This is a genomic window from Cytobacillus sp. OWB-43 (genome assembly GCF_034651445.1).
GTDB classification, from domain to species: Bacteria; Bacillota; Bacilli; order Bacillales; family Cytobacillaceae; genus Cytobacillus; species Cytobacillus kochii.
This window is the reverse complement of the sequence record NZ_JAYEFF010000012.1, coordinates 1-48127: the sequence shown is the minus strand read 5'-3', so window position 1 is coordinate 48127 and position 48127 is coordinate 1. Positions and strand designations below refer to the sequence as shown.

At 38.1% G+C, this 48127-nt stretch carries 41 protein-coding genes and 4 tRNA genes; 37 read left to right on the top strand and 8 right to left on the bottom strand.

The window, feature by feature from the left end; genetic code table 11:
- Window positions 1-500: 500 nt before the first annotated feature.
- The 7 genes from gyrA to dnaA all read right to left on the bottom strand — a co-directional run bounded on the left by gyrA (window position 501) and on the right by dnaA (window position 9587).
- Entirely contained in the window at window positions 501-3026 is a 2526-nt protein-coding gene (gyrA, locus tag U9M49_RS22475) for a DNA gyrase subunit A (protein WP_322910625.1), read from the bottom strand.
- Window positions 3027-3128: 102 nt separating this feature from the next.
- On the bottom strand, window positions 3129-5051 hold the full coding sequence (gene gyrB / locus U9M49_RS22470) for a DNA topoisomerase (ATP-hydrolyzing) subunit B (protein WP_281203007.1): 1923 nt from the start codon (window positions 5049-5051) through the stop codon (window positions 3129-3131).
- 71 nt (window positions 5052-5122) lie between these two features.
- Window positions 5123-5362, bottom strand: a complete 240-nt coding sequence (gene remB / locus U9M49_RS22465; RefSeq protein ID WP_095371325.1) for an extracellular matrix regulator RemB — start codon at window positions 5360-5362, stop codon at window positions 5123-5125.
- Between the two features lie 9 nt (window positions 5363-5371).
- Window positions 5372-6490 carry a DNA replication/repair protein RecF gene (gene recF, locus U9M49_RS22460; RefSeq protein WP_322910624.1) on the bottom strand — a complete coding sequence of 373 codons (1119 nt, stop codon included), beginning with the start codon at window positions 6488-6490 and terminating at the stop codon, window positions 5372-5374.
- 14 nt (window positions 6491-6504) lie between these two features.
- A complete protein-coding gene (gene yaaA / locus U9M49_RS22455) occupies window positions 6505-6723 on the bottom strand; it encodes a S4 domain-containing protein YaaA (RefSeq protein WP_095371327.1) in 219 nt (72 codons plus the stop codon).
- 224 nt (window positions 6724-6947) lie between these two features.
- A complete protein-coding gene (dnaN, locus tag U9M49_RS22450; RefSeq protein WP_095371328.1) occupies window positions 6948-8084 on the bottom strand; it encodes a DNA polymerase III subunit beta in 1137 nt (378 codons plus the stop codon).
- Between the two features lie 156 nt (window positions 8085-8240).
- Window positions 8241-9587: a chromosomal replication initiator protein DnaA gene (gene dnaA, locus U9M49_RS22445; RefSeq protein WP_095371329.1), complete on the bottom strand. Its 1347-nt coding sequence runs from the start codon at window positions 9585-9587 to the stop codon at window positions 8241-8243.
- Window positions 9588-10637: 1050 nt separating this feature from the next.
- On the opposite strand from dnaA, the gene rpmH reads away from it, so the two are divergent.
- The 11 genes from rpmH (at window position 10638) to U9M49_RS22390 (ending at window position 20988) form a co-directional block, all read left to right on the top strand.
- The gene (gene rpmH / locus U9M49_RS22440; protein WP_016201470.1) at window positions 10638-10772 is read left to right on the top strand and encodes a 50S ribosomal protein L34; all 135 of its coding nucleotides are present in this window, start codon (window positions 10638-10640) and stop codon (window positions 10770-10772) included.
- A 148-nt stretch (window positions 10773-10920) separates the two neighbouring features.
- Window positions 10921-11286 (top strand): ribonuclease P protein component, encoded by a 366-nt coding sequence (gene rnpA / locus U9M49_RS22435; RefSeq protein WP_095371330.1) that lies wholly within the window; start codon window positions 10921-10923, stop codon window positions 11284-11286.
- A gap of 184 nt (window positions 11287-11470) precedes the next feature.
- Window positions 11471-12265: a YidC family membrane integrase SpoIIIJ gene (gene spoIIIJ / locus U9M49_RS22430; RefSeq protein WP_095371331.1), complete on the top strand. Its 795-nt coding sequence runs from the start codon at window positions 11471-11473 to the stop codon at window positions 12263-12265.
- Entirely contained in the window at window positions 12262-12885 is a 624-nt protein-coding gene (gene jag / locus U9M49_RS22425) for an RNA-binding cell elongation regulator Jag/EloR (RefSeq protein WP_095371332.1), read from the top strand. Before spoIIIJ ends, jag begins: the two co-directional genes overlap by 4 nt.
- A 412-nt stretch (window positions 12886-13297) precedes the next feature.
- Complete coding sequence (mnmE, locus tag U9M49_RS22420) at window positions 13298-14683, top strand: tRNA uridine-5-carboxymethylaminomethyl(34) synthesis GTPase MnmE (protein ID WP_095371333.1); 1386 nt, start codon at window positions 13298-13300, stop codon at window positions 14681-14683.
- A gap of 52 nt (window positions 14684-14735) precedes the next feature.
- Window positions 14736-16625 carry a tRNA uridine-5-carboxymethylaminomethyl(34) synthesis enzyme MnmG gene (mnmG, locus tag U9M49_RS22415; protein WP_322910623.1) on the top strand — a complete coding sequence of 630 codons (1890 nt, stop codon included), beginning with the start codon at window positions 14736-14738 and terminating at the stop codon, window positions 16623-16625.
- A 15-nt stretch (window positions 16626-16640) separates the two neighbouring features.
- Complete coding sequence (rsmG, locus tag U9M49_RS22410; RefSeq protein WP_224937008.1) at window positions 16641-17360, top strand: 16S rRNA (guanine(527)-N(7))-methyltransferase RsmG; 720 nt, start codon at window positions 16641-16643, stop codon at window positions 17358-17360.
- Window positions 17361-17471: 111 nt separating this feature from the next.
- The gene (gene noc / locus U9M49_RS22405; protein ID WP_322910622.1) at window positions 17472-18371 is read left to right on the top strand and encodes a nucleoid occlusion protein; all 900 of its coding nucleotides are present in this window, start codon (window positions 17472-17474) and stop codon (window positions 18369-18371) included.
- Between the two features lie 244 nt (window positions 18372-18615).
- A complete protein-coding gene (locus U9M49_RS22400; RefSeq protein ID WP_095371337.1) occupies window positions 18616-19377 on the top strand; it encodes a ParA family protein in 762 nt (253 codons plus the stop codon).
- Complete coding sequence (locus tag U9M49_RS22395) at window positions 19370-20224, top strand: ParB/RepB/Spo0J family partition protein (protein ID WP_095371338.1); 855 nt, start codon at window positions 19370-19372, stop codon at window positions 20222-20224. The genes U9M49_RS22400 and U9M49_RS22395 overlap by 8 nt, the downstream gene beginning before the upstream one ends.
- Before the next feature lie 62 nt (window positions 20225-20286).
- On the top strand, window positions 20287-20988 hold the full coding sequence (locus U9M49_RS22390; RefSeq protein WP_095371339.1) for a DUF554 domain-containing protein: 702 nt from the start codon (window positions 20287-20289) through the stop codon (window positions 20986-20988).
- Between the two features lie 304 nt (window positions 20989-21292).
- Here the strand turns inward: U9M49_RS22390 and yyaC are convergent, their stop codons facing one another.
- On the bottom strand, window positions 21293-21910 hold the full coding sequence (gene yyaC, locus U9M49_RS22385; protein WP_095371340.1) for a spore protease YyaC: 618 nt from the start codon (window positions 21908-21910) through the stop codon (window positions 21293-21295).
- Between the two features lie 206 nt (window positions 21911-22116).
- Here yyaC and U9M49_RS22380 point away from each other — a divergent pair, with 206 nt between their 5' ends.
- The 26 genes from U9M49_RS22380 (at window position 22117) to U9M49_RS22255 (ending at window position 47781) form a co-directional block, all read left to right on the top strand.
- Window positions 22117-22308: a DUF951 domain-containing protein gene (locus U9M49_RS22380; protein WP_180317033.1), complete on the top strand. Its 192-nt coding sequence runs from the start codon at window positions 22117-22119 to the stop codon at window positions 22306-22308.
- A 312-nt stretch (window positions 22309-22620) separates the two neighbouring features.
- Window positions 22621-23721, top strand: coding sequence for a redox-regulated ATPase YchF (gene ychF, locus U9M49_RS22375; protein WP_095371342.1), 1101 nt, complete (start codon window positions 22621-22623; stop codon window positions 23719-23721).
- 260 nt (window positions 23722-23981) lie between these two features.
- Window positions 23982-24269 carry a 30S ribosomal protein S6 gene (rpsF, locus tag U9M49_RS22370; RefSeq protein WP_095371343.1) on the top strand — a complete coding sequence of 96 codons (288 nt, stop codon included), beginning with the start codon at window positions 23982-23984 and terminating at the stop codon, window positions 24267-24269.
- Between the two features lie 37 nt (window positions 24270-24306).
- Window positions 24307-24819, top strand: coding sequence for a single-stranded DNA-binding protein (ssb, locus tag U9M49_RS22365; protein ID WP_095371344.1), 513 nt, complete (start codon window positions 24307-24309; stop codon window positions 24817-24819).
- Between the two features lie 45 nt (window positions 24820-24864).
- A complete protein-coding gene (gene rpsR, locus U9M49_RS22360) occupies window positions 24865-25104 on the top strand; it encodes a 30S ribosomal protein S18 (RefSeq protein WP_095371345.1) in 240 nt (79 codons plus the stop codon).
- A gap of 945 nt (window positions 25105-26049) precedes the next feature.
- Complete coding sequence (locus tag U9M49_RS22355; RefSeq protein WP_233435335.1) at window positions 26050-26538, top strand: ArsR/SmtB family transcription factor; 489 nt, start codon at window positions 26050-26052, stop codon at window positions 26536-26538.
- The gene (locus tag U9M49_RS22350) at window positions 26539-27810 is read left to right on the top strand and encodes an MFS transporter (protein ID WP_322910621.1); all 1272 of its coding nucleotides are present in this window, start codon (window positions 26539-26541) and stop codon (window positions 27808-27810) included.
- A 213-nt stretch (window positions 27811-28023) separates the two neighbouring features.
- Window positions 28024-28968: a YybS family protein gene (locus U9M49_RS22345; protein ID WP_322910620.1), complete on the top strand. Its 945-nt coding sequence runs from the start codon at window positions 28024-28026 to the stop codon at window positions 28966-28968.
- A 24-nt stretch (window positions 28969-28992) separates the two neighbouring features.
- Window positions 28993-30966 (top strand): DHH family phosphoesterase, encoded by a 1974-nt coding sequence (locus U9M49_RS22340; protein ID WP_095371349.1) that lies wholly within the window; start codon window positions 28993-28995, stop codon window positions 30964-30966.
- Complete coding sequence (gene rplI, locus U9M49_RS22335; protein ID WP_095371350.1) at window positions 30963-31412, top strand: 50S ribosomal protein L9; 450 nt, start codon at window positions 30963-30965, stop codon at window positions 31410-31412. Before U9M49_RS22340 ends, rplI begins: the two co-directional genes overlap by 4 nt.
- Before the next feature lie 131 nt (window positions 31413-31543).
- The gene (dnaB, locus tag U9M49_RS22330) at window positions 31544-32908 is read left to right on the top strand and encodes a replicative DNA helicase (protein WP_095371351.1); all 1365 of its coding nucleotides are present in this window, start codon (window positions 31544-31546) and stop codon (window positions 32906-32908) included.
- A 504-nt stretch (window positions 32909-33412) separates the two neighbouring features.
- Complete coding sequence (locus U9M49_RS22325) at window positions 33413-34705, top strand: adenylosuccinate synthase (protein ID WP_095371352.1); 1293 nt, start codon at window positions 33413-33415, stop codon at window positions 34703-34705.
- A gap of 155 nt (window positions 34706-34860) precedes the next feature.
- Complete coding sequence (locus tag U9M49_RS22320; protein ID WP_322910619.1) at window positions 34861-37266, top strand: peptidase G2 autoproteolytic cleavage domain-containing protein; 2406 nt, start codon at window positions 34861-34863, stop codon at window positions 37264-37266.
- Between the two features lie 135 nt (window positions 37267-37401).
- The gene (locus U9M49_RS22315) at window positions 37402-37785 is read left to right on the top strand and encodes a hypothetical protein (protein ID WP_095371354.1); all 384 of its coding nucleotides are present in this window, start codon (window positions 37402-37404) and stop codon (window positions 37783-37785) included.
- 166 nt (window positions 37786-37951) lie between these two features.
- Window positions 37952-38027, top strand: a tRNA-Lys gene (locus U9M49_RS22310).
- A gap of 14 nt (window positions 38028-38041) precedes the next feature.
- Window positions 38042-38113, top strand: a tRNA-Glu gene (locus U9M49_RS22305).
- Between the two features lie 72 nt (window positions 38114-38185).
- Window positions 38186-38262: transfer RNA gene (locus U9M49_RS22300), tRNA-Asp, on the top strand.
- A 47-nt stretch (window positions 38263-38309) separates the two neighbouring features.
- Window positions 38310-38382: transfer RNA gene (locus U9M49_RS22295), tRNA-Phe, on the top strand.
- Window positions 38383-38652: 270 nt separating this feature from the next.
- Window positions 38653-40122 (top strand): peptidoglycan DD-metalloendopeptidase family protein, encoded by a 1470-nt coding sequence (locus tag U9M49_RS22290; protein ID WP_095371355.1) that lies wholly within the window; start codon window positions 38653-38655, stop codon window positions 40120-40122.
- Window positions 40123-40467: 345 nt separating this feature from the next.
- A complete protein-coding gene (gene yycF / locus U9M49_RS22285; RefSeq protein ID WP_095371356.1) occupies window positions 40468-41178 on the top strand; it encodes a response regulator YycF in 711 nt (236 codons plus the stop codon).
- Window positions 41179-41185: 7 nt separating this feature from the next.
- On the top strand, window positions 41186-43012 hold the full coding sequence (gene walK, locus U9M49_RS22280; protein ID WP_095371357.1) for a cell wall metabolism sensor histidine kinase WalK: 1827 nt from the start codon (window positions 41186-41188) through the stop codon (window positions 43010-43012).
- Window positions 43009-44340: a YycH family regulatory protein gene (locus tag U9M49_RS22275; protein ID WP_095371358.1), complete on the top strand. Its 1332-nt coding sequence runs from the start codon at window positions 43009-43011 to the stop codon at window positions 44338-44340. The genes walK and U9M49_RS22275 overlap by 4 nt, the downstream gene beginning before the upstream one ends.
- Window positions 44341-44358: 18 nt before the next feature.
- Window positions 44359-45165: a two-component system regulatory protein YycI gene (locus U9M49_RS22270; RefSeq protein WP_095371359.1), complete on the top strand. Its 807-nt coding sequence runs from the start codon at window positions 44359-44361 to the stop codon at window positions 45163-45165.
- Window positions 45166-45174: 9 nt separating this feature from the next.
- Window positions 45175-45969 (top strand): MBL fold metallo-hydrolase, encoded by a 795-nt coding sequence (locus U9M49_RS22265; RefSeq protein ID WP_095371360.1) that lies wholly within the window; start codon window positions 45175-45177, stop codon window positions 45967-45969.
- A gap of 329 nt (window positions 45970-46298) precedes the next feature.
- Window positions 46299-47516 carry a S1C family serine protease gene (locus U9M49_RS22260; RefSeq protein WP_095371361.1) on the top strand — a complete coding sequence of 406 codons (1218 nt, stop codon included), beginning with the start codon at window positions 46299-46301 and terminating at the stop codon, window positions 47514-47516.
- Window positions 47517-47619: 103 nt separating this feature from the next.
- Entirely contained in the window at window positions 47620-47781 is a 162-nt protein-coding gene (locus tag U9M49_RS22255; protein WP_224936993.1) for a CxxH/CxxC protein, read from the top strand.
- Window positions 47782-48127 lie beyond the last annotated feature (346 nt).

The following is a 48127-nucleotide window of genomic DNA, read 5'->3' as shown; positions in this document are numbered from 1 at the left end:
GATCAAACTCTCCAATAAAGTGTTTGATTAGCTCATTTGCACCTATGGTGCTTTGTTGCTGATAAATCAGCTTTTTTTAGAATTACGCTTGACGTTTTATGTTCGTTCAGTTTTCAAAGAACAATCTCGTTCGCTTCATAAGCGACTTTATTAATATAACATATCGTGTCATCTGAGTCAACATCTTTTTTTGATGTCAATCAATCTTTCATGTCTTCCTCTTGCTGACTTGAATAAGTATATCAGCAGTAACCACTATTTGCAAGCATTATTCATCAATTATTTTTATAAAATAATTTATTGACCATTTCATTCATAGTTAACACCAAAAAATACTTCCATTGATACTCCTAAAAGAATCTATAAACCCCTATTAGTATAGTCTGTAGTAGTGTGCTAAAGGTAGTCATTAAAATTATCTCATCCTAATAAAAAAGCCGAACACAATTCAATTTTAAAATTTGAATTGTGTCGGCACTCATTTGATTTAAACAATTTGTTTATTCTCTTTCATCTTCACTGTCGATAGATTCTTCAGGCAATTCCTCTGCAGTTTCAAGTGGCTTTGCTCGCTCTTCTCCATCTTTTTCTTCTTCCTTTTCAACCTTTGCTACAGTTGAGACGAATTCATTCACACTTTCATCGATTCGAATAAGTCTTACGCCTTGCGTGTTTCTTCCCATAGTTGAAATATCTTCTACTCCCATACGGATAATGACACCGCCAGTAGTAATCAACATGATGTCTTCCTCACCACGTACAGCTTTCATCGTAACGAGATCACCAGTTTTTTCAGTAATATTGGCCGTTTTAATTCCTTTACCACCACGACCCTGAATACGATAATCATCAGCTGGTGTTTGTTTACCATAACCTTTTTTCGTAACTACTAGAATGTTGTCCCCTTCTTCTAGAACTTCCATTCCAACCACTTCATCTTCTTCACTCAGAGTGATTCCTTTTACACCAGTAGCTGTACGTCCCATAGAACGGACCGCATCTTCAGGGAAACGAATAAGGAGACCATTTTTTGTACCGATGATAATTTCTTTATCTCCATTTGTAAGACGTACAGAGATTAATTCATCTTCTTCTTTTAAACCTAAAGCAATCAAACCGTTTGTACGGATATGAGCAAATGAAGATAACGGTGAACGTTTAGAAATGCCTCGTTTTGTTGTGAAGAACAAGAACCAATCATCCACAAAATCCTCTATCGGAATAACAGCATTAATCCATTCATCCTTTTCAATACCTAACAAGTTAATGATAGGAATCCCCTTCGCTGTTCTACTAAATTCAGGAATTTCATACCCTTTAGCTTGATACACTTTTCCTTTATTCGTAAAGAAAAGGAGATGATCATGCGTTGAGGTAGTCAATAGGTGTTCAACAAAATCATCTTCATTTGTTCCCATTCCTTGTATCCCTTTTCCACCTCGTTTTTGGGCACGATAAGTAGATACCGGTAATCGCTTAATATAGCCTTTATGTGTAAGTGTAATAACAATGTTCTCTTGAGGAATTAAATCTTCATCTTCTAGATGCTCAAGACCACCGGAAACAATTTCTGTACGGCGTTCATCATTAAAACGGTCTTTTAATTCTGTAAGTTCTTCGCGAATAATGTCTAATACTTTTTCATCACTTGCTAAGATTGCTTTTAAATCTGCAATTAATTGAATAAGACTAGCATATTCTTCTTCGATTTTCTCACGCTCTAAACCAGTTAAACGCTGTAGACGCATATCCAAAATCGCTTGCGCTTGCTTCTCCGAAAGGTCAAATTGTGTCATTAAACCTTCTTTGGCAATATCTGTAGTTCTTGACGCTCTGATTAATTTAATGACTTCATCTAAATGATCTAAGGCAATTCGTAAACCTTCTAAAATATGCGCTCTTGCTTCCGCTTTCCGCAATTCGAATTCTGTTCTTCTTCTTATAACGACAACTTGATGGGCTAAATAATATTCTAAGCATTGTTTTAAATTCAATACTTTAGGTTGTCCATCCACTAAAGCAAGTAAATTAATACCGAAGCTTGTCTGTAGTGCCGTATGTTTATATAAATTATTTAAAAGCACATTTGCATTGGCATCTTTACGGACTTCAATAACAATTCGTAAACCATCTCTGTCAGATTCGTCACGTAAATCTGTAATACCATCAATCTTCTTATCACGTACAAGGTCAGCAATTTTTTCAATCAATCTTGCTTTATTCACTTGGTATGGGATTTCATTAACAATGATAACTTCTTTCCCATTTGATTTCTGTTCGATTTCAACCTTTGCTCTAAGAGTAATAGAGCCTCTTCCTGTTTCATAAGCTTTCCTAATTCCACTACGGCCTAAAATAAGTCCTGCAGTCGGAAAGTCTGGTCCAGGAATGATTTCCATTAACTCTGGAATCGTAATTTCCGGATTTCTACTTAATGTAAGTACACCATCAATGACTTCGCCTAATTGATGAGGAGGGATATTGGTAGCCATTCCTACAGCAATACCTGATGTACCATTTACAAGCAGATTAGGGAACCGAGCAGGAAGCACGACCGGTTCCTTTTCCTCTCCATCATAGTTGTCTTGATAATCGATGGTATCTTTATTAATATCTCTTAACAATTCCATTGATATTTTTGACATACGGGCCTCTGTATAACGCATGGCAGCAGCAGAGTCGCCATCAATTGATCCAAAGTTACCGTGTCCATCAACAAGCATATATCTATAGTTAAAGTCTTGTGCCATTCTTACCATTGTTTCATATACTGCTGAATCACCATGTGGGTGGTATTTCCCGATAACATCTCCAACAATACGGGCAGACTTTTTAAACGGTTTATCTGAGTGCATGCCAAGATCATGCATTGCATAAAGTATTCTTCTGTGCACAGGCTTTAGCCCGTCACGTACATCAGGTAGGGCTCGGGAAACGATAACACTCATTGCATAATCCAAGAATGACGTTCTCATTTCCTCACTTATATTAATTTCTTTAATTTGGGACTTAGGCGTATCAGCCATCTATAGGTACCTCCCTATCGCACAAAGCTTATTGCTTAGGCTACATTTTATTGACAATATCTATGTAAAAGCAGGATAGAACCAACTCTATCCTGACTTTCATTAAATATCTAAATTCTTCACATACTGCGCATTTTCTTCGATAAAGTTACGGCGTGGTTCTACTTTATCTCCCATAAGGATTTCAAACGTTTCATCTGCTTCAATCGCATCTTCTAAGCTTACTTGTAAGAGCGTACGCGTTTCCGGATTCATTGTCGTTTCCCATAATTGATCTGGGTTCATCTCACCTAAACCTTTGTAACGTTGGACATTTGGTTTCGGCGTAGCCGGAAGCTCTTTCATAATCTCGTCTAATTGGCGATCGTTATAAGCATATGAGATTTTCTTCCCTTGTTGAACTTTATACAAAGGTGGCTGCGCAATATATATATAGCCCGCATCTAAGATTTGTCTCATATAACGATAAAAGAATGTGAGTAATAGTGTTCGAATATGCGCCCCATCTACATCGGCATCTGTCATAATAACGATTTTATGATATCTTGCTTTCGTAATATCAAAGTCTTCACCGATTCCTGTTCCAGACGCAGTAATCATTGCTCGTACTTCATTATTAGATAATATTCGATCTAACCGTGCTTTTTCTACGTTTAGGATTTTTCCTCGAAGTGGTAGAATTGCTTGGAAATGCCTGTCTCGTCCTTGCTTAGCTGAACCACCCGCTGAATCACCCTCAACGATATATAGTTCCGAAATAGACGCATCTTTTGAAGAACAATCAGCAAGCTTACCTGGAAGACTAGAAACTTCTAAAGCACTCTTTCTTCTTGTTAGCTCTCTCGCCTTTTTAGCTGCTGCTCGAGCTCTTGAAGCCATCATACCTTTATCGACGATTTTCCTTGCAACAGATGGATTTTCCAATAAGAATTTTTCAAAGGCTTCCGAAAAAGCCGTATCTGTTGCCGCTCTTGCTTCTGAATTGCCTAATTTCGTCTTCGTTTGTCCTTCAAACTGAGGGTCAGGATGTTTAATTGAAACAATCGCTGTTAAACCTTCCCTGACGTCTTCACCTGTAAGGTTGGCATCATTATCTTTAAACACGCCATTCTTACGAGCATAATCATTAATCACCCTCGTCAGCGCTGTTTTAAATCCAGATTCATGTGTTCCACCTTCATACGTATGAATATTATTGGCGAAAGAATAGATATTACTTGTATAGCTATCGTTGTACTGCATTGATATTTCAACAGAAATACCATCTTTTTCGCCTTCAATATAAATCGGCTCTTCATGAAGTACTTCTTTATTTTTATTTAAATGCTCTACATAAGACCTAATACCACCTTCATAGTGGAATTCTTTGGTCTTATTCTCTTCACGTTCATCTGAAAGAGTAAGCTTTAATCCTTTATTTAAAAAAGCTAATTCGCGGACCCTCGTTGCTAATGTATCAAAATCATATTCTAATGTTTCAGTGAAAATCTCACCATCCGGCTTAAAAATTGTGGTTGTGCCAGTTACTTCTGATTCACCGATTACTTTTAAGTCTGCGCTCGGTACACCACGTTGATATTTCTGATAGTAGATTTGCCCGTCACGATGAACATAGACTTCTAACTGAGTAGAAAGAGCATTAACAACAGATGCACCAACACCATGAAGACCACCAGAAACTTTGTAGCCTCCGCCACCAAATTTTCCTCCGGCATGTAAAACAGTCATAATGACTTCTACAGCAGGTCTTCCCATTTTTTCTTGTATCCCAACAGGAATCCCCCGTCCATTATCAACGACCTTAATACTATTATCCTCGAGAATACTTATATTAATTTCATCACAATATCCAGCAAGTGCCTCGTCAATACTATTATCGACAATTTCCCATACTAAATGATGTAATCCTTTTCCACTCGTTGATCCGATATACATACCTGGACGTTTTCTAACTGCTTCAAGACCTTCTAATACTTGTATCTGGTTCTCATCATAGGATTGTTGCCCCATTGCTTCCTGATCCATTGACACATCGATCACCTACACTTTCCATTTTGCATATCATTCTTTTTCACTCTATTAGCTCATCATCGACATTAAACAATCAATTTCCTCGTCCTCTTTTTTAAAGTAGACGAAGCAAGAGGAGAGTAATATATATGATCGGTTGTAATCACAACTGATTTGTACACACCTTTAGCCAAATTGGTATAAGAAGCGTCATCACGCTGCAAAAACTCTTCTGCATTTATAGAAGAGCCGACACTTTCTTTATCAATAATGGCTACCAAATCTTTTGCACGTATTAATACATCCTCGCCAATATGAATATACAAGGCCTCACCTCATTGAATTTTTTTAAGGCTGCCCGCCTTCACTTCATACGCAGCTGCTTCTTTTAAAGTCTGATGATCTATTCCATCGACACTAGTGGTCGTTACAAATGTTTGTACTTTTCCTTGTATCGTATTAAGCAAATGCGATTGCCGGTAATCATCCAATTCCGATAGTACATCATCTAATAAAAGAATAGGGTATTCTCCAATTTCAGCGTGAATCAGTTCGATCTCAGCAAGTTTCACTGATAATGCTGTGGTTCTTTGTTGACCTTGAGAACCAAAAGTTTGCACATCTCGCCCATTCACTTGAAATAACAAATCATCTCTATGAGGGCCGAACAATGTAACGCCTCTTTCAATTTCTCTTGTTTTTGTTTTTTCATACTTTTCTAGGTATATATTCTTCATTTTCGACAAATCTTGTTCTTCTGATACATCAACAGAAGGCTTATACTGAATTTTTAACGTTTCAAGTCCCCTAGAAATACCTTCATGGATTGGCATTGCCCACTTTTCTAGCAAATAGATGAACTCGAATCTCTTAGCGATTATTTTAACAGCCATCTCAATAAATTGTTCAGTTAAAATATCAAGCATAGCCTGATCAGTCTGTTTACGTGACTGTAGCAACTTTAAATAATGATTTCGTTGTTGGAGTATTTTCTGAAACTGATTAATGTCATGAAGATAAACGGCGGATACTTGTCCAATTTCCATATCAATAAAACGACGCCTTACTTGAGGGCTCCCTTTTACTAAATGGAGATCTTCAGGCGCGAACATCACAACATTCATATTACCGACATATTGGCTAAGCTTTTGTTGTTCAATATGGTTACACTTTGCTTTTTTACCCTTTTTAGATATCACAAGCTGCATAGGTAGAGAACCATGTTTATTTACTACTCTACCTTCTATTTTAGCATACTCCTGATCCCAACGAATAAGATCTTTATCATTTGAGGTGCGATGAGACTTAGCCATGGCTAAAACATAAATAGATTCCATCACGTTTGTCTTACCTTGTGCATTCTCACCTAATATGACATTGACCTTATTATCAAACTGTACCGACAGTTGATTGTAATTGCGATAATCCTTTATTTGTAATTGCTCTATATACATAGGCGGTTACATCCTTAATTGTTCGAAATTGTAAATGTGCCATGATCAGGTATTTCGATTACATCGCCTGCTCTTAGCTTTCTCCCACGACGCTGATCTTGTTCCCCATTAACAAATACAACATATTCACCTAAAAACCATTTCGCCATTCCCCCTGACTGAATTAAATCAGCTACTTTGAGAAATTGCCCTAAAGTAATATATTCCGTTTCAATTTGTATTTTGTTCATCATTGCACTCTTTCTAGTTATTTGACATCGTACTTCTCTATTTTTTAGTATCTAATAGTTTATTTTACTAAATTATTGTGTGATACACAAAGTAAATCTTTTATTAAGTATTGAAGTCATTTATTGCGAAAATTCTGGAAGCAAATTCAAAGTAGAATGAGTTAAATAAAAAAATCCGAACACACTCTTCCTTGAATGATTGTTCGGATTTCTATTTACCTAAAGCTTTAGTATGTTCTAACTGGCAAAATCAATTGCAAGATTGAATCATCATTAAGTGGTGTGATAATAAATGGTCTCATCGCACCCGTAAAGCTAATTTTTATTTCTGTACCCTCTAATGTTTTTAAAGCATCCATCATAAATTTCGCACTAAACGAAATTTTAAGGTCTTCTCCTTCTTTCGAAATGCTCGGAAGCTCCTCGATAACTTTACCGATTTCTGGAGAATTAGATGAGATCTCAATGACTTGATCATCAACAGTAGAAAGTTTAACGACATTATTTTTACCTTCTCGTGCAAGTAAAGAAGCACGATCAATGGCTTGTAAAAATGCTTTCGTAGTAACAACGACATCCGTCTTACTTTCATTTGGAATCAATCGTGATGTATCTGGGTAATTTCCTTCTAGTAATCTAGAGAAGAATAATAAATTTTTCGCTTTAAATAAAACTTGGTTCTCTGTAATAACAATTTGAATTGTATCGTTGTGATCGTCGAGAATTTTGCTAAGTTCACTCAAACTTTTCCCAGGAATAACCACATTATAAGATGCTTCTGATGCTGTTTCGATCGTTGCTTTTCTCAATGCTAAGCGGTGGCTATCTGTTGCAATACAGGTTAAAGCACTTCCTTCAATCTGCCAGTTTACACCTGTCAAGATTGGGCGTGTTTCTGAGGTGGACACTGCGAAAACTGTCTGCCTAACCATTGCTTTTAGAAGGTCAGTCGGAATAGAAAAAACATTATCTTCTTCAATTTGCGGTAAATGAGGATATTCATCCGCATCAATACCGTTTAGATTGAATTGAGATTTACCAGAAGTAATAACTGTTTGTAAATGATTTTCTACATGAATTTCTACTTGGTCTGTTGGCAATTTCTTTACGATTTCACTAAAGAACTTTGCTTGTAATACAATTGAACCTGGTTGTTCAATGTTAACTATGACCTCATCTTCTTCTGTTTTAGGAATAAATGACTCAATAGAAATATCAGAGTCACTACCTGTTAAAGCTACACCTTCGTCAGATGCAACAATTTTAATTCCAGTTAAAATGGGAATGGTTGTTCTACTAGTAACGGCCTTCATAACATCTTGAACGCTTTGAACTAAGCGATCTCTCTGAATCGTAAATCGCATGATTAACCTCCAATGTATATACATATATTTTTTATTTTAAAATAATAGAAGTATTAGTAGGGCTTGTTAACATGTGGATAACTAGAAAAATGAATGGAAACACAGCCTATCCACATGTGGACAGACTGTGCATAATCATTCGGTAGTTATTCACAATTATACTTTAAGTAATTCATTAATTTCTTTTAATTGCTGTTGAAATTGTGTGTCTGCATGAAGTAATTTAGAGATTTTTTCGTGGGCATGAATCACTGTTGTGTGATCTCGGCCCCCGAATTCCTCACCGATTTTCGGTAGAGAGAAATCGGTTAATTCTCTAGATAGGTACATAGCAATTTGCCTAGGAAAAGCAATAGACTTTGTCCGTTTTTTCGCACTAAAATCTTCTAATTTAACGTTATAATAGCCTCCGACAACCTTTTGAATCTCATGAATAGTAATAACTTTAGGTTTTGAACTCGGAATAATATCTTTTAATGCTTCTGCAGCTAAATCTGCATTAATATCTTTATTTATAAGTGATGAGTAGGCAACAACACGAATAAGTGCTCCTTCTAATTCACGAATATTAGAATCAATTTGATTGGCAATATATAACATGACTTCATTAGGAATGTCTAACCCTTCAGCTTTTGCCTTTTTACGTAAAATCGCAATTCTTGTTTCTAAATCTGGTGGGGTAATATCTGTAATCAGTCCCCATTCGAAACGAGAACGCAGGCGATCCTCAAGTGTCGGAATCTCTTTTGGAGGTCGGTCACTCGAGATGACAATCTGCTTTGATTCTTCATGTAATGTGTTAAACGTATGGAAAAATTCCTCTTGGGTTGATTCTTTTCCGGCAAGGAATTGAATATCATCTATTAATAGCACGTCTACTTTTCTATATTTATTGCGGAAATCAATGGTTTTATTATCTCTAATAGAGTTAATAAATTCATTGGTAAATTTCTCAGAAGATAAATAGACAACTTTCGCATTTGGATTATGATCCAATACATAGTGACCAATTGCATGCATTAAATGTGTTTTCCCTAAACCAACACCACCATAAATAAACAGTGGATTATAGGCCTTAGCAGGTGCTTCTGCTACTGCGAGTGAAGCAGCATGGGCAAATCGATTCCCAGAACCAATAACAAATGTATCAAAAGTATTTTTCGTATTTAACATATTGAAGGTAATGTCTTGGGATTCCTCTTCGACTGGCTTCTTTTTAGCCGGGCTGATGGCTTCAAGCTCTTCTTCGTTCTGGTTTTGCGGAATAATGAATTTAACTTCGAGTCGTTCACCAGTAACTTCTTTTATTGTTTCGGAAATTAATGGAGAATAGCGCTCTTCTAGCCAATCTCGAGCAAATTCATTAGGTGCTTTGATCACTAATGTGTCTCCTTGAAGATTATGTGCTTTAGTTGACTTCATCCAGGTTTCAAAGCTTGGTTTACTAATTTTCTTTTCTATTTTTGCTAAAGCCTGCTGCCATAGGTCAGATATATTTTCCAATGATGATCCCTCCTTTTCTTTGAAAATAACGGCTGAAAATGCCCACAAAAATGTTTATATAGAAAAAATGAATAAAATAAGATGTGGAAAAATATATAATAAGGAAAAAAGGCGACATTTCGACAATATCCACCACCTGTGGACAACCTTTTACATAGGGGTTGTATAACCTGTCCACATGATATCCACAATCTGTGGATAATAAAATATATACTGTTCAGTTATTAAGTGTGAAAACACAAATATGATAACAGAAATAACAAGAGCATGCAACGTTTTTTCAATGCTTATCCACAAGTGAAACAACCTGTTTATAACAATTGTCCACAGGTAGTGTTTTTGTGAAAAACTTGTCTATATGTAGTGTGGATAAAATAAGTTTGTCGAAAAAAGTATCCACAAGTAAAAATATATGCTGAATGATAAATACGTGGATAAATAGATGGAAGACAGTCTTCTTATAAAAACAAGACATTTAAATTAATGGACTTACAAACAATATGGAACTAGATTATAGCGGATATGCAAAAGGAATCATGAGTACAACAAAAATGGAATCAATCATAATGACACATAAATTTAATTGTGACCATGAGACCTGTTGAATGATTATGAAGGTAATTTGTATAACTTGTTCGCATGGAGAAAGTCGCCAATGCTCATAATTAGACATGGAACGAGAAGTGAAGTCTGATCCAAAAACGTGAGAATGAAAAGAGGTCTAAAGTCTAAGTCCAAAAAACTTGTAAAACAGGTTAAAACAAAACGGCTAATTTAAAATCAGCTATTAAAAAAATTTATAAGAAAATATCCCTTCAATCATTGCTATACAGGCTCGCAATCAATGGATTTCCCCAATAACCAAAAAATACTATTGAAATGAGGGTGACATTGGAGACGAAACAAAGTAAAATTCAGTACAGTGATGTTTTTTGAAAAAAGTTGCGCGTAAAGGTTAATCATCCGATGGATAGTTGACAATCTTTAGGTAGCATCTATATAATTAATAAGACTGTCTTTAACAGCTATTCCTCAGGGAGGTGTCATATAATGAAAAGAACTTATCAACCAAATAAACGTAAAAGAAGTAAAGTTCATGGATTCCGCAGCCGTATGAGCAGCTCGAACGGACGTAACGTTCTAGCACGCCGCCGTCGTAAAGGAAGAAAAGTATTATCTGCTTAGGCCACTGAAAATCAGTGGTCTTTTTTCACGTAATAGTGTAAAAATAGTGAGTAAACGCATGATTGATCGATTGCCCAAATAGAGAATATAAGACTTATTTATACATGAGCTGTTACGAACCGTGTATGAAAAAGAAGGTGTAAATGACATGAAGAAAGAATTTAGAGTAAAGAAGAATAAAGAATTTCAAGAAGCCTTTAAACAAGGTAAGTCATTTGCTAACCGGCAATTTGTTGTTTATTCTTTACAAAGAAATGACCAGTCTCATTTTAGAATAGGATTATCTGTTAGTAAGAAGCTTGGTAACGCTGTCAAAAGGAACCAAATCAAGCGTTATATTAGACAGGCCTTTCATGAGCTGGATCAAGAGTTAAAACCAAATTATGACTTTATTATTATCGCACGAAAGCCAACTGCTGAAATGAGCTTTTTTGAAATTAAGAAAAGCTTAATGCATGTTTTGAAGCTTTCTCGGGTTGTTAAAACACATAAACATGGAAATAATAAGTCATAATTTCATAAAAAGAGCTTTTTTTTATGAAATTTGGGAAAGACATCTTTTATTCATATGACATATGAGGAAAAGATGATAAAATACATACCATGAGTAAAATCAGTTTATTCGATTCTCAGTAAAAATGAAGAGATGATAGAAAAACTGTAACAATATTATCTAGGCATTAAGGAGGAAATAACGGTTGAAAAAGCGAATACCTTTATTGGTTGGTCTAATTCTAGTCACCGTACTTTTAGCAGGGTGTACTGAATTTAATGAGCCAATTACTTCCGAGAGTGAAGGCTTTTGGAACTCATACATCGTTTATCCGCTATCATGGCTTATTATTAAAATTGCAGGCCTTATGGGCGGAAGCTATGGTTTGTCGATTATTGTCGTAACAATTCTGATTCGTCTAGTAATTCTACCATTGATGATTAAACAAACTAAGAGTTCTAAAGCAATGCAGGCAGTACAGCCTGAGATGCAAAAGCTACGTGAAAAATATAGTTCTAAAGATCAAAAGACACAACAAAAGCTTCAACAAGAAACCATGGAATTAATGCAAAAACATGGTGTAAACCCATTGGCGGGCTGTTTACCATTGTTAGTACAAATGCCGATTCTTATTGGATTCTATCATGCGATTTCAAGAACGCGAGAAATTGCTAATCATAACTTCTTATGGTTTGATCTTGGCGATGCCGATCCATATTATATCTTGCCAGTTGTAGCAGGTATTACAACGTTCATTCAACAGAAGATGATGATGGCTGGACAAGACTTTAGTGCGAATGAAATGATGGCAACGCAAATGAAAATGATGTTATGGTTAATGCCAATCATGATCGTTATTTTTGCTATTAATTTCCCAGCGGCTCTTTCTCTATATTGGGTAGTTGGTAACTTATTTATGATTGTACAAACTTATTTCATTAAAGGTCCAGATTTAAAAAAATCTAAAGAAACACAACCTGCGGGAGGAGCGAAAAAGTGAAAGAAATAACTGCTACAGGACAAACCGTCAATGAAGCAGTACATTCGGCTTTAGCTCAATTACAAACAACAGAGGATCGTGTAGAAATAGAGATTCTCGATGAAGGAAGGAAAGGGATCCTTGGTATATTCGGATCCCGTCCTGCAGTGATAAAAGCAACGATGAAAATGGATCCGATTGCAGAAGCGGAGAAATTTTTATTAGAGGTCAGTGAGAAAATGGGCGCGCCGGTTGAAATTGAAACTGTTAGAGACGGTAAAAATGTTGAATTTATTCTATCTGGTAATAAAATTGCTTTATTAATAGGTAAACGAGGTCAAACATTAAACTCTTTGCAGTATCTTACACAGCTTGTCGTCAACAGATATTCTGATCAATATTTTAATATTATATTAGATGCAGAAAACTATCGCCAAAGAAGAATTGATACGTTGGTGCAGCTTGCTGAAAGATTAGCAAGCCAGGCAATTAAAACTGGTAAAAAGGTCTCGCTTGAGCCTATGCCTTCCTATGAGAGAAAAGTGATCCACTCTGCTTTGTCTCATGATAAGAAAGTAGAAACGTATTCGGATGGCAATGATCCTCATCGACATATTGTCATTTCACCAGTTAAAAATTAATTTTTTATAGAGAGTGTCCAAGCGGACGCTCTTTTTTTATGGATAAACGCGCAATTACTTCAGAACTCTTTCGGAACTTCCGAAAGAGCTTAGAAAACATTCGCAGCTTTTTTCACAAAGAATTGGTCAAAGAGGAAAATAATGAATTCAGCATTGTATGATTGTTATTCACATGTGGATAAGTTAAAATAGAGCATAATACCGACTTGGTTTCTGTGGATAATTTTTAGAAGAAAAAAATTTGTCTATACTGTTGATAACAGGTATTTTCCTTAGTTCGGGGATTTTTGACGAGGATGATCTTGCTTTTAATAATTGTTTGCATATGATATTCTGTTTTTTTGGGAAATAATTTTTTTCATAGATTGAAGGATGAGTAATTATAGATAAAAATGAAATGAGGTGAAGCCGCTTGGAACTTGATACAATAGCTGCTATATCTACTCCTATGGGTGAAGGCGCAATTGCAATTGTACGGCTAAGCGGACCTGAAGCTTTTGATATAGCGGATCATTTATTTAAAAGTGTGGGAGATAAACGTTTGAAAGAAGTCCCATCTCACACAATTCATTATGGCCATATTATTGATCCGAAGACTGACCAAGTTGCTGAAGAAGTAATGGTTTCGGTCATGAAGGGTCCAAAGACGTTTACAAAAGAAGATGTGATTGAGATTAACTGTCACGGTGGACTCGTTTCTGTCAATCGCGTCCTGCAATTGATGTTGACAAATGGTGCTCGCTTAGCTGAACCAGGTGAATTTACAAAGCGTGCTTTTTTAAATGGGCGCATTGATTTATCGCAGGCGGAGGCAGTGATGGATTTAATCCGAGCGAAAACGGATAAGGCAATGAATGTCGCCTTAGGTCAAATGGAAGGCAGATTGTCAAACTTAATTCAAAGGTTACGACAGGAAATTCTAGAAGTACTTGCCCATGTGGAAGTGAATATTGACTATCCCGAATATGATGATGTCGAGGAAATGACCCATCAGTTACTATTAGAGAAGGCAAGCTTCGTTAAAAAGGAAATCGAGCAGTTACTACGTACATCCCAACAAGGGAAAATTTTACGTGAAGGTTTATCAACGGTAATCGTTGGACGCCCGAATGTTGGTAAATCTTCGTTATTAAATAGCCTAGTCCATGAGAATAAAGCGATCGTGACAGATATCCCAGGTACGACAAGAGATGTAATAGAAGAATATGTGAACGTAAGAGGCGTGCCATTAAAATTAGTAGATACAGCTGGTATTCGGGAAACAGAAGATATTGTTGAAAGAATAGGGGTAGAGAGATCACGACAAGTATTAAAAGAAGCGGATCTTATTTTACTGGTTGTGAACTATTCGGATGAGCTTACGGATGAGGATATGAATTTATTTAAAGCGGTCGAAGGCATGGATGTTATTGTCATCGTGAATAAAACCGATTTAGAACAAAAGATTGATATGGAAAAAGTGAGACAGCTCGCAGCTAATCAGAAGCTAGTGACAACCTCTTTATTAGAAGAACAAGGAATTAACGAGCTTGAAGAGGCGATTTCTGAATTATTCTTTACTGGCTCCATTGAAGCAGAAGATATGACATATGTCTCTAACTCAAGACATATTGCTCTTTTACACCAAGCGATAAATTCAATTAATGACGCAATAGAGGGTGTTGATCTGGGCACACCGATTGACATCGTACAAATAGATTTGACAAGAACATGGGAAATTCTAGGTGAGATTATTGGAGATAGTGTACAAGATAGTTTAATTGACCAGTTATTCTCTCAGTTCTGTCTTGGAAAATAAGAAAAAAAACCGTTGATATAAATATAAAAAAAGAAAAGGGAGGTAAAATGAAATGGCTTATGAAGCAGGTTCATATGACGTTATTGTTATCGGTGCCGGTCATGCAGGAGTTGAAGCAGGTCTTGCCTCAGCTCGAATTGGGGCAAAAACTTTAATGGTCACAATCAATCTTGATATGGTTGCCTTTATGCCATGTAACCCTTCAATTGGTGGACCGGCGAAAGGAATTGTCGTACGGGAAATTGACGCATTAGGCGGCGAAATGGGGAAAAATATTGATAAAACCTATATCCAAATGCGTATGCTTAATACAGGTAAAGGCCCCGCAGTAAGAGCATTAAGAGCACAAGCGGATAAATTTACGTATCAGCATGAAATGAAAAAAACATTGGAAAACCAAGAGAATTTAACATTATTACAAGGTATGGTGGAAAGTTTAATTGTTGAAGATGGTGAATGTAGAGGTATTATTACGCAAACGGGCGCAACTTATTATGCGAAATCTGTTGTTATTACTACCGGTACATTCCTCCGTGGAGAAATTATCTTAGGAGAATTAAAGTATTCAAGTGGACCAAATAATCAACAACCATCGATTAAGTTGTCCGAACATCTAGAGGCTTTAGGTTTTGATATGGTTCGTTTTAAAACGGGAACGCCACCGCGCGTAAATAGTCATTCAATTGATTATAGTAAAACAGAAATACAACCAGGTGATGATGTACCGAGAGCATTCTCATATGAAACGACTAAATATATTACAGAACAACTGCCATGTTGGTTAACATACACGAACGAAAAAACGCATACGCTCATCGACAATAACCTACATCGTTCTCCGATGTATTCTGGTATGATCAAAGGGACAGGTCCTCGTTATTGTCCGTCAATTGAGGATAAGGTGGTTCGTTTTAATGACAAACCAAGACATCAAATCTTCCTTGAACCAGAGGGGAGAAACACGCAAGAAGTTTATGTACAGGGGTTATCAACTAGTTTACCTGAAGATGTACAACAAGACATTTTGCGGACGATTCCAGGTTTAGAAAATGTGCAAATGATGAGAGCTGGTTATGCAATTGAATATGATTCCATTGTACCGACGCAATTATGGCCAACATTGGAAACGAAAAAAGTGAAAAACCTTTATACTGCCGGCCAGATAAATGGGACATCCGGTTATGAAGAAGCAGCCGGTCAAGGTCTAATGGCAGGGATGAATGCAGCGCTGCATTCACTTGGTAGAGAGCAAGTAATCTTAAGTCGCTCTGATGGCTATATCGGGGTCCTTATTGATGATTTAGTAACAAAGGGGACGAACGAACCTTATCGTTTATTAACTTCTAGAGCGGAGTACCGTCTATTATTACGCCATGACAATGCGGATCTTCGTTTAACAGAATTAGGTTATAAAGTAGGCATGATTAGTGAGGAACGTTATCAAAAATTCTTGTCTAAAAAACAGCAAATTGAAGAAGAAAAAATGCGTTTAAAGAAGATTATTTTAAAACCGAATGCTGAGGTTCAAGGTTTAATTCAATCCCTAGGTGGAAGTGAATTAAAAGATGGTATACGTGCAAGTGATTTATTAAAAAGACCAGAAATGTCTTATGCTCATATTGAACAGCTCGCTAAAGCAACGAGTGAGTTAGATGATGATGTAAAAGAACAAGTAGAAATACAGATTAAGTATGAGGGCTATATTGAAAAATCATTACAACAAGTAGACAGACTGAAAAAAATGGAAAACAAAAAAATTCCAGATCAAATCGATTATGATGATATCAATGGGCTTGCGTCTGAAGCACGCCAAAAATTGAAATCAGTGCGTCCTCTATCTTTAGCACAAGCATCTCGTATTTCTGGTGTAAACCCAGCAGATATTTCTATTCTACTCGTTTATTTAGAACAAGGAAGAATTGCGAAAGTGGCTAATGAATAAGAGAGGATTGAACGCATGAATACAGAACAATTTGTTCATTTGCTTGAGGAGAAGGGAATTTCCCTCTCCAAGCAGCAAATGGAACAGTATGAATTGTACTATTCGACGCTTGTTGAATGGAATGAAAAAATGAACCTAACGGCCATTACAGAAAAAGATGAAGTATATTTAAAGCATTTTTATGACAGCATCTCAGCTGCCTTTTATTACGATTTTAACCAGCCGTTAAAGGTATGTGATGTTGGAGCTGGAGCTGGTTTTCCAAGTATCCCTTTAAAAATTGCCTTTCCTCAAATACAAGTGACCATCGTTGATTCATTAAACAAACGGATTGGTTTTTTAAATCATTTAGCTGAAGAACTTGGATTAGATCATGTCGAATTTGTACATGATCGCGCGGAGACGTTTGGCAAAAACAAAAAATACCGCGAAAGCTTTGATCTTGTCACAGCTAGGGCGGTAGCAAGATTGTCAGTACTGAGTGAATTATGCTTGCCCTTAGTCAAAGTCGGTGGTACCTTTTTAGCTATGAAAGGTGCAGGGGCTGAACAAGAACTAGATAAAGCAAACAAAGCGATAACAACCTTTGGTGGTAAACTGATAGATTCACACACTTTCACATTACCAGAAGAAGAAAGTGAAAGAAACATTCTAGTAATTAAGAAAGAAAAATCTACCCCTAATAAATATCCAAGAAAGCCGGGAACGCCTAATAAATCACCGATTGAATCGTGAATTTGAGCGTATATGGTTTTTTATATCACTATAAATTGATAGACAATCGCAGGAATTGTCTACTTTGTAGAGAATAGGTTATAGGGAGTTTCGTAAAGGTGGTGCAGGGTGATGAAGCATTCTTTCTCACGCCTTTTTGGCCTAGGCGAAAAGGAAAAAACAAATGAAGACAAGCTAGACGAACAAGCAGATATGGAAATGGAAGAGGCAGAGACAGAGACATTAGCAAGCCAGGAAGAGGTAAAGAAGATCCCTATCGATCAAATCGTTCCTAACCGTTTTCAGCCTCGGACAATATTTGATGATGAGAAAATAGAAGAGCTTTCTCGTACAATTCATATTCACGGTATTATTCAGCCAATTGTCGTTAGAGAATACGGTGACAATCAATTTGAAATTATTGCAGGTGAGCGTCGCTGGCGTGCAATGAATAAATTGGGTTGGGAAGAAGTTCCCGCCATTGTCAAGAATATGAGTGATACAGAAACGGCCTCAATTGCGCTTATTGAAAACTTGCAGCGTGAAGAGCTTTCGCCTATTGAAGAAGCCGTTGCTTATGGAAAGCTACTAGAGTTACATAACTTAACACAGGAAGCATTGGCACAACGTCTAGGAAAAGGGCAATCAACAGTAGCCAATAAATTAAGGTTGTTGAAATTACCAGAAGAAGTACAAGAAGCCCTTTTAAGAAAAGAAATAACAGAACGACATGCAAGGGCACTTATTCCTTTAAAAAGCCACGAGAAGCAAGTTAGCTTATTAGCTGAAGTTGTTGAAAAACAGCTAAATGTAAAGCAAACAGAGGACCGAGTGGTAAAGCTATTAGAAAAAGATCAACCAAAGGCAAAACCAAGAAGAAAAGCATTTAGTAAAGATATGCGTATTGCTGTCAACACGATTCGCCAATCGCTTTCAATGGTTTCTGATAGTGGCATAAACTTAGATTCACAAGAAGAAGAATTTGATGAATTCTATCAAATAACAATCAAAATTCCAAAAAAGAAAAAATAAATGACCTAGCCAATCTCAAATCAACTTTTGCGAGATATGGCTCTTTTTTTATCCAGAAAATAGCATCTGGAAGATTTTCTTATTTTTCTTAAAATAATTATTCTTCCCCTCACGTTCATGATAAAATAGATTCGTGCGTTCGAAAAAAGTGAATGCGTACTAAAACAATGATGTCTTTAATAGGGGTTTTTAATAGATTACATACGTAGAAAAACAAACATGTGAAGAAAGCAGGTGAGTTCAGGTGGGGAAAACGATTGCTTTAGCTAACCAAAAGGGTGGCGTAGGAAAAACAACAACAGCAGTGAACTTAGGTGCATGTCTAGCTTCTATGGGCAAAAAGGTGTTGCTTGTAGATATAGACCCACAAGGTAATGCAACGAGCGGTATTGGTATTGAGAAGGCAGAAGTGGATTACTGCATTTATGATGTATTAGTGGACGATTTAGAAGCAAGTAAAGCCATCAAACCAACAATTGTAGAGAAACTGCATATAATACCTGCTACGATTCAACTAGCAGGAGCGGAAATTGAACTTGTACCAACAATATCAAGAGAAGTTCGGTTAAAGAGAGCTTTAGAAGACGTGAAGGAAAACTATGATTATATTATTATCGATTGTCCTCCATCACTAGGATTACTAACGCTCAATTCTTTAACAGCATCTGACGCCGTATTAATTCCTGTACAATGTGAATATTATGCGCTTGAAGGATTAAGTCAACTGTTAAATACGGTGAGACTTGTGCAAAAACATTTAAATCAAGATCTTCGTATTGAGGGCGTTTTGTTAACAATGTTGGATGCAAGAACGAATTTAGGTATTCAAGTCATTGAAGAAGTGAAAAAGTACTTTCAAGATAAAGTGTATCGCACGGTGATTCCTAGAAATGTACGCTTAAGTGAAGCACCAAGTCATGGGGAGCCAATTATCACATACGATCCAAAGTCTCGCGGAGCAGAAGTATACTTAGACTTAGCAAAGGAAGTGTTAACAAATGGCTAAGGGGTTAGGTAAAGGGCTTAATGCCTTCTTTACGAATGTGGACAAAGAAAGTGAAGAAATAATTGAAGAAATCAAACTTAAGGAAATACGTCCTAATCCGTATCAACCGCGAAAAATCTTCACAAAAGAGAGTATAGAAGAGCTAAAACAATCGATTCTCACACACGGAATCCTCCAACCAATTATTGTTCGTAAAAGTATTAAAGGTTATGAAATTGTTGTTGGTGAAAGAAGGTATCGGGCAGCAAAAGAGGCAAATATGCAGACGATGCCAGTCATTATTCGCGATCTATCAGAACAACAAATGATGGAATTAGCTATATTAGAAAACCTTCAAAGGGAAGATTTAACGCCGATTGAAGAAGGCGCAGCTTATCAATTATTAATTGAAAAACTAAAAATCACACAAGAGGAATTGGCTAAGAGATTAGGAAAAAGCCGACCGCATATTGCTAATCATATTCGCTTGCTTTCACTGCCAGCTAAAGTACAAGAGATGATTGCTGATGGAAAATTAACGATGGGTCATGGTAGGACGCTGTTAGGGTTAAAGAAAAAATCCCTTATGGATACGGTAGTAGAAAAAGTGTTAAAAGACTCTTTAAATGTAAGGCAGTTAGAACAATGGATCGGGCAATTAAACGAAAAAGTTCCACGTGAAACAAAGAAGAAGGAAAATAAAGATGTGTTTATTCAATCACATGAATCTTCGCTTAGAGAAAGGTTCGGCACGAACGTTCATATTAAAAAAGGAAAAAAGAAAGGGAAAATAGAAATCGAATTCTTTTCTAACGACGATTTGGAGCGAATACTGGATCTTTTAGATCAGCAAAAAGAATCCATCTAGCCGCTTAGTCGTTTGCTAGATAGACATCATGAAAAGATAGAAAGTATATTTGGGTAGCTCTAATGTTTTTATTAGGTACAGTAGTCAATTCACTATTAATTATTGTCGGTACATTAATCGGTAAGTTCCTTAATCGTATCCCTGAAAAAATGAAAGATACAGTGATGCAAGCTATTGGCTTGGCAGTAATGGTACTTGGTTTACAGATGGGGCTTAAGAGTGAAAACTTCTTAGTGGTCATTCTTAGCCTCGTTTTTGGGGCGATGCTTGGAGAATGGTTAAAATTAGAAGATAGACTCAATCAAGTCGGTATTCTATTAGAAAATAAAATTGGATCCAATCATCAAGGTAGCATCTCTCAGGGATTTGTCACAGCAACATTAATTTTTGTTATTGGTGCAATGGGTGTCATCGGTGCGTTAGATAGTGGGATTCGTGGAGATCATTCGGTCTTATATACAAAATCAATTATAGATGGCTTCACGGCTCTAATCTTAACGACCACTTTAGGTATCGGTGTCATATTCTCAGCCATCCCAGTCTTTATCTATCAAGGATTGATTGCGTTATTTGCGACACAAATTGATAAATGGATTCCCCAAGCGTGGATGGACAGCTTTATTCTAGAAATGACAGCTACAGGCGGCTTAATGATTTTTGCTATCGGCTTAAACTTAATGGGCTTAACAAAAATCAGGGTAGCAAATCTCTTACCGGGTATTTTTGTCACCGCCCTTGTCGTTTCTTTCTATTACTTCTTTTAATTTAGGTAACGAACAATCCTTGATAGGCATGGATTGTTCGTTTTTTCTTTGGTTTCAAGTCTTCATACAGGGGTTGAATGAGATATTCGAGAGATTCATGGGCAAAAGCAGTTAGACTACACAACCTGCTTCCTTTCTTCATCATGGTTTAATGCATTTCAGCCTCATCAAACCAGATTTCCAAAATGTCTTTATTTATGTCGATTCCAAAGAAAATACGCGGCGATTTGCGTCTGGAAAAACGAAAATCGTCACGTATCGGTAGCTCTCATATTTATTGTCTGTCGGAAACTCTTGTGTCACATTATAAAGTCTGTTCTTTCCCCCAGTCGATAGGGATAAATTTTGCTTTTTCCATCATCGTTACTTCGTGGATGCCATTGGCAATGGTTTTGGCCATATTCATGACTAAGCTCAGTCTTGTATTTTGTAATACCATAAACTCCATAAACCCGCTCACATTGACGATGCCAGCGATATGTATATCACCAACTTCAGGTAAATCCTTATTTACTCCAGCACCTGGTTTAACAGGACCATCAGCAATTTGAATAATCCCCACACTTTTTACACGCCCTAAGCAGGCATCAATGCCGATAATAAAAGCATTAGGAAATTGTTCTTCAATATATGACAGTTTTTCAGATAGATTTACTGCATGAATAGGGTCTTCTAATGTGCCGAATACATGAAGGTTAGGAATAGATCGTTCTTTTAATAAGGTTCCAACTAATGGACCGAGCGAATCACCGGTAGAGCGGTCCGTACCGATACAAATAAGGACGAATGGTCTTTCTTGTATATTACTCGGGAGAAACTGCTTGATTTCATGAGCAAGTTTATTAGTAGCACTTTGTTCATCGTGTGGAATCCGAGAGGTTAATTTAGGTTTCTTATCAAAAATACGTGGATAAAAATTCATCAAGCGTCACTCCTTCAATGTCACTCTATAGAAAAGAGCGCTTTACTTTCTTTTTTAGCGATTGAATTGAATAGTAGTAATAGTATACGGAATATTCACTCATTCTATACGTGATTAGGACACGAAATATATTTTCCTCTGATGTTTATTGGAAATATATTAGTAGGACAAGGTATAATAGTGAAATAGAAGTGAAGAAAAGGGTGATGAAATTGGAAGAAAAACAATTTGATCTTAATAATATTGTTGAGATGAAAAAGGCTCACCCATGTGGAGCAAATCGATGGAAAATTATACGTATGGGCGCGGATATTCGCATTAAATGTGAAGGTTGCGGTCATAGTGTAATGATTCCAAGAAGAGAATTTACAAGAAAACTAAAAAAAGTATTGGCGTAATCAATGGTAAAGGTTATCTTTACCATTTTTTTCGATAAGAAAATGTGATTTTTTCAATGAGTTTTCATGTCTAGCTCCAGGTGCCATCCGGCTCTATGGTCTAGGCCAATCCGTCAAACAGGTTAAAGAACAACCTTTGCACCGGCTCATCTTATCTTATGCTTGTAGCTAATAGACGGGCGGCTTGCGCTTTTCTTAAAACGCACAGTGAACTTGCTTATTTTTATACAAATCTCTATAATTGTTAAAGGCTTGTATAAAAATCGATTAATAATTTTTCTTAGATAGATTAAATGATTAGGAGTGACCTAAATGGCATTAACAGCTGGAATTGTCGGTTTGCCGAACGTTGGTAAATCCACCTTATTTAATGCAATAACTCAAGCGGGTGCTGAATCAGCGAACTACCCGTTTTGTACGATAGATCCTAATGTCGGTATTGTTGAAGTACCGGATGAAAGATTAGCGAAGTTAACCGAACTTGTTCAACCAAAGAAAACGGTACCTACCGCTTTTGAATTTACAGACATTGCTGGAATTGTTAAAGGGGCAAGTAAAGGTGAAGGACTTGGTAATAAGTTTCTTTCACATATCCGTGAAGTTGACGCGATTTGCCAAGTGGTTCGTTGTTTTGCTGACGATAATATTACCCACGTATCAGGAAAAGTGAATCCGATTGATGATATCGAAACAATCAACTTGGAACTGATTTTAGCTGACTTAGAATCCGTTGAAAAACGCATTGTACGTGTAAGTAAGCTTGCGAAACAAAAAGATAAGGAATCTGTTTTTGAATTAGAAATCCTTGAAAAATTAAAAGAAGCTTTCGAAGCAGATCAACCTGCAAGAACAGTAGAATTTACAGAAGAACAAATGAAATTGGTTAAAGGGTTACACTTACTAACGATTAAACCAATGCTTTATGTAGCGAATGTTGGTGAAGATGATGTGGCTGATCCTTCTACTAATGAATACGTTCAAAAAGTAAAAGAATTTGCATCCGCAGATAATGCAGAAGTGATTGTCATTTGTGCAAAAATCGAATCAGAAATTGCTGAGCTTGAAGGAGAAGAGAAGGAAATGTTCCTTGAAGAGCTTGGTATTGAAGAATCAGGTTTAGATCAATTGATTAAAGCATCGTACAGCTTACTTGGCTTAGCTACTTACTTTACAGCTGGCGTACAAGAAGTACGTGCTTGGACTTTCCGTAAAGGAATGAAAGCACCACAATGTGCCGGTGTCATCCATAGTGACTTCGAAAAAGGCTTCATACGTGCTGAAACAGTTTCCTACGACGACCTAGTCGTTGCTGGCAATATGAATGCAGCGAAAGAAGCTGGGAAAGTTCGCTTAGAAGGAAAAGAATACATCGTTCAAGACGGAGATGTTATGCACTTCCGATTTAACGTTTGATAAAATCCCCAATGAATTCTTGTAATAAAGGATTTATTGGGGTTTTTCTATAGAGTTACAGAGGCGTATCGTCATAATGCTTTAACCGCAAAAAATATTTCATCCTATTCGTTTTTTTCTTTTTATGTTTCGTCTCTCTGTTTTTCCTTTTGAGGCAATTGCATATTGATCAAACGTATGATATACTTTTACCTTGTGAGTAATGAATAATTGCTCCTTGCCCTCACACGGGCCGTTTAGACCAAAAGGAGGTGAAAGTGATGAAAAAGTACGAAGTTATGTACATCATCCGTCCAAACATTGAAGATGAGGCAAAGAAATCTGTAGTTGAGCGTTTCGACGCAATCCTTACTGATAACGGTGCTGAAATCAACGAGTCAAAAGACTGGGGTAAGCGTCGTTTAGCTTACGAAATCAATGATTTCCGTGATGGATACTACCAATTAGTAAACATTAATGCTGATTCTAAAGCAGTTGATGAGTTCACTCGTCTTGCAAAAATCAGTGAAGATATTATCAGATACATCGTTGTTAAAGACGAGAAATAATAAATATGCTTAATTTTATCGAAAGGAGTTGATTCTGATGATGAATCGTGTAGTTCTAGTGGGGCGTTTAACGAAAGACCCAGAATTACGTTATACACCGAATGGAGTAGCAGTGGCTACTTTTACTCTTGCTGTGAATCGTACATTTACGAATCAAAATGGAGACAGAGAAGCGGATTTCATTAATTGCGTTGTTTGGAGAAAGCCTGCTGAAAACGTAGCGAACTTCCTTAAAAAAGGAAGCCTAGCTGGTGTCGATGGACGCTTGCAAACACGTAATTACGAAGGACAAGATGGCAAACGTGTATATGTGACTGAAGTTCAGGCAGAAAGCGTACAGTTTCTTGAACCAAGAAATGCTGCAGGCTCACAAGGTGGCTCGAATCAATATGGTGGCCAGAGAGATGATTATTCTTATGGTGGCAACAATAATCAGAATCAACGACCATATGATAATAACCGCAGCAACCAAGGCCAAACTCGTGTAGATCAAGATCCATTCGCTAATAACGGTCAAATCGATATTTCCGATGACGATCTTCCGTTCTAAACCAATAAGGCTTTGAAAAAATAATAGGAAAAGGAGTGACAAAACATGGCTGGTGGACGCAGAGGAGGACGTGCGAAACGTCGTAAAGTTTGCTATTTTACTGCAAATGGAATCACTCACATCGATTATAAAGATGTAGATCTTCTAAAAAAATTCATCTCTGAACGTGGTAAAATTTTACCTCGTCGTGTAACAGGCACAAACGCTAAATACCAACGTAAATTAACGATTGCTATTAAGCGTTCTCGCCAAATGGCATTACTTCCATTCGTTTCAGGTGAATAATAAGTAAATGTTCGAACACAGTAGGCTTCGCGCCTACTGTGTTTTTTTAGGTTTAATTTAGTTTGAACACATGTTTCAAACGAGTCGGAAACCTGGCGAAGCGTAGAAATTTGATGGGATTCGGATGGAAAAGAGTCAAAAAATGGGCGCGGGGTAGAAATTTGATAGGATTTAGGTGGAAACGCGTCAAAAAATGGGAGCAGGGTAGAAATTTGATAGGATTTAGGTAGAAGCGCGTCAAAAACCTGGCCAAGAGTAGAAATTTGATAGGATTCGGTCAGAAACGTGTCAAAAAATGGGCGCAGGGTAGAAGAATGGTAGGATTCGGTCGGAAACGCGTCAAAAACCTGGGCAAAGGTAGAAATTTGATAGGAATCAGGAGGAAACGCGTCAAGAAATGGGAGCAGGGTAAAAATTTGATAGGATTCGGTCGGAAGCGAGTCAAAAAATGGGAGAAGAGTAGAAATATGATAGGATTCGGGAGGAAGTAAGTCAAAAACCTGGCCAAGAGTAGAAATATGATAGGATTCAGGAGGAAGTGAGTCAAAAACATGACCAAGAGCAGAAATTTGATAGGATTCAGGTGGAAACGCGTCAAAAACCTGACCAAGGTTAAAAATTTGATAGGATTCGGTCAGAAACGTGTCAAAAATTGCCCCAAAGTAAAAAATCTGATTGGATTAGAGCGAAAACAATTGGAAGATAGCTGTGTAAACACAGTTAGCCCTCATTATTTGCAACGGTTAGAATCACACCCCCTTTTATTTCCGCTCCTTGTGCCCATATAGAGTCTCCTAAGAATCAATCCGATGGTCGACACTCCCTGAGTCGAGGTTATCCACACTCTAAATAATTAGAATATTTAAAAATATAACTTGCATTCTAAAAAGTTAGAACGTATTATTAATCTAGAACATACAATACAATTAGATAGGAGAGGTAAAAATGACATCTTTTGAATGGAAGTCCATGAATATTGATATACATCAACAAAAACTAATCTCTAATCCGTTGCGAATGAAAATTATCTTTTTACTGTCGGAACGCGCGCTCACAGCGAAGCAAGTAGCAGATGAGTTGGGGAAATCAGCAGGTAGTATCCATTACCATATTCAGCAACTTTATAAGGGTAACATTTTAGAGATTGAATCAACGAAGGAGTACAAAGGAATTATCGAAAAGTATTACCGAGCGAAGGCTAATCAATTTCATCTTAATCAAACAGGTGCGAATGTTGAGGATAAAGGAAAAAGTACAAGAGGAACAACTTTATCTTTAACCAAAGAAGAGCTGCAATTATTCCAAGATGAGGTAGATGAGCTGTTTTTGAAGTATTTTAAAAAGACGGTTAAGCCTGATGAACAGACAAAGAATCGTGATACTTATGAAGTGAATTGCTCGTTTAAGAAACTACCGAAAGAGGGGGAAAGTTAAATGCCATCATCAGCAGCCATAAAAAAGAATTTGGTGCTGTTTCTCTTAGCGAAAGTAGTGATTGTGTTTGGGTCATCTATCTATAGTTTCGCGATAGGATTATATGTTCTTGCGGTTACGGGTTCGGCCGTCAACTTTTCAATTACCCTCTTACTTACTATTCTACCTCGTATTATACTCGCTCCACTTGCTGGGACATTGAGCGACCGATGGAACCGTAAAAGAATCATTATTACAACCAATTTTGCTTGTGCCCTTTGGATTGCCGTTATTTGTGGTTTGTTTATTTTTGTCACACAAGACATTTGGCTACTTTATTTAGCGACATGCGTACTCAGTATCATCAATACCTTCTATTCTTCAGCAGTGATGTCCTCCATATACAATATGGTCGGTCCAGATTTCTTACAAAAAGCAATGTCTCTCAACCAAGCTGTGGCCTCCTTCTCAGTTATATTAGGGCCAATACTTGGAGGCATCCTTTTCGGACTATTACCTCTCTCAAGCTTCATGATGATCAACATATGTGGATTTTTCCTTTCCGGTATAGCCAGTCTTTTTATTAACTATTACTTATTTGTCGAAAAAACAGAAAAACAACAAGTAGGAACGATTCAGACCGAGTTGAGAGCAGGTCTATCCTATGTAAAAAAACAAACCTTGCTTCGCCAATTAATCTTTATGTCTGTATGGGTGAATTTTTGGTTTGCAGTTTTTCCCGTAGCACTACCTTATCTCGTTCTTACGATTCGCCAAATGCCAACTTATCAATTTGGTCTTATTGAGGGTAGCTTTGCTGTGGGCATGTTAGTCATGAGTACGATTCTCTCGTTAAAAGCAGAGATGAAAAATAAATCATTCAGTATTGGAATTGGTATGGTGTGCTTAGGAATATTGTTAATGTTAATAGGGATGCCACAACTGATAGAGATTTCTAATCAAGTGGTCTTCGTTTATTTAATAGGGATCGTGCTACTCCTAGCGGCAGCAATCATGATTATTAATATTCCAGTGATGGTACTCATTCAAAAAAGTACAAAAGATGAATATCGTGGTAGAGTGATGGCCATACTCGAAACAGGTGCGAGTGCAGCAACACCTTTAGGGTATATCCTATTTGGTTTATTTCTTGAATGGTGGCCGATATGGGTGATCATGCTCGTTTCAGGAGGCAGTATTATTTGTATGATTCTTTATCATACAAGAAATAAACAGTTTTTTAATCTATTAAAACAAACTGACCAAACCAAGGTCGTTTCAACCGAAGCATAAAAGGGAAAATCGTAATGAGAACCTTCTAGAATGATTGAACCTTCATTCTTGGAGGTTTTTTGCATGATTGCCTGTTTTCTTGATAGATAAGGATGATTTGGTTATGAAAGAATATATTTACACGAAATGAAGCATTCATTCAGTTGAATACCTATCCATGAGTGTATACAATAATAGATGCGGGCTTGTGCCCAATTTGAGAGGTGAATCTATTTGAAAAATGTACATAAACTTACTGAAGGGGCAGTTTTATTAGCTGCTTTTGCTGTGTTACTATTGATGTCCCTTTATTTGCCGATTATCGGAACAATTGTCACTTTCGGCTTACCGGTTCCTTTTATGTTATTTGCCGCTAAAAATAAGCGAAGTGATGCGGCTATCTTTTTTGTTGCGGCTATTTTGATTTCATTCATTGTTGGAACCATTACAGCCATTCCATTAACCCTTATCTTTGGCTTAACAGGGTTAGTGATTGGAGAGTTAATTAAGCTGAAGAAAGAACGGACAGCGATGTTGCTCGGTGGTTCTTTAGCGTTTTTAGCGATGTTTTTACTCGTTTTTGCTGGCATGAACGTGCTATTGAATATCAATTTTGTTGAGGAACTAAAAGTAGTTCTTGAGCAATCAATGGATATGACAAAAAACATGTTATCTACGATAGATAATAATGAAGCAGAACAAATTATCGAGCAGTTAGAAGCGACAATTACTGCATTAGAGACATTACTTCCAAGTCTCCTTGTGCTTTCTTCTGCAATGTATATATTTATTATTCAGCTGATTGGTGTACCCATTGTCAGGAGATTTGGTATTGAAGTGAAAAAATGGCGCTCATTTGCCGATATCAGTTTCCCGAAAAGTATTTTATGGTATTATTTATTAACCATCCTTGCCCAATTTGTCATGAGACCAGAGGAAGGTTCTTTTACAACGATGGCCATTATGAATCTCCTTTTCGTTTTACAGCTAATTATGGTGATTCAAGGGCTCGCCTTTATCTTCTTCTATAGCAGATTAAAGAATTGGCCAAAGATTGTGCCCATTGCCATCCTCATATTTACCTTTTTAATGCCAATCTTCCTTTATATTGTGAGGATATTAGGTATAATTGATATAGGATTTGATTTAAGAAAACGATTAGATAATAGGGATGCATAACACTACTGTTTAGGAGTTGAAAACATGCCCTCGTATTTAGAAAAGAAAACGATGCGTTATTGCCTGTTTGCTTTAATTGGTGTAACCGTCGTTCTTCTAGCGATTATGGCGTTGTACAATTGGATATTGAGTCTCGTTGCGCTCCTCCTTTTCGGCATTCCTTTCTACCTATTATTTAAGTTTGATTATGAGCAGAGGAAGGAAACAGAGGAGTACATATCGACCTTATCTTACCGTGTGAAAAAGGTAGGGGAAGAAGCATTAATGGAGATGCCAATTGGAATTATGCTGATTAATGATGAGTATTATATCGATTGGACGAATCCTTATATGGCATCATGCTTTGGGGAAGATACATTGGTAGGGAGATCACTTTATGATGTGGCAGATGCCTTAATCCCTATCATTAAGAAAGAGATTGAATCAGAAACCATTACGCTAACAGATCGCAAATTTCGTGTGGTACATAAGCCTGATGAACGTCTGCTTTATTTCTTTGATGTAACAGAGCAAACACAGATTGAAAAATTATACGAAGATGAACGTACCGTTATTGCTATTATCTTTTTAGATAATTATGATGATTTAACACAAGGAATGGATGACCAGACAAGAAGTAGTTTGAATAATCTTGTCACCTCTATTCTGAATAAATGGGCCATGGAAAATGGCGTTTTCTTTAAGCGTGTATCTTCAGAGCGGTTTATCGCCGTCTTTAACGAAAGTATTTTGGACCAATTCGAGAAAAGTAAATTCACCATTCTTGATTTTGTCAGAGAAACGACGGCAAAACAAAATGTGCCACTCACATTAAGTATAGGTGTCGGAGCAGGGGTTTCCGATTTGCCAGAACTAGGTGTCTTAGCTCAGTCTAGTTTAGACCTTGCTCTCGGTAGAGGTGGTGACCAGGTAGCAATTAAACAGCCAAATGGTAAAGTGAAATTTTTCGGAGGGAAGACGAACCCCGTCGAGAAACGAACGAGGGTGCGGGCACGCGTTATTTCTCACGCTTTAAAGGAATTAGTCTCTGAAAGTGATAAAGTCATCGTCATGGGTCATAAACGACCGGATATGGACGCAATTGGTGCTGCCATTGGTATTCAGAAGGTAGCAGAGATGAACCATCGTGATGGCTATATTGTCGTTAATAAAGACGAATTTGATCAAAGCGTAAATCGTTTAATGGGTGAGATAGAGAAAAAAGAAGAGCTTTATGCGAAATTCATCACGCCAGATCAAGCGTTAGAGATGGCAACTGATGATACTTTACTTGTTGTTGTTGATACCCATAAGCCTTCTATGGTGATAGAAGAGCGATTGCTTGCTAAAATAGAAGATGTAGTTGTGATTGATCATCATCGTCGTGGCGAAGATTTTATTAAAAATCCGCTGCTCGTTTATATGGAGCCTTATGCCTCTTCGACAGCAGAATTAGTGACAGAATTGCTAGAATATCAACCGAAGAATCGTAAAATTGATATGCTTGAGGCGACTGCACTACTCGCTGGAATTATCGTTGATACGAAGAGCTTTACGTTAAGAACAGGCGCCAGAACCTTTGATGCAGCATCTTATTTAAGAGGACAAGGAGCGGATACAGTCCTTGTGCAACGATTCTTGAAAGAAGATGTCGACACGTATATTAAACGGGCGAAAATCATTGAAACGGTAGAATTTTACCGAAATGGCCTTGCCATTGCTAAAGGTGCTGAGGATGATATATACGACCAAGTGTTAATTGCACAAGCAGCCGATACATTACTGGCAATGGACGGTGTGACAGCTTCATTCGTCATTTCTTATCGTGCTGATGAAATGATTGGTGTGAGTGCTCGCTCATTAGGTGATATTAACGTACAGGTCATTATGGAGGCGTTAGAAGGGGGCGGCCATTTGACAAATGCTGCTACTCAATTAGATGATGTCTCAATCAATGATGTGGAAGGTAAATTAAAAGAAGCAATTGATGAGTATTTAGAAGGGAGAAAAGAAGAATGAAAGTCATTTTCTTAAAAGATGTTAAAGGAAAAGGGAAAAAAGGTGAAGTGAAGAACGTAGCAGACGGCTATGCACATAACTTTTTAATTAAACAAGGGCTCGCTGTAGAAGCAAATAACTCAAATGTGAGTTCATTGAATGCACAAAAAAAGAAAGAAGAAAAAGAAGCAGCAGCTGAGTTAGAAGAAGCGAAGCAATTAAAAGAAACATTGGAGAAGTTGACACTCGAATTTTCAACAAAAGCTGGAGAGGGCGGTCGTCTATTCGGTTCGATTACAAGCAAGCAAATTGCTGAAGAATTAAAGAAGGCGCATGATATTAAAATCGACAAGCGCAAAATCGAATTAAGTGACGCCATTCGTACTTTAGGATACACAAAAGTACCGGTTAAACTGCACACAGAAGTATCAGCTACGTTAAATGTACATGTAAAAGAAGCCAATTAAAGAATTTAACAACGCATCAAAAGAATTCATGGTAAAATAATAGAGTGAAAAAATGTGATCGGTGAAGGCTGATCACATTTTTGTCATCTAACGTGTTTAAAATGTGTCAGTATGAGGGGGTTCTATTTGTTTTGAGTGAATTATTTGCTGATCGTCTCCCTCCGCAAAACATAGAGGCTGAACAAGCTGTTCTAGGCGCAATCTTTCTGGAGCCTTCCTCGTTAACAATGGCTTCAGAACTATTAATTCCTGAAGATTTCTATAGAGCGGCTCATCAAAGAATCTTTAATGTCATGCTGAAACTAAATGACAAGGGAGAAGCCGTTGATTTAGTAACAGTAACAGAAGAATTAAACGCAGCCAAAATGTTAGAGGATACAGGCGGAGTAACTTATTTAAGTGAATTAGCTGCATCTGTTCCAACAGCAGCAAATATAGAATATTATGCTAAGATAGTTGAAGAAAAATCGATCTTACGTAGACTCATCCGTACGGCAACAGACATTGCCCAAGATGGATATACGAGAGAAGATGAAGTTGAATCACTACTTGGCGAAGCAGAAAAAAATATATTAGAAGTATCGCAACGTAAAAATGCAGGGGCTTTCCACAATATTAAAGATGTGCTTGTTCGTACGTATGATAATATCGAGGTCATGCATAACCGTAAAGGTGATATCACTGGAATAGCGACTGGGTTTGCTGAGCTTGATCATATGACAGCAGGCTTTCAACGCAATGATTTAATTATCGTTGGCGCTAGACCTTCCGTTGGTAAAACAGCTTTTGCCTTAAATATCGCGCAAAATGTTGCCGTAAAAACACAAGAAAATGTTGCGATATTTAGTTTGGAGATGGGTGCTGAACAGCTCGTTATGCGTATGCTTTGTGCGGAAGGAAATATCGATGCACAACGTCTCAGAACAGGTTCTTTAACCGATGATGATTGGGGCAAGCTGACGATGGCGATGGGGAGCCTATCGAATGCTGGCATTTTTATTGATGATACTCCTGGTGTTAGAATCACTGAAATTCGTTCAAAATGTCGCCGCTTGAAGCAGGAACATGGCTTAGGCATGATTCTCATTGACTATTTGCAGCTTATTTTGGGTAGCGGCCGTTCTGGTGAAAACCGTCAGCAGGAAGTCTCTGAGATCTCTCGTTCCCTAAAAGCACTTGCGAGGGAGCTGCAAGTACCTGTTATTGCCTTATCTCAGCTATCACGTGGCGTTGAGCAACGACAAGATAAACGTCCAATGATGTCTGATATACGTGAATCAGGAAGTATTGAGCAGGATGCTGATATCGTTGCCTTCTTATATCGTGATGATTATTATGACAAAGAGTCCGAAGACAAAAACATCATCGAAATCATCATCGCTAAACAACGTAACGGCCCGGTTGGTACCGTCCAGCTCGCCTTCGTCAAAGAATATAATAAATTCGTCAACCTAGAAAAAAGATTTGACGATTCATTTGCTCCGCCTGGGGCATAAAGAGGGAAACAGCATTTGGCTGGTTCCCTCTTTTTTAATGGAAGTCGCGGCAAATGGGTAAATATAAAAGGAGCGGTGAGATTGCAAATGTTTTGAGATAGATATTGGTGAAAATGGTGAAGTGGAAGTGGTTTGGGGGAAAAATTATAAAGATAACGGGGCAGAAGTGAATTGCTCGTACATCAAAAGGAAAAAACACAAACATAGCCGAGCAAAAATAATCCCCCATATATTTAATAAAAATCAATGTCATATAAGATCAACAGTACAAAAACCACCTAACCGTCGTTTTATTTTCGTATTTTTACTAACGGAGTTCAAATAACTTAGAAGCAGTAAAAACAGGTGTCACCAAACCCTTGATGCAAGAATTACTCAATTGTTTCACGAACGTATTTTTCGTTATATGAATAAAATGTTCGTGTTTTATTGACTTTATCATAATAAAATTGTAGAATTAGTTTGTTTGATAAGGGAAAAAGAAACCTCGGAGGTGCATTCGTAATGTCATCAGTAGTTGTTGTAGGAACACAATGGGGAGACGAAGGTAAAGGGAAAATCACGGATTTTCTATCAGAAAATGCGGAAGTGATCGCAAGATATCAAGGCGGTAATAACGCTGGACATACAATTAAATTTAACGGTGAAACGTATAAATTGCATTTAATTCCATCAGGTATTTTTTATAGTGATAAAATTTGTGTCATTGGTAACGGAATGGTCGTTGATCCTAAAGCATTGGTACAAGAATTAGCTTACTTACATGAAAAAGGCGTGACAACAGATAATTTACGTATTAGTAACCGCGCCCATGTCATTTTACCTTACCACTTAAAATTAGATGAGGTAGAAGAGAACAGCAAAGGCGATAACAAAATTGGTACAACGAAAAAAGGAATCGGACCTGCTTATATGGATAAAGCCGCTCGTGTTGGAATCCGTATCGCAGATTTATTAGATAAAGAAGTATTTGAAGAGAAGCTTGCTCGTAACTTAGCAGATAAAAACCGTTTACTTGAAAGAATTTATGAAACAGAAGGCTTCAAAATCGAAGACATTCTGGACGAATATTATGAATACGGTCAACAAGTGAAGAAATATGTATGTGATACATCCGTTGTATTGAATGATTCACTTGATGATGGCCGTAGAGTATTATTTGAAGGTGCACAAGGGGTTATGCTTGATATTGATCAAGGAACATATCCATTCGTTACCTCTTCTAACCCAGTAGCGGGCGGTGTCGCAATCGGTTCTGGTGTTGGACCAACAAAAATTAAACATGTTGTTGGGGTTTCCAAAGCCTATACAACTCGTGTAGGAGATGGACCTTTCCCAACTGAATTAAATAATGAGATTGGTGATCAAATCCGCGAAGTTGGTCGTGAATATGGAACAACAACAGGTCGTCCTCGTCGTGTTGGTTGGTTTGATAGTGTCGTTGTTCGACATGCGCGTCGTGTGAGCGGAATTACAGATCTTTCACTTAATTCTATTGATGTTCTTACAGGCATTGATACTTTGAAAATCTGTACGGCTTATAGCTACAAAGGCGAAATCATTGAAGAATTCCCAGCGAGCTTAAAAGTCCTTGCTGATTGCGAACCAGTATATGAAGAGCTGCCAGGCTGGACAGAAGATATTACAGCTTGCAAATCTTTAGATGAGTTGCCAGCAAATGCACGTCACTACTTAGAGCGTGTCTCTCAATTAACAGGCATTCCATTGTCAGTATTCTCTGTTGGCCCTGACCGTACGCAAACAAATGTGGTCTTAAGCCCTTGGAGACAAAACTAAAAAAATAAGCTTTTTAAGATCGTATCTGTAGAGGGTACGGTCTTTTTTTCTATGTTCCATATGATATACCTTCTACATTGTATAGGTGTTTGTACAAGCCGACTTTATCTATTTTCATACATTAATATAAAACGATGTTGGAAGGAGATAAATTGATGGATAATCCATGTAACCAACAAGCATTAGGCGATTGTTCAACGGCTGAAGGGTTAAATACAATAGCGAACGCCGCTGCTGCGCATGCGGAAGGTTTTGAAACTGTTGCAAACGGGGAGGCTTCACATGCAGAAGGATCGCATACACTTGCGGCAGGGGATGCCTCACATGCAGAAGGCTATATGACGGAAACAACAGCTAGTGCCTCGCATGCAGAAGGAAGTCAAACACAAGCAATTGGTATAGCTGCGCATGCGGAGGGCTTTGCAACACAGGCAGTCGGAGATAGCGCCCATGCGGAGGGAGTGAACACCCTTGCATCTGGAGTAACAGCCCATGTGGAGGGGAATGGATCTCAAGCAACTGGGGATGTTTCTCACGCAGAAGGATACCAATCAACCGCACAAGGAATTGCTTCACATACAGAGGGGCAAGCAACACAAGCGATTGGACTTGGTGCGCATGCAGAAGGTTTTGAAACACAGGCAATCGGAAATGTTACTCATGCAGAAGGGTATCAAAGTGTTGCTTCAGGGGTTGCTGCGCATGCGGAAGGTTCACAAACAGAAGCCATTGGCATTGGTTCTCATACTGAAGGTTACCAAACAAGAACAATCGGTGCGACTTCTCACGCAGAAGGGGATGGAACGGTTGCTGCTGGAAACTCTGCTCATGCAGAAGGAGATCATTCAGAAGCAAGTGGCGCGTCATCTCACGCGGAAGGTTCATATACAGCAGCAAGTGGAGAGAATGCCCATGCCGAGGGTTCCCAAACAACAGCAAGTGGTGCGAATGCCCATGCAGAAGGTGTCGAGGTCACAGCAAGTGGAGATGGATCCCACGCAGAAGGTATATCGACAACAGCCAGTAACTCCGGAACCCATGCAGAAGGATATAATACAGAAGCAAGTGGATTAAATGCGCATGCTGAAGGTAACCAAACGACAGCTTCAGGGGAAAATTCCCACGCAGAGGGGCAGATGACAATGGCTAATAGTATATGCACACATGCTGAGGGGTATCAAACAGAAGCTAATACCCCATACTCACACGCAGAAGGATATCAATCAAAAACATATGGATGGTATTCCCACGCTGAGGGGTATCAAACAGAGACATATGGATGGTATTCGCATGCAGAAGGAGATAAAACAATCGCAAGGGCTGATCGTTCTCATGCGGAAGGATATCAAACAGAGGCAAGTGGTTGGTATTCGCATGCAGAAGGTGGTTTTTCAACTGCAAGTGCGAGTGGTTCGCATGCAGAAGGTATTTATACAACTGCAAGTGCTGCTTCAGCACATGCGGAAGGATCGAGAACAAATGCAACTGGCGAGGCATCTCATACAGAAGGGATTTTTAACACTGCTAGTGGTGAAGCGGCTCATGCAGAAGGCTATGAAACGTTAGCTAGCGGTAACTATTCCCATGCTCAAGGTCGGCAAACTGTAGCAAGTGGAATTTATTCTCATGCCGAAGGATTCTATACCTCCACGGAAGGTTTTGCTGCCTCACATATTATGGGTGTGTTTGGCAATGCAGAAGAAGCCAATTCATGGTTTATTGGTAATGGCACAGGGACTAATGCTAGAGCAATTGGCGCCAAATGGCTCGCCAGCAATGGAGAAATGTACATCGACGGTGCGTCCTACAACACAGGTGGAGCCGACTTCGCTGAAATGTTCGAATCCATCAATGGAGAAGAAATAGAAGTAGGCTACTTTGTTACCTTAGAGGGTGACAAAATCAAAAAGGCTACATCATTAGATAACTATATACTTGGGATTACTAGCGCGACTCCGAGCATCATTGGCAATAGTGCAGGCCTTAGCTGGCATGGGCGCTACCAATTGGATGAATGGGGAAGAAGAACGTATCATGAAGTGGAGATCCTTGAAAAGAAAGATAAAGAAGGAAACGTCATAATTCCTGCTTCAACAGAGACACAACCAATTATAAATCCAGAATGGGACACACAAAAGTCGTACATTCCAAGAGAAAAACGTCCAGAATGGGTACCAGTTGGACTAGTGGGCCAAATTCTTGTAAGAGATGATGGCACATGTGAAGTCGATGGGTATTGTCAGTCTAATGATGATGGAATTGCTACGAAGGCAACGGATGGGTTCCGCGTCATTAAACGGACAGGAGAGAACCAAGTATTAGTTTTGATCAAGCCGAATGATGATGAAAACCGAAAGTTAAAAAGAGACATAGCAGTGATAGAAGAGCTGCAAAAGCAAAGCGTTGTGACGATGCAGGAATATCGTACGCAAAAAGAAGAGAGTGACGTAAAGATGCAGGCTTTACAGCTGGAAAATGCAATAATTAGTCGTGAAATAAAAGATTTAAAAAATCAATTAGCTTCTCTTATGAGTAGATTGGATGGAAATGATCATCTTTAAAAATTTAAATAAACGACTGCACTATGAAGATGAAAGGTGGAGTCGTCACTTTTACATAGAGTGATGTTGAAAATAGTAGAATGGTTTAGAAAGCAAAAAATTAGGGCATTGAACACACTAAGGTGGTGGAAGAATTTGAAAATATTAAAAGGCATGTATTCATTGATTTTGTTTGTAGCAGGAGTCCTTCATTTCGTTCGGGAACGAAATTTTCGTAAGATAGTGCCGGAATCTTTACCGTTTAAAAAAGGGGTTGTCCTCATTACAGGTGTGCTGGAGGTCGCATTTGCGATGTTACTTTGGGCGAAAAGAGGTCAAAGTCTAGTAGGTAAGCTGCTTTCATTCTTCATGGTGCTTGTTCTCCCAGCGAATATCAACATGGCAGTAAAAAATAATACTTTCTATAAAGGTAAAAAGATTCATCCGTTATTTTTATGGATGCGTTTACCACTACAAATCCCACTTATTTTAGGGGCAATTAAACTCACACATCCATCTACTGAAAAAAAGACTAAATGACCCATGTTATTTAGTTTTTTTCTTTTTTATAAGACAAGTTATGAGAGGATTTTAACTAGAAAAAGTTTTTCTGAAAAAATTTTAAAAAAAGGAGTGTACAAAGCTATCACCCTATGATAATATAAAAAGCGTCGTCAAGAAAAGAAAACGCTTCAAATTAAAAAGCGAGCCATTAGCTCAGTTGGTAGAGCATCTGACTTTTAATCAGAGGGTCGAAGGTTCGAGTCCTTCATGGCTCACCATTTTATATTCGTATGGCCCCTTGGTCAAGCGGTTAAGACACCGCCCTTTCACGGCGGTAACACGGGTTCGAATCCCGTAGGGGTCATCTTTTTTAATAGTAGTAATCATAGGATGCAAGCGCTCATTCTTTCATTGATTACGAATTTTATATAGATTTGGTCCGGTAGTTCAGTTGGTTAGAATGCCTGCCTGTCACGCAGGAGGTCGCGGGTTCGAGTCCCGTCCGGACCGCCATGATTCACTTGTATAGTGATCATGAAAATTGGATAAGCTGTTTTTATGGCTCAGTAGCTCAGTCGGTAGAGCAAAGGACTGAAAATCCTTGTGTCGGCGGTTCGATTCCGTCCTGAGCCATCAAAAAGGGAGTATGAATTTAATTCGTGCTCTCTTTTTTTATGTTTTTCTCCTTCCTCTATTACAATCATATGACAAAATTCCCCCTTTTCTATGTAGTTTTTTCCTATATTACGTCAAACTATGTCACCATAAATACAGTTTATTTACATTACCGAGACATCAAACTCGTAAAAATGACGATATGGTACATTAGTTAGGTGCAATAGTGATTAGTCTGATAGCACTAATAAGAACCAGAAGGTGTAAAGTAGTATAGGGGGAAGAACCATGAAGCAATGGAAGCAAAGACTGACTACATATACAGAACATACATCTAAGCGTGTTACACATAAATGGAAGAAAGCGGCCGCAATCGTTATGATTGGTGGTTGTTTAGCGTGGAGTGGATCCACATCAGTATTAGCAGAAGCAGAAGAGTCGGATTTGTATTATGTATATATAGGTGATCAATATGTGGGGACAGTTGATAATCCCCAAGTGATTGAAAATATAGTAGAGGATGAACTTGAAAACCAAGGGAAGTCCTATGAGGGCATACAAAAGGCGTTAGACCATGAGATCTCCTATCTACCTGAAGATGAAGGGAAAGCCTTTAATGAAGCAAGCGACAAAGAGTTAACGTCAGAAAACGGGCTGAGAGGGATCTCTATTAAAGCAGATGCTGTCGCGCTAGAAATTGATGGTGAAACAGTTGCTTATGTAAAGAACCAAGAAGAAGCGAATGAAGTGCTTCAGCAACTACAGTTACAGTACATTTCTGAAAAAGACTATAAAGAGTTAAAAGAGCGCTCAGAAGAAGAAGAGCCACTACCAGAATTAGCAATTGGTGATACCCGCCTGTTGAATGCGAAATTTTCCGAGGAAATAGAATGGAAGAAAGAAAAAGTAGATCCGAACAAGGTGCAGTCTGTTGATGAGGTCATCAATTTCTTAAATAAAGGAACAGTAGAACAAGAGAAATATAGAGTTGAAGAAGGCGACTCTATTAGTACGATTGCTGACGAATTTCATTTATCTACAGAAGAACTTGAAGACCTGAATGATATAGGTCAAGAAGATGTATTAAAGGTTGGTCAAGAACTTGTTGTTGAAACAATCGAACCGTACGTTGATGTGATTACGAATAGATCAGAATATATAGAAGAAGACATTCCCTTTAACACAAAAGTAATAGAAGATGATGATATGTTGAAAGGGGAAGAGAAAGTAAAGCAAGAAGGGAAAAAAGGAAAACGTAACGTGTTATACCATTTGAAAGAATCAAATGGTGAAGAAGTCGATAAAAGTGAACTAAAAGAGGAAATCATTGATGAGCCTGTAGAAGAAATCCTTATTAAAGGAACAAAAAATCCTGATGTTGGCGATGGTGACTTTGCTTGGCCAGCAGTTGGTGGATATGTGTCAAGCGAGCTTGGCCATCGTTGGGGTAAGCTCCACAAAGGGATTGATATTGCCAGACCAAGTAATCGAACCATTAAAGCAGCCGATAATGGAAAGGTCATTTCAGCTGGCTTTAGTAGCAGTTATGGCTATAAAGTAGAAATAGACCATCAAAATGGCTACCGTACCTTGTATGCTCATTTAGATTCTCTCTCAGTGAGTGCAGGAGAGACAGTAACGAAAGGTTCTAAGTTAGGTGTGATGGGCTCTACTGGTAACTCAACAGGTGTTCACCTTCATTTTGAATTATACAAAGATGGTCAGTTGAAAAACCCATTAGACTATATTAGTCAATGATCAAAAAAGCGCTGGGACATGAGTGTTTTAGCTAACATTAAGCACGAATAACTCTGCTTTCATAAACAGAAGTTATCGTGCTTTTTTGTGTGTATGGTAAGGTTCCATCTAAGGGCGCTCGCAAAACAAAAAGCCCCTTCTATCTTGCTTTTCCATAACTTGTACATATATGATACATTACAAATGATGCGTACTTGTATGTAACGTGATAAAGTAGAGTAGGATACATGCTGACGAAATTTTACAAAATGCTTTTACAAGCCCAATAAGCTTAGATATGATAATCTTGAAAAAGATACATGATTGTGACGATAGTAGATAATAATTGGATAAAGGAGAACAACGATGGATAAGAAAATTCTTGTAGTAGATGATGAAAAACCAATTGCAGATATATTACAGTTTAACTTAAATAAAGAAGGCTTCGATGTAACTTGTGTGTATGACGGTGTTTCCGCATTGGAAAAAGTAGAAGAAGTAAAGCCTGATATGATTCTATTAGATATTATGCTTCCACAGAAAGACGGCATTGAGGTTTGCCGAGAAGTAAGAAAGAAATATGATATGCCGATTATTATGCTCACAGCAAAGGACTCTGAAATTGATAAAGTATTAGGGCTAGAGCTAGGAGCAGATGACTATGTAACAAAACCATTCAGTACAAGGGAATTAATTGCCAGAGTAAAAGCCAATCTTCGTCGTCATCAACAAATTGCATCAAAAGTGGATGAAGAAGATGAAAGTAATGAAATTGAAGTTGGCTCACTCACGATTCACCCGGACGCATACATCGTTTCTAAACGCGGTGAAACGATCGAACTAACGCATAGAGAATTCGAATTACTTCATTATTTAGCTAAGCATATTGGACAAGTAATGACGCGTGAACATTTACTTCAAACTGTTTGGGGCTACGATTATTACGGAGATGTTAGAACAGTTGACGTAACCGTTAGACGTTTGCGTGAAAAAATCGAAGACAATCCAAGTCATCCGACATGGATCGTTACAAGAAGAGGTGTCGGATACTACTTGCGAAATCCAGAACAGGAGTAAGTAGAACATGAACAAGGTAGGATTTTTTCGATCAATTCATCTGAAATTCGTCATTATATATGTGTTGCTCATCCTCATTGCCATGCAAATTGTCAGTGCTTATTTCGTCAGGCAATTAGAGGATACGTTAAACGCTAACTTTAAAACAACGATTGAAAACCAGATGAAGCTGCTATCTTATTATTTAGAAGAACAATTTGTGAAAGAACGAGTGCCGGAAGACGGTGATGCCACATTGGAGGTGGACCTGCGCAGGCTACTGCAGGACTACAACACTGATGATATTAGTGAAGTTGCCGTTATTGAAGGCACGTCTATGAGAGTGCTAGGGACATCGAATGTTTCTGATCAATCAAAGGTTGGTCAGAAGATGTCTAATGCGCTTATTCGTACGTCAATTAAAAACGGTCAACCGAATGAACAGGATAGTGTCATTAATGGCAAACGAGTATGGATCTACATTAAACCAATTATTATTGATAATGACGTAAAAGGTGTGATTTATGTCACGTCTAAAATTGAGAATGTCTATACACAGATGAGGGAGATTATTAAAATCTTCTCAACAGGTACAGCAATTGCTCTTATTTTAACCGCTGTGCTCAGTGTGTTACTTGCGCAAACCATTACAAGACCTATCACCGATATGAGAAAACAAGCGTTAGCAATGGCAAAAGGAAATTATTCTAGAAAAGTAAAAATCTATGGCCAAGATGAAATTGGTCAATTAGCTATGACCTTTAATAGTTTGACTAGAAAGCTGCAGGAAGCACAAGCTACCACTGAAGGGGAAAGAAGGAAACTATCATCGGTCCTCACCTTTATGACAGATGGCGTTATTGCCACTGACCGCAAAGGGCGTGTCATTCTCATCAACGAACCTGCTGCAGAAATGTTGCATGTTTCACGTGAAACAGTCTTATCTAATTCAATTGTTTCATTATTAGGGTTGGAAGAAGACTACACATTTGAAGAGCTACTTGAAGAAAGAGAATCGGTTATCTTAGATTATAGTGATGAAAAGAGCAATCTTATTTTAAGGGCCAATTTTTCAGTTATTCAAAAGGAAACAGGCTTTATTAATGGACTTATAACCGTTTTACATGATATTACCGAGCAAGAAAAAATTGAAGAAGAGCGCCGCGAATTTGTGGCTAACGTTTCACATGAGCTAAGAACACCACTAACGACCATGCGCAGTTATTTAGAAGCATTAACAGATGGAGCGTGGCAGGATAAAGAGATTGCTCCGAATTTCCTTGATGTCACTCAAAATGAGACGGAGCGTATGATTCGTTTGGTCAATGATTTATTGCAACTATCGAAAATGGACAGTAGCGATTATCAATTAAATAAAGAGTGGGTTGATTTCACACAATTCTATAACCGAATTATTGATCGCTTTGAGTTCACGAAACAACAAAATGTCACTTTCGAACGTAGGGTGCCAACAACGGCTGATTTTGTTGAGATTGATACAGATAAACTCACTCAGGTACTTGATAATATCATTTCCAATGCGATGAAATACTCACCTGAAGGAGGAAAGATTACCTTCAGTATTGAAGAACAAGAGGGGTATTTAATCATAAGCGTAGCTGATGAAGGCATGGGTATACCGAAAGAAAATGTATCAAAAATCTTTAATCGTTTTTATCGTGTAGATAAAGCAAGAACAAGAAAATTAGGAGGAACGGGATTAGGACTAGCGATTGCCAAGGAAATGGTAGAAGCGCACGGTGGTGAAATTTGGGCGGAAAGTATTGAAGGAAAAGGAACAACGATCTCCTTTAGCTTGCCGTATATCCGTTCCGAAGAGGATGATTGGGAATGACCTATGAGAAGATAAAGAATATCCTATTAATTATCTTAGTAGGTTGTAGTATCTTATTGACGTTTAATTTATGGACGTATCGACCTAATTTAACGCCTGTCGAGAACCCAGGACAAGCGATTGAACCGATAGGAGATGACAAAGAGTATAGTGAAGTCATTAGACCTAGTCAGCTTATTCATTTCTACGATGATAAGAAAATTGGAACAACCTTATCTGCGGAAATCGACCAAATCACTAATGATATGAACAAATGGGAACTATTAAATCTAGCTAATGTCTCCAACGATATCGGTTCATTACATGAATGGATAGAAGAGTCAGGACATTCTATAATGGTCTACCCAGATGACGTTTCACTTAATGCTTTTCGCGAAGTCATGCCCAATATAGATAAGAACGCTACCGATTTTTCATTTGACACAATGATGATTGACACGACTTCTATAGAGGATGATGTCGGTTTAGCCTATTTTATATCGAGAGATCAAGGTACGGTCTACCGTGGAGAAGTACAAGGTCCATCGATGGCTGATTTCCGTACGAAGTATTACGAGACGGCCAGTGAAGATGAAGATTTCTATTCGCTTCTTGGTTATAAGGGCCAGAATGATCGCGTGATTTATGTACCGGATGAGCATATTCCTGTATCGACACAACGCATCTATTTAATGGATAAAATCAAACCACGTACATTGATGGAGTCATTATTTAGTGATCCATCTGTTGTACAAGAGAGTACAACTCAACCATCCATGATTGAATATACCGATAGTACGAGTATTATGCGTGTCTATGAAGATCGCAATATGATTTCTTATAAAAATATCTCTTCTGTTGTTGGTGATGAGTTTGTTGGGATGAATCTACTGCGACGAAGCATTGATTTTATGAATGCACATAAGGGCTGGACAGGCAATTATCGTTACTTTGAAGAGGTACCAGAGAGTAATAAGGTTGTCTTCCGATTATTTCATAACCAACAAGGAATTCCCATCTTTAGTGATTATCATCGAGCGAAGATAGAAGTAGAGCTTGGCGATACAGACATTAATGAATATACGCGTAGCAACTTCGCACTCGGAACGATTGTGAGTGGTGGGGAGGAAAGCCGTTTACTATCCGGTAAGGAAGTCATCGAAGAGATTGAGCAGCTGCCTAATTTTGAGCGTAACTTGCTGCAAGATGTAACGGTGGCTTACGAGATGAAGGTAGAAAAGAATGTGGCTACAACTAATTCGGAAATCATCAATTTGCAGCCAGCTTGGTATTATCGTTATAATAATGAGTGGAAGAAGTTTACCAAGGATGAGTTTATACCAAATTGAGGCAGGAGGGGAAAGTAGATGGATTGGAGCAAAATAAAAACCATTTTTATACTGACCTTTCTTGTGCTCAATGTCTATTTATTGTATGAGTACTTTACTGTCGTCCAAGCAAAAGAACAAGAAACGGAATTTCCTTTATCAAGCACGTTAGAAGAAAAATTAAAGGATGATGACATTTCGTACGACGCAAATATTTTTACGACAGAAGAAGTCAGTGGCCAGTTGTTACGGGCAACTCCTAAAGAGTTTGAAAAAGATGAATTGAAGAGCCTGAATGGAGAAGACATTAAGGTTGATGGCGGTGTCGAGTATATATTTGATGTCAATAAGCCATTGATGAAAGTAAGTGAAGACTTTGATCCAAAGGAATTAGAGTCCTTTATTCAGAGTCAAGTCTTATACGGTAATGAGTATCGTTTTTGGGAGAAGAAAGGCAATACCATTACGTATTATCAAACATACCAAGAGAAAATCATCTACCAAAATAAAAATGCTGAACTAACCTTCTTCTTAAATGAAAATAATGAAATTGTCTCTTATACACAAACATACTTGGAAACAATTGAACCAATTGAGGATGATCAAAAATTGATCAAGCCGCCATCTGAAGCATTATCTTCTCTATACAATAGTGGCAAGATCCCGTCTGGAAGTAAAGTATCAGAACCAGAGCTTGGGCTTCATACGTATGTCGATATGAGTAATCTTCAAGTATTAACACCAGCTTGGCGCTTCGTCATTGATGGTGAATACAGTCTATATGTACACGGATTCGAGCTAAATGTACTCGAACTAAATAAAAATGAGAATAAAACAATGGAGTGAGAGAAACCTATGTCTTTTCAATTTAGCGTTCTCGCGAGCGGCAGTACGGGGAATGCCATTTTTGTAGAGACCAACACCCACTCCTTTTTAGTGGATGCTGGCCTCAGTGGCAAGCAAATGGAAGCATTATTTAAAGAAATTGATCGTGATATGAGTCGTTTAGACGGGATACTTGTGACACACGAGCATAGTGACCATATAAAAGGTGTCGGTATTGTTGCAAGGAAATATGGGCTCCCGATCTATGCCAATGAAAAAACATGGCAGGCGATGTCTCCGTTAATTGGACAAGTCCCAACAGAGCAGAAATTCACCTTTGATATGGAAACCGTAAAAACCTTCGGCGACCTCGATATTCAATCATTCGGCGTCTCACATGATGCAGCCGAACCGATGTTTTACGTTTTTCATCAAGGCGAGAAGAAACTTGTGCTCATCACAGATACGGGGTATGTAAGTGATCGCATGAAGGGACTTATTTCAAACGCCGATGCCTATGTATTTGAAAGTAATCATGACGTGCAAATGTTAAGAATGGGACGTTACCCATGGAATATTAAACGTCGAATTTTAAGCGATGTCGGCCATGTCTCCAATGAAGACGCGGCGATTGCGATGAGCGAAGTGGCCGGTGATCGCACGAAAGGCTTTTATCTTGCCCACCTAAGTCAAGATAATAATATGAAGGACTTAGCACGCATGGCTGTCGCACAAACACTTGAAACAAAAGGCATACGCGTCGGAGAGCGATTCCAGCTCTTTGATACAGATCCGAAAAAACCTACAGCTTTAACAGCTGTTTAAGGCAAGAAATAATGGGTAGAAGGAAGGGGAGGCTTAGATGCTACCCCTTCCTTTTTTGCGCTTTTTACCAAATCAGAAAGAAAGTATGAACAAATTCGTAAGATTTTCTTGTCTTATGCATTTTAGTATTTGTCTTTTTTCATCTATGCGTATAATAATAGTAGCGGAGTAAGCCTCTACACGTTTCATCAGGTAATCTTTCTCATTCCTAGTATGTTTCTAATGAAGAAGAGTTATGATAACACTAGGGAAAAAAGAGACCTCATTTTTTATAAAAATAGAAGGATATATCTTAAAAAAGAAAATGGAATGAAAGGGTTGGTTGTGTAATGGGCTATTATGATGATCATTATAATCAAGAGGGACGCACCAAAAAGGGAAGTAAAGCAGGTTACATATTCTCTAGTCTTGTCGGTGTCATTATCGGTGCATTGCTCGTTTTATTCGTTGTTCCCCAAATGAACGGGGGCTCTAATGGTGGAGAAACATTAGGCTTATCAAACACAGATGAAAACAGCCAAGTAGAAACGAAAAAAGTATCGGTAGATGTGGAAACAGAAATCACATCAGCAGTCGAAAAGGCAAGAGGAGCGGTTGTTAGCATCTCCAACATCCAATCGGCAGGCATGTGGTCGAATGGACAAAATGGTGAAAGCACACAAGGAGTAGAAGCAGGCTCTGGCTCTGGTGTCATTTATAAGAAAGAGGGGGACCATGCCTTTATCGTGACGAATCACCATGTCGTCGACGGTGCGGAGAGGCTTGAAGTCAATCTCTTCAATGGTGAGAAAATTGCTGCTGAGCTCGTAGGATCCGACGTATGGACAGACCTAGCTGTACTTGAAATAGATGGCTCGATTGTAGAGGATGTCGCAGAATTTGGTGATTCCGACGCTCTATCAATTGGTGAGCCTGCGATTGCTATCGGAAATCCACTCGGTCAATTTGAAGGCTCAGTCACAAAAGGGATTATTTCCGGCTTAAATCGGACCGTACCAGTCGATATTGATCAAAACGGTACAGTCGATTGGAATGCTGAAGTCCTACAAACAGATGCAGCCATTAACCCAGGAAATAGCGGTGGGGCACTCGTCAATATTAGCGGACAAGTCATCGGCATTAACTCGATGAAAATTGCCGAATCCTCTGTGGAAGGCATTGGGCTTGCCATTCCGATTAATTTTGCGCAAACGGTCATCAGTGACTTAGAACAGCATGGTGAAGTGAGAAGACCATATATGGGCGTACAAATCGCTTCAGTAAGTGATATCCCTGCCTATTATCAAGAAGAAGCGTTAAAACTTCCGAAAGATGTAGAAAATGGTGTAGTTGTGAGCGGAGTCGAGCCAAATGGTCCAGCTGCAGAAGCAGGACTGAAAGAAATGGATGTCATTGTTGAGCTAGATGGTGAAGAAATTACCGATGTCTTAGATTTACGCCACCATTTATATGGTCAGGACGTAGGAGATGAGATGAAGGTGAAGTATTATCGCGAAGGTAAATTAGCAGAAACAACAATGGCCTTAAAAACCGAGAATACATTCTAAATTCATCCACAGGAAAGTGAAGGCATCACTTTCCTGTTTTTTTTAGTTTTGATAAGATGAGATGTGGATAAATTATAAATAGATAAATGAGGAGGCACCGAAGATGATTTATAGCTGTGAAGAACATATTGATATCGCCATCGATACCATTGTAGACGAACACGAAACCTTCCCAGTGTTAACAAAATGTGCACCAGAAGAAAACTTATCAACAACCTGTGAATTCTGCCCCAACCCAGCCATATATATGGTGGCGAACAAATAATCCCATACAAGATGTGGATAGAAAATGTGGATATGTGGATAACTTCTGTGGATATTCTGTTTATGGTGTGAGGATGACCTGTGTATATCTTTTGAGGGATGAAATGAGACTGGGACATAACTAAATGAGCTAACCTCAAAAAAGAACAATAGCAAATTGATTTTAAAACATCATTTGCAAAAAAAGTCCGTTCCATTGCGCTACAGTCACTCGCTTTCCGCGGGGAGGGGCTGAGCCTCCTCGGCATTGAACTGCACCCCAATTGTTAGACACTATCTACAACTATTGGAGGTGCAGTTTTTTTGTCCAAATTTACTGCGGAAATGAAGCTACAAGCCGTGACTCG

Bases quoted from the DNA above. Each gene is read 5' to 3' on its own strand.
- yyaC (WP_095371340.1), bottom strand. From the start codon at position 21,910: ATGAATTTTTATCCACGTATTTTTGATAAGAAACCTAAATTAACCTCT.
- rpmH (WP_016201470.1), top strand. From the start codon at position 10,638: ATGAAAAGAACTTATCAACCAAATAAACGTAAAAGAAGTAAAGTTCAT.
- dnaN (WP_095371328.1), bottom strand. From the start codon at position 8,084: ATGCGATTTACGATTCAGAGAGATCGCTTAGTTCAAAGCGTTCAAGAT.
- ssb (WP_095371344.1), top strand. From the start codon at position 24,307: ATGATGAATCGTGTAGTTCTAGTGGGGCGTTTAACGAAAGACCCAGAA.
- recF (WP_322910624.1), bottom strand. From the start codon at position 6,490: ATGTATATAGAGCAATTACAAATAAAGGATTATCGCAATTACAATCAA.
- rpsF (WP_095371343.1), top strand. From the start codon at position 23,982: ATGAAAAAGTACGAAGTTATGTACATCATCCGTCCAAACATTGAAGAT.
- U9M49_RS22255 (WP_224936993.1), top strand. From the start codon at position 47,620: ATGATTTATAGCTGTGAAGAACATATTGATATCGCCATCGATACCATT.
- ychF (WP_095371342.1), top strand. From the start codon at position 22,621: ATGGCATTAACAGCTGGAATTGTCGGTTTGCCGAACGTTGGTAAATCC.
- yycF (WP_095371356.1), top strand. From the start codon at position 40,468: ATGGATAAGAAAATTCTTGTAGTAGATGATGAAAAACCAATTGCAGAT.
- U9M49_RS22290 (WP_095371355.1), top strand. From the start codon at position 38,653: ATGAAGCAATGGAAGCAAAGACTGACTACATATACAGAACATACATCT.
- U9M49_RS22340 (WP_095371349.1), top strand. From the start codon at position 28,993: ATGCCCTCGTATTTAGAAAAGAAAACGATGCGTTATTGCCTGTTTGCT.
- U9M49_RS22270 (WP_095371359.1), top strand. From the start codon at position 44,359: ATGGATTGGAGCAAAATAAAAACCATTTTTATACTGACCTTTCTTGTG.
- U9M49_RS22265 (WP_095371360.1), top strand. From the start codon at position 45,175: ATGTCTTTTCAATTTAGCGTTCTCGCGAGCGGCAGTACGGGGAATGCC.
- U9M49_RS22260 (WP_095371361.1), top strand. From the start codon at position 46,299: ATGGGCTATTATGATGATCATTATAATCAAGAGGGACGCACCAAAAAG.
- rsmG (WP_224937008.1), top strand. From the start codon at position 16,641: ATGAATACAGAACAATTTGTTCATTTGCTTGAGGAGAAGGGAATTTCC.
- U9M49_RS22275 (WP_095371358.1), top strand. From the start codon at position 43,009: ATGACCTATGAGAAGATAAAGAATATCCTATTAATTATCTTAGTAGGT.
- rnpA (WP_095371330.1), top strand. From the start codon at position 10,921: ATGAAGAAAGAATTTAGAGTAAAGAAGAATAAAGAATTTCAAGAAGCC.
- yaaA (WP_095371327.1), bottom strand. From the start codon at position 6,723: ATGATGAACAAAATACAAATTGAAACGGAATATATTACTTTAGGGCAA.
- rplI (WP_095371350.1), top strand. From the start codon at position 30,963: ATGAAAGTCATTTTCTTAAAAGATGTTAAAGGAAAAGGGAAAAAAGGT.
- noc (WP_322910622.1), top strand. From the start codon at position 17,472: ATGAAGCATTCTTTCTCACGCCTTTTTGGCCTAGGCGAAAAGGAAAAA.
- U9M49_RS22320 (WP_322910619.1), top strand. From the start codon at position 34,861: ATGGATAATCCATGTAACCAACAAGCATTAGGCGATTGTTCAACGGCT.
- gyrB (WP_281203007.1), bottom strand. From the start codon at position 5,051: ATGGATCAGGAAGCAATGGGGCAACAATCCTATGATGAGAACCAGATA.
- U9M49_RS22395 (WP_095371338.1), top strand. From the start codon at position 19,370: ATGGCTAAGGGGTTAGGTAAAGGGCTTAATGCCTTCTTTACGAATGTG.
- U9M49_RS22390 (WP_095371339.1), top strand. From the start codon at position 20,287: ATGTTTTTATTAGGTACAGTAGTCAATTCACTATTAATTATTGTCGGT.
- U9M49_RS22350 (WP_322910621.1), top strand. From the start codon at position 26,539: ATGCCATCATCAGCAGCCATAAAAAAGAATTTGGTGCTGTTTCTCTTA.
- U9M49_RS22325 (WP_095371352.1), top strand. From the start codon at position 33,413: ATGTCATCAGTAGTTGTTGTAGGAACACAATGGGGAGACGAAGGTAAA.
- U9M49_RS22355 (WP_233435335.1), top strand. From the start codon at position 26,050: ATGACATCTTTTGAATGGAAGTCCATGAATATTGATATACATCAACAA.
- mnmG (WP_322910623.1), top strand. From the start codon at position 14,736: ATGGCTTATGAAGCAGGTTCATATGACGTTATTGTTATCGGTGCCGGT.
- rpsR (WP_095371345.1), top strand. From the start codon at position 24,865: ATGGCTGGTGGACGCAGAGGAGGACGTGCGAAACGTCGTAAAGTTTGC.
- U9M49_RS22380 (WP_180317033.1), top strand. From the start codon at position 22,117: ATGAAATTGGAAGAAAAACAATTTGATCTTAATAATATTGTTGAGATG.
- gyrA (WP_322910625.1), bottom strand. From the start codon at position 3,026: ATGGCTGATACGCCTAAGTCCCAAATTAAAGAAATTAATATAAGTGAG.
- walK (WP_095371357.1), top strand. From the start codon at position 41,186: ATGAACAAGGTAGGATTTTTTCGATCAATTCATCTGAAATTCGTCATT.